30 protein-coding genes, 1 tRNA gene and 1 other annotated feature (1 of these 32 only partly in view) are annotated in these 50,023 nt (G+C 55.9%); of the genes, 20 read left to right on the forward strand and 11 right to left on the reverse strand.

Going from position 1 to position 50,023, the window contains the following annotated elements; translation table 11 throughout:
* Positions 1–514: the 5' portion of a DUF429 domain-containing protein gene (locus AC01ZF_RS01700; protein WP_424674572.1), read on the reverse strand. It extends 272 nt beyond the left edge of the window; 514 of the gene's 786 nt are visible here — the first part of the coding sequence; the start codon lies at positions 512–514; its stop codon lies beyond the left edge, outside the window.
* Positions 515–595: 81 nt separating this feature from the next.
* On the opposite strand from AC01ZF_RS01700, the gene AC01ZF_RS01705 reads away from it, so the two are divergent.
* Positions 596–1,042 (forward strand): chemotaxis protein CheW, encoded by a 447-nt coding sequence (locus tag AC01ZF_RS01705; protein ID WP_424674573.1) that lies wholly within the window; start codon positions 596–598, stop codon positions 1,040–1,042.
* A 276-nt stretch (positions 1,043–1,318) separates the two neighbouring features.
* Here AC01ZF_RS01705 and AC01ZF_RS01710 read toward each other — a convergent pair whose 3' ends face one another.
* Complete coding sequence (locus tag AC01ZF_RS01710; protein WP_424674574.1) at positions 1,319–2,833, reverse strand: phytoene desaturase family protein; 1,515 nt, start codon at positions 2,831–2,833, stop codon at positions 1,319–1,321.
* 1,016 nt (positions 2,834–3,849) lie between these two features.
* Positions 3,850–4,113 (forward strand) — a binding site (T-box leader).
* A 62-nt stretch (positions 4,114–4,175) separates the two neighbouring features.
* Between AC01ZF_RS01710 and AC01ZF_RS01715 the strand changes: the two genes are divergently transcribed.
* Positions 4,176–5,537: a TrpB-like pyridoxal phosphate-dependent enzyme gene (locus tag AC01ZF_RS01715; protein WP_424674575.1), complete on the forward strand. Its 1,362-nt coding sequence runs from the start codon at positions 4,176–4,178 to the stop codon at positions 5,535–5,537.
* A 130-nt stretch (positions 5,538–5,667) separates the two neighbouring features.
* Here the strand turns inward: AC01ZF_RS01715 and AC01ZF_RS01720 are convergent, their stop codons facing one another.
* Positions 5,668–7,617 (reverse strand): glucosidase family protein, encoded by a 1,950-nt coding sequence (locus tag AC01ZF_RS01720; protein ID WP_428112880.1) that lies wholly within the window; start codon positions 7,615–7,617, stop codon positions 5,668–5,670.
* A 362-nt stretch (positions 7,618–7,979) separates the two neighbouring features.
* Between AC01ZF_RS01720 and trpS the strand changes: the two genes are divergently transcribed.
* The 3 genes from trpS to AC01ZF_RS01735 all read left to right on the forward strand — a co-directional run bounded on the left by trpS (position 7,980) and on the right by AC01ZF_RS01735 (position 11,104).
* Positions 7,980–8,990, forward strand: a complete 1,011-nt coding sequence (gene trpS, locus AC01ZF_RS01725) for a tryptophan--tRNA ligase (RefSeq protein WP_424674577.1) — start codon at positions 7,980–7,982, stop codon at positions 8,988–8,990.
* A gap of 84 nt (positions 8,991–9,074) precedes the next feature.
* Positions 9,075–10,586 carry an anthranilate synthase component I gene (gene trpE, locus AC01ZF_RS01730; RefSeq protein WP_424674578.1) on the forward strand — a complete coding sequence of 504 codons (1,512 nt, stop codon included), beginning with the start codon at positions 9,075–9,077 and terminating at the stop codon, positions 10,584–10,586.
* The gene (locus AC01ZF_RS01735) at positions 10,586–11,104 is read left to right on the forward strand and encodes a methylated-DNA--[protein]-cysteine S-methyltransferase (RefSeq protein WP_428112883.1); all 519 of its coding nucleotides are present in this window, start codon (positions 10,586–10,588) and stop codon (positions 11,102–11,104) included. The genes trpE and AC01ZF_RS01735 overlap by 1 nt, the downstream gene beginning before the upstream one ends.
* Before the next feature lie 149 nt (positions 11,105–11,253).
* Here the strand turns inward: AC01ZF_RS01735 and AC01ZF_RS01740 are convergent.
* From AC01ZF_RS01740 to AC01ZF_RS01755, 4 genes are all read right to left on the reverse strand, one after another.
* Positions 11,254–11,330, reverse strand: a tRNA-Arg gene (locus tag AC01ZF_RS01740).
* 214 nt (positions 11,331–11,544) lie between these two features.
* Entirely contained in the window at positions 11,545–12,525 is a 981-nt protein-coding gene (locus AC01ZF_RS01745) for a fructose-bisphosphatase class II family protein (protein ID WP_424674579.1), read from the reverse strand.
* Between the two features lie 114 nt (positions 12,526–12,639).
* Positions 12,640–14,751, reverse strand: a complete 2,112-nt coding sequence (locus tag AC01ZF_RS01750) for a SulP family inorganic anion transporter (protein WP_476575063.1) — start codon at positions 14,749–14,751, stop codon at positions 12,640–12,642.
* Positions 14,752–14,989: 238 nt separating this feature from the next.
* Positions 14,990–17,101, reverse strand: a complete 2,112-nt coding sequence (locus tag AC01ZF_RS01755) for a SulP family inorganic anion transporter (RefSeq protein ID WP_476575064.1) — start codon at positions 17,099–17,101, stop codon at positions 14,990–14,992.
* A gap of 148 nt (positions 17,102–17,249) precedes the next feature.
* On the opposite strand from AC01ZF_RS01755, the gene AC01ZF_RS01760 reads away from it, so the two are divergent.
* From AC01ZF_RS01760 to AC01ZF_RS01830, 15 genes are all read left to right on the forward strand, one after another.
* On the forward strand, positions 17,250–18,710 hold the full coding sequence (locus tag AC01ZF_RS01760; protein WP_424674582.1) for a glycosyltransferase family protein: 1,461 nt from the start codon (positions 17,250–17,252) through the stop codon (positions 18,708–18,710).
* Between the two features lie 64 nt (positions 18,711–18,774).
* Positions 18,775–20,739: a glycoside hydrolase 5 family protein gene (locus tag AC01ZF_RS01765; RefSeq protein WP_428112886.1), complete on the forward strand. Its 1,965-nt coding sequence runs from the start codon at positions 18,775–18,777 to the stop codon at positions 20,737–20,739.
* Between the two features lie 127 nt (positions 20,740–20,866).
* A complete protein-coding gene (locus AC01ZF_RS01770) occupies positions 20,867–21,280 on the forward strand; it encodes an ATP-binding protein (protein ID WP_424674584.1) in 414 nt (137 codons plus the stop codon).
* A gap of 12 nt (positions 21,281–21,292) precedes the next feature.
* Entirely contained in the window at positions 21,293–21,796 is a 504-nt protein-coding gene (locus AC01ZF_RS01775) for a YcxB family protein (RefSeq protein WP_424674585.1), read from the forward strand.
* The gene (locus AC01ZF_RS01780) at positions 21,780–26,006 is read left to right on the forward strand and encodes a bifunctional RecB family nuclease/DEAD/DEAH box helicase (RefSeq protein ID WP_476575065.1); all 4,227 of its coding nucleotides are present in this window, start codon (positions 21,780–21,782) and stop codon (positions 26,004–26,006) included. The genes AC01ZF_RS01775 and AC01ZF_RS01780 overlap by 17 nt, the downstream gene beginning before the upstream one ends.
* 277 nt (positions 26,007–26,283) lie before the next feature.
* Entirely contained in the window at positions 26,284–28,020 is a 1,737-nt protein-coding gene (locus tag AC01ZF_RS01785; RefSeq protein WP_428112889.1) for a 2-oxoacid:acceptor oxidoreductase subunit alpha, read from the forward strand.
* 23 nt (positions 28,021–28,043) lie between these two features.
* Positions 28,044–28,892: a 2-oxoacid:ferredoxin oxidoreductase subunit beta gene (locus AC01ZF_RS01790; RefSeq protein WP_428131064.1), complete on the forward strand. Its 849-nt coding sequence runs from the start codon at positions 28,044–28,046 to the stop codon at positions 28,890–28,892.
* Between the two features lie 92 nt (positions 28,893–28,984).
* The gene (locus AC01ZF_RS01795; protein WP_424674589.1) at positions 28,985–29,236 is read left to right on the forward strand and encodes a (2Fe-2S) ferredoxin domain-containing protein; all 252 of its coding nucleotides are present in this window, start codon (positions 28,985–28,987) and stop codon (positions 29,234–29,236) included.
* Positions 29,237–29,327: 91 nt separating this feature from the next.
* Positions 29,328–36,803: a DUF2298 domain-containing protein gene (locus tag AC01ZF_RS01800; protein WP_476575066.1), complete on the forward strand. Its 7,476-nt coding sequence runs from the start codon at positions 29,328–29,330 to the stop codon at positions 36,801–36,803.
* Positions 36,800–39,331 (forward strand): DUF2298 domain-containing protein, encoded by a 2,532-nt coding sequence (locus AC01ZF_RS01805; protein WP_424674591.1) that lies wholly within the window; start codon positions 36,800–36,802, stop codon positions 39,329–39,331. Before AC01ZF_RS01800 ends, AC01ZF_RS01805 begins: the two co-directional genes overlap by 4 nt.
* Before the next feature lie 126 nt (positions 39,332–39,457).
* Positions 39,458–41,122, forward strand: coding sequence for a phytoene desaturase family protein (locus AC01ZF_RS01810; RefSeq protein WP_424674592.1), 1,665 nt, complete (start codon positions 39,458–39,460; stop codon positions 41,120–41,122).
* A 118-nt stretch (positions 41,123–41,240) separates the two neighbouring features.
* Positions 41,241–41,930: a Crp/Fnr family transcriptional regulator gene (locus AC01ZF_RS01815; RefSeq protein WP_424674593.1), complete on the forward strand. Its 690-nt coding sequence runs from the start codon at positions 41,241–41,243 to the stop codon at positions 41,928–41,930.
* Between the two features lie 594 nt (positions 41,931–42,524).
* Complete coding sequence (locus AC01ZF_RS01820) at positions 42,525–42,869, forward strand: class I SAM-dependent methyltransferase (RefSeq protein WP_424674594.1); 345 nt, start codon at positions 42,525–42,527, stop codon at positions 42,867–42,869.
* Between the two features lie 23 nt (positions 42,870–42,892).
* Positions 42,893–42,979, forward strand: coding sequence for a hypothetical protein (locus AC01ZF_RS01825; RefSeq protein ID WP_424674605.1), 87 nt, complete (start codon positions 42,893–42,895; stop codon positions 42,977–42,979).
* A 54-nt stretch (positions 42,980–43,033) separates the two neighbouring features.
* Positions 43,034–43,249, forward strand: a complete 216-nt coding sequence (locus AC01ZF_RS01830) for a hypothetical protein (RefSeq protein WP_424674595.1) — start codon at positions 43,034–43,036, stop codon at positions 43,247–43,249.
* A 956-nt stretch (positions 43,250–44,205) separates the two neighbouring features.
* Here the strand turns inward: AC01ZF_RS01830 and kynU are convergent.
* The 4 genes from kynU to AC01ZF_RS01850 form a co-directional block, all read right to left on the reverse strand.
* Complete coding sequence (gene kynU / locus AC01ZF_RS01835) at positions 44,206–45,474, reverse strand: kynureninase (RefSeq protein ID WP_424674596.1); 1,269 nt, start codon at positions 45,472–45,474, stop codon at positions 44,206–44,208.
* Positions 45,475–45,991: 517 nt separating this feature from the next.
* Positions 45,992–47,281 carry a CHAT domain-containing protein gene (locus AC01ZF_RS01840; protein ID WP_476575067.1) on the reverse strand — a complete coding sequence of 430 codons (1,290 nt, stop codon included), beginning with the start codon at positions 47,279–47,281 and terminating at the stop codon, positions 45,992–45,994.
* Positions 47,282–47,668: 387 nt separating this feature from the next.
* Positions 47,669–48,964 carry a dihydrolipoamide acetyltransferase family protein gene (locus AC01ZF_RS01845; RefSeq protein WP_428113871.1) on the reverse strand — a complete coding sequence of 432 codons (1,296 nt, stop codon included), beginning with the start codon at positions 48,962–48,964 and terminating at the stop codon, positions 47,669–47,671.
* A 47-nt stretch (positions 48,965–49,011) separates the two neighbouring features.
* A complete protein-coding gene (locus AC01ZF_RS01850; RefSeq protein ID WP_424674599.1) occupies positions 49,012–49,995 on the reverse strand; it encodes an alpha-ketoacid dehydrogenase subunit beta in 984 nt (327 codons plus the stop codon).
* Positions 49,996–50,023: the final 28 nt, after the last annotated feature.

The following is a 50,023-nucleotide window of genomic DNA, read 5'->3' on the forward strand; positions in this document are numbered from 1 at the left end:
CGGCTAACGCACGGCCTGGCCGTGCTTTATAGCGCAAGATGTGCGGTAAGCGGAATAAGACCACAGTTGCCGGGTGTGGGAAGACTTCAACGATGAACCTCCCGCTCATACCGGCCTCAATGGCTGCTGTGTAGACAAATCCATCCGATGCCAGCGCTGCCAGCAGTGCTTCACCGCGCACCCCTCCGTAGCGTGCGAGTAGACGGCGGTTGGCCGGGTGTGGACCGGCATCATAACGCCGGAAGGCCGCAGCTAACTCGGCCTCGGCGGTGCGTCGCCCGGTTTCATTGGGCACGACCAACGGTGCATCAATTGCAAGAATGGCCGGTGCATCTCCGATCACTGTACGAATCGTCTGTACGATGGCATCGTTCGTCAGCAGGCGGCTTGGCGGTTGTACAAGCTGTGCCCCGGCCGGCGTACCAACACAAGCCGCGAATCCACTGGAGTTACGTGGCGACCACGCCAAATCTAGACCGAGATAGACGGTTGGCAAGGTGGTGTCAACGTTCATTACCGGTTGCTCGATTGTAACTCTACTGACCTGAACTTCGCGGTATAGTTAGTGTAAAACAAGGAGACAGGGAGGTCTCTTATGATCAAATCATCCCCCACCACGATGGTTGTTGTCTGCCAGATTGGCAGTCGTTTTGTCGCATTACCTATGCAGACGGTCGTGCATACCGCCCACCTTAACGAGATTGCCCCTCTAGGTGATGCACCTGCGGTTGTGTGTGGTATGGTCTCACTCTATGGAGCAACTGTACCGGTGATCGATGGTCGTTCGCTGCTTGGTGAACCGCCCGGCTATGACTTCGATAGCCATATTCTGCTTGCAGCATCGGATTTCGATCAACCTCCTGAGATCGGGTTACTGGTTGATGAAGTGATGAGTATCCATCGCGTTGGCACCGATGGTCTTGCTCCGCCCGATCATGTTGATGGTTTTTCGTGTGGTGTAATACGCGATCTGCCCCATCCCGCATTATTATTAGATGTTGATGAACTGTTTGCATTAGCCCACGGCAACCCCCGCGACTAGTAGCCCCGCACGGCAGTGCGGGGCCCGTCCGGCAGTGGGGGGCCCGTCCGGCAGTGCGGGGCCCGTCCGGCAGTGGGGGGCCCGTCCGGCAGTGCGGGGCCCGTCCGGCAGTGCGGGGCCCGTCCGGCAGTGCGGGGCCGTTCCCCGGCAGTGCGGGGCCCGTCCGGCAGTGCGGGGCCCGTCCGGCAGTGCGGGGCCCGTCCGGCAGTGCGGGGCCCGTCCGGCAGTGCGGGGCCCGTCCGGCAGTGCGGGGCTACGGTGGGGCGATGCCTATCCCTAACGTCCTATCGCTATCGGTTGGTCCAATGGCAGGTCTTCGCTGATAAAATGAACCGCGCTCTTGGCTGCCTCTAAAATGGTCATTAGACCGCTACCCGGATGCACCGCACCGCCGATCCAATAGAGATTGCGCGCGCCATCGTGCCGGATGTGGGGGCGGAATGGGCCAAGCTGGCTCCAACTGTGAATCAGGTTAAAGACCGCGCCTAGATAAGTGTGATGCTCGTCGCGCCACGTCTCGGCGGTGTAATGCCGCTCGACAACAATGTGGCGCTCGACATCATGAAACCCGAGTTTGGTCATCTGCTGAATCACCAGGTCCCGATAACGTTGCTTCACCGCCGGCCAATCAACCTGATAACGCAGATTAGGCACCGGTACCAACACAAACAGAGTACTGTGACCGGGAGGGGCGTTCGCCGGGTCGACAATCGTTGGGTTACATACGTAGAACGATGGATCTTCTTCGTCGAGAATTGCACTTTTGGCCCACAATGGGTCGTTACGACGAATCGTCGCTGAGAGATAGAGCTGATGGTGTGGCAACTCGTCCCAGCGTCGGTTGACACCCAGATAGAGCATAAACGTTGAACACGAAAACTCCATCTGGTTGAGTTTCTGATCGGTATACTTGCCACGCGCGTGCGGTGGGATAATGTGAGTCAGCGCATGACCAAAATCTGCGTTGACCACCACACCGTCAGCAGATATTCGCTCGCCATCAGCCAACTCAACCCCACAAGCCCGTCCGTTTTCGACAAGCACCTGTTTGACCGGTCGGTTGTAATGTATCGTTACACCTAAATCGGTCGCAGCTTTAGCCAATCCGGCTGCCAAAGCGCGAAAGCCGCCGATCGGATGCCAAATGCCCTCAGCAAACTCGAGGAAGGTCACCAGACTAAAGATGCTCGAACAGGCGGTAGGGTGCATACCCAAATACTTCGCTTGGTAAGCCAAGGCATAGACTACTCGTTCATCGTGAAAGAAGCGCTTGAAGTGATCGTACAGGCTTTCCCACGGGCGAAAAGCGAGCGCTGCGGCAATTTCACGTGGTTTCAAATAACCGAGCGGTGTTCGTACCGGCGTCGCAAGGTACGGTTCGTACCCGACCTTGTACTTGCGGATATGCTCAATATACCAGCGTTCAAACTGCGCCGGCAGCTCTGAACCAAATCGGGCAAGCTGCGCCTTGAAGGCCGCCGTATCCGAAGTCAGATCGAGGTATTCACCATCCCAAAATCTGATTCGTGTATTTGGTTCGAGGCGTACTAGTTCGACGTAGTCGCTAAAACGCAACCCCACGCTCGCAAATAATTCGTCGTATAGTCGCGGCAACTGTAAGATGGTCGGTCCTGTATCAAAGTGGTAATCACCCAGCGAGAAGCCGCGCATGCGCCCACCCGGACGGTCGGCAGCTTCAAAGATATCAACTTGATAGCCGCGCCCGGCTAAGCGGATAGCCGTCGCCAACCCACCTGGCCCGGCGCCTACAATGACGATACGTTGTGTCACTGTTACTCCTCTGTCGTCTTCATTGAACGTTGTTGCATAGCCTCCTTTTTGAGTATACACCGCTTTTGTCTTCCGGTCACGGTTGGGACATGAACGAATGAAGTTGTGCAGAATTGTGGATAACTGGTGGAATTGTGGATAACTTGGGTAAAAGATCGCACTTGGTCAGCCGTTAACATTCATCTAATAGTGGATTAATCTAGGGCTAATCTATGATTGCTATAGTACCTATTGTCAAGCGAAGCGATTTGCGGTGGTCGCCGCGTGACAAACATCTCCCAACCTACACACCGCCCTCATTCCCCTCTCTCCGGCCACCTACGATTCGGTGGCCGTTGTTGATTCATGCAGCTATGATCTAGTTCATACCTAGTTTGAAACGATACAGTCCCTTTGTTACTCTGTGAATACGCTCAGGAGACTGTACGTATGGTATGTGGCAGCCGTGTTGCTGCCGACAGAGAAGGTATGGCGTGCGGTAGCCGCGCTGCTGCCAACAGCGATTACGCAATTACATCCGTCTCGCCCTTCGCAACCCAGCCCGCACGTGATCGATGAAAGTACGGGTAGCGAAGATGATATTGCGCCGCGTAGCTCCGTCTGATCCAACCAGATAGCCGTCAAAGCCGATATAGGCTCACACTATGTGCAATTCGTCGTTGATGCGGTTCGCGTATGGCAGCCGATCGGCCAATTCGTGCGCCGGGTTAGCCCGAAACAGGCTCATAAACCGGATCTGTTCCCTATTGCGGATTTGTAAAGACCCACACGCGAAACCCTTGTCGGATGCATATGTCATCATCGTTGTCGAGTTCTACAGGTGTGTTGGTGGAAGTTGTTATTGATTGCGGTTTTCGCTAGCATAGCGAACGTTCTCCTATTTGCACGGCCGGCCTCTGAATCGCCCTCTGTCACCGGAATCCACAGGGTAAACGTACAATTACGTTCTTGTTCGATGTGGTATGACCTTGTATTGACACCGACAACCGAGGATGGTATACTTCCTCCACATTAGAATAACGACGTTGATCAGGAAGAGTAACAAGCATGGCGACAGTCCAGCGAGCCGGTGATGGTGCGAGATCGGCAAGTTCGGTGCTTGTGAATGGGCCTGTGAGTCGCACGGCGAACCGGGTTTTCCCGCAGTAGTCGCTGCCGGAGACGCCACCGTTATCAGGGCGCTAGGTGTGGAGCGGCATTGCCGACAGCACCTGTAGAGTGCGCCGTGTGCGTGAGCTGCGGCGAACGAGAGTGGCACCGCGGTTTATTCCGTCTCTCGACCAATTTGGTCGAGAGCTTTTTTATTGGTGTATTTGGTGTATTGCTGCAAGGAGAGGTGTCTGTGGAAACCGTCAAGTATCTGCTCAGCGAAGATCGCCTGCCGGAATCGTGGTATAACATCGCCGCCGATCTCCCTTCTCTGCCGCCACCGCCGTTACATCCGGCTACCGGTCAGCCCATTGGCCCTGCCGATCTGGCCCCGCTTTTCCCGATGGAGCTGATCAAGCAAGAGGTGAGCACTGAGCGCACGATTCCCATTCCTGAAGAGGTGCGTGCTATCTATCGCCAGTGGCGGCCCACGCCTCTCTTCCGTGCGCGTCGGCTCGAACGTGCGCTTGATACGCCGGCTCGCATCTATTACAAGTACGAGGGTGTCAGTCCGGCCGGAAGCCACAAACCGAATACGGCAGTGGCACAGGCTTACTACAACAAGATCGAGGGGGTGCGGCGGTTAGTTACCGAAACCGGTGCCGGTCAGTGGGGTTCGTCGCTTGCCTTCGCCGGTGCGCTGTTCGGCCTTGAGGTCGAGGTGTTTATGGTCAAAGTCAGCTACAATCAGAAGCCTTACCGTCGGGCGCTGATGGAGACCTACGGTGCGCGCGTGATCGCCAGCCCAAGCACCGAGACGGCAGCCGGACGGGCTATCTTGGCCGAGCATCCGGATAGTACCGGCAGTCTTGGTATCGCGATTTCTGAGGCGGTGGAAGTGGCAGCCCAGCGCGATGATACCCGCTACGCGCTCGGCAGCGTGCTCAATCACGTCCTTCTCCATCAGACGGTGATCGGCCAAGAGGCGATGATCCAGATGGAGATGGCCGGCGACTATCCTGATGTGGTGGTCGGTTGTACCGGCGGCGGCTCGAATTTTGCCGGTATCGCTTTCCCCTTTATCGGGGCGAAGCTGCGCGGTGAGCGGCCATTACGGGTGGTGGCAGTTGAGCCGGCGGCTTGCCCGTCGCTGACTAAAGGGAAGTATGCTTACGATTTCGGTGATACGGCTCACTTGACGCCATTAATGAAGATGCATACGCTCGGTAGCACTTTTGTGCCGCCCGGTATCCATGCCGGTGGTCTGCGTTACCACGGTATGGCTCCGTTGGTGAGCCATTTGCTTGAGCTTGGGGTTATCGAGGCGATTGCCATTCAGCAGCTTGAGACATTCGCTGCCGGTGTCCAATTTGCCCGCACTGAGGGTATTTTGCCCGCACCTGAGGCTAACCACGCTATTGTCGGCGTTATTCGTGAGGCGCTCCGCTGCAAGGAAGAGGGGAAGAGCGAGGTTATCTTGTTTAATCTGTGTGGCCATGGCCATTTTGACTTGCAGGCCTATATGGATTATCAGGCTGGTAAGTTGCGCGATTACGAGTATTCGGACACCGAGGTGGCGATGGCGTTGGCCGGGTTGCCATCGGTAGGGGCGTAGGGACTTTAACACAAAGGCGCGGAGGAGGGCAGCGGGTCGCTCACGCAAAGGTGCAGAGAAGGCAAAGTCGTGAAGGGTTGGTTCCCTCCCCCGCGCTCGCAGTGCCTCGACGCCCTGATCCAATGCGATCCTACCCTCGCGCCAGCGTCACTGTGACGGTGATAATCGGCCCGGCGGCGGTGATAGTGACGTACCGGCTAGCACCAACTTGCTCGATCTGTAACGAGATGGGCGCGCCGTTGAGGTGTATGGTTTGTGGTGTCATACCTGCCGGTACAAGCAGACGCAAGCGGAAGCTGTCGCCGTTGCCGGTAGCGGTGAGGTTGATCTGGCTCGGTTGGTTGTCGGTGGCCGGTCTCAGTTGCCACCGGTATGCGACATACCCATCGCCGGCGGCGTAGCGAGCTACTGCGTAGACATCGTGGATCGTGTAGACCGGGTCGGCTGGCCAACGCGGCGAAATGGTAACCGTGGTGAAACTCGTATGCTGGTCCTCAATGCCGGCAGCGCCTTCGATCAACGCACCGAGCATTGCGCTAGCCCCCCAGCCATCGGTGGGTAAGAATTCGTTGGCCGGTGCAATCCCACCTGTTGGGTAGTACCAGAGGTAGCTCGTGCCGGTGCGCTCGATTAGGTTAATGTACCGTTGCAAAATGTTGAAGCCGTAGGCTTCGTAGCCGTAACGGAATGCACCGCGGGCAAGTTCACCACCGACTAACGGCATAATGCCACCGTTGACGTACTCTCCCGGTCGTTCGCCGAGACGACCGTTCATATCGAATGCGCCTACCGGAAATGGAGGATCAATGCTGTACCATTCGGCAAAGGCGATCCGACGGGGATCGTTCAACCGACGCAGATATTCGGCCACAATGGCCCGGCCTTGCGTTTCGGTTAAGACACCGCGATTCAGCGCGATCGCGTTCGAGAGGCTCAACTGCTCGGCTTCATCAACGCCGGGCACATCATAGGGGATAAGCTTGACATGATGGGTGTAGAAGCGGCCATTCCAGCTCAGCGCATTGAGGCGCGTCATCAGATCGGCGGCAATCACGCGGCGCACAGCGGCCAGATCTGCTTGCCCGGCAGCCTCCTCCATCAGCGCCAACGCCTTGAGTGCTGCCGCCAAACCGGTGTTATCGCCGTGAAAAATGCCCCACTTGGTCTGTTCATCGATCCAGTGGCGCGGTCCCAGTTCGCCGGTGTTCGGGTTGACCACCGCCGGGCCGTACTCGTAATCCCACGTGTCGATAGTGAACGGGCGTTTGACCAGCCCCAATGTCGGTTCCCAGCGCAGCGAGTCGCGCAGTGTGTAGTCAATGGCGCGCTGTGCAGCCGGCAACATGCGCAGCATCCATTCGGTATCGCCGGTGACTTGCCACGTCTCGTAGATCAATTGCACAAAGAGATATTCCACATCGGCTTCGACCGGAGTACGAAACGCAGGAATGGCCCACTCCGGGCGGGCGACGAAATCGGGCAGACTACCGTCAGGGGCTTGCGCACGCGCAAATGCCTCCGGCAACGAACGCAGATCGGTCTCGAAATAGCGAAACGCACGATTTTGATAGTAGTGGTCGCGCAGCCAGAGCAGCGGGCTGTCGGGCGAGCGGTAACCGACTACCTTCTGCCCGTCGAGCTGATAGCTCAGCCGGTCAGCAGCCATAAATCGGCGCACGGTTGGGTACAACCGATCATAGCCATCAATACCGGTGTGCAGCGTAGTTTCCGCATCAAGGCGATAGATGGTACCATTGGCGACTATCTGCCCATCGGCAGTGAAGAGCGCAGCCCAATGGTTACCCAGTGCGCCGCGCGGTATCACTTCGCCCCAACCTTCACCGTTGACAATGGTCAGATTGAAGACGCCGGCGAAGCGCCCGCGACCGTCGAATATGATCAGAGAGGCTGGGCCATTGTAGCCGCTTATGCGCACTACGACCGGTGTGGGCGTCAGTGGTTGAACGATGGGATTGAGACTGATGAACGTCGCAGGTGTTTCGGCCAGAGCCGGCGTTGTTGGTGTGCTCAGGCTGCCTAGCAGCCCGATCAAAACTATCAAGAGGAACAAACGCTTCATTGATAACCTGGCATGCTGATACACGGCAACGATACTCATAGTATAGCATTGTTGGCGAAAGATATAGTTTGCCGCACTTCTGATCGAGCGGCACAACCGGCAAGAGGGTAACGGATGGTAAAACTTCTCTGTTACTATCGAAAGGAAATCGCTATGAGCAGACTGCTGTCATCTATAAGTAGTATGAGCAGCGTATTGGCGAGAAGAACCTGTCAATGGTCGGTCTACCATCCGCAAAGTGGACAATATCTTGGCTTCTTTTGGTGACGTACATATGAGATAAATCTCGATTTGCCTGGCGGAGTTGTCTATTCAGCGTATTTACTCTGTAATTTCGATAATCATCGACAAGAGGCATGCGTATGAACCGCAAACCACGAGTCTTTTCCGGCATTCAGCCTTCGGGCAATCTCCATATCGGCAACTACTTGGGCGCTATCCAGCAATGGGTGGCCGGGCAGGGCCAGAAGACCAACTTTATCTGCATCGTTGACTTGCACGCGATTACCGTGCCGCAGGAACCGGCGGCACTGCACCGGCAAACCCGTGAATTAGCTGCGGTGTTGCTGGCTTGCGGTATCGATCCGCAACAGACGACGCTCTTTGTACAGAGTCATGTGCGCGCCCATGCTGAGTGTGCGTGGGTCTTTAGTTGCGTCACGCCACTTGGCTGGCTCGAACGTATGACCCAATACAAAACCAAAGCCCAAAAGCAAGAGAGTGTGATGACCGGTCTGCTCACCTATCCGGTGCTGATGGCCGCCGATATTTTGCTCTATGACGCCGATGAGGTGCCGGTCGGCGAAGATCAGAAGCAACATATCGAGCTGACCCGCGACCTGGCACAGCGGTTCAATTACCTCTACGGCGAGACCTTTGTCATTCCTGAGCCGGTCATCCGTGAAAGTGGGGCCCGCATTATGGGCTTGAACGATCCGACGTCCAAGATGAGCAAATCGGATACCACTCGCGGTCATGCTATTCGGATCATCGATGAACCCGACGAGATTCGTTGGGCAATCAAGCGTGCCGTTACCGATTCGTACAACGAAATCCGCTTCAGCGATGATCCAGAGCGCGCCGGTGTCAACAATCTCTTGCAAATCTACGAGTTACTTACCGGAAAAAGTCGACCTGAGATCGAGGCACATTTTGCCGGCAAAGGGTATGGCGCGCTAAAAAGTGAATTGGCCGAGGTTGTGATCGAGTCGCTTCGGCCTATTCGTGAGCGATACTATCAGTTGATGGACGATCCGGCAGAGCTAGATCGCATTTTAGCAATTGGCGCCGAACAGGCTCGTGCCGTCGCTGAACCCAAGATGACCCTGATCCTTGAACGGGTGGGTTTTGTGTTGCCGAATGACCGGAAATAATGCTGGTCACGGCGTGGCGCACAGTCGTGAGATGGCGACGGCTGTGCGCTGTAATGGATTGGACAGCCCAATAAGGGGAATTACATGTATTATCCAACCCTTGACCAGATGTATGAATTACGCCGGCAGGGCAATCTCTGCCCGATCTACCGTGAGATTATGGCCGACCTTGAAACGCCGGTCTCGGCCTATCTCAAGATCGCGCAGAGCGGTCTCGGCTTTCTGCTCGAAAGCGTGACCGGAGGGCAGAATATCGGTCGTTATTCATTTATCGGTAGCGATCCGTATATGGTTCTGCGCATGCACGACGGTGTGGCGCAGGCGACACATAGGGGCTACAAGCAGACTCTTCCATACAGCGATCCGTTGATCGTGCTTGAGAGCTATCTTAACGCCTATCGCCCTATCCGTCTGCCCAATTTGCCGATCTTTGTTGGTGGTGCGGTTGGCTATCTCAGCTATGAAGCGGCCCGCTATTTTGAACGCCTACCGGTGCCACCGGTGCGTCCCTACGATATGCCTGATAGCTGGTGGATGTTTGTTGATACGCTTCTCGCCTTCGATCACGTCCGCCACAAGATTATCGTTATCTCGCACGTCCATCTCGATGTCGAGGATTTGGCGGCTGAATATCAGCGAGCCGTTAGCCGCATCGAAACACTGATAGCCCGGCTGCAAAAGCCATTGCCTTCGACTATCGGGTTTAGCCTGCGCAATTACGAACCGCACAATACGCCGGCGCGTACCGTGCCCAATCCGGTCGTCTCGAACCGTACTGAAGCCGAGTTCAAGGCGGCGGTGTTGCGGGCGAAAGAGTATATTATGGCCGGTGACATCTTTCAGGTACAGATTTCGCAGCGCTTCAGCAAGGCAACGAGCGCCGACAGCTTCACCATCTATCGCGCTCTCCGCACCATCAACCCTTCGCCGTATATGTTCTACATTCGCACCGGCGAAGGCGATTTGGTCGGTGCATCACCTGAAATGCTGGTACAGGTGCGCGATGGCAACATCACGACCCGCCCGATTGCGGGCACGCGCTGGCGTGGACGTGATGCCGCCGAAGATGAACGACTGGCCGCCGAGTTGCTGGCCGACGAAAAGGAACGTGCCGAGCATTTGATGTTGGTCGATTTGGGGCGTAACGACATAGGGCGGATCAGCGAACCGGGAACGGTACACGTGCCGGTCTTTATGACCATCGAGAAATACAGTCACGTCCAGCATATTGTGTCAGAAGTGGTCGGCAAACTCCGGGCCGATCTCAAGCCAATCGATGCCTTACGGGCCTGCTTTCCCGCCGGTACCGTCACCGGTGCGCCTAAGATTCGCTCGATGGAGATTATCGCCGAACTCGAGGGTGAGCAGCGTGGTATCTATGCCGGCGCAGTTGGGCATCTTGGTTTCAACGGTGATCTCGATACATGCATTGCGCTGCGTACCCTGATAGTCAAAGATGGGGTTGCCTATGCCCAAGCTGCTGCCGGGGTAGTGGCCGATAGCACTCCCGAATACGAGTTTAATGAGAGTTGTAATAAAGCAGCAGCCTCGTTACGCGCGATTGATCTGGCCGAAGAATTGCAGGTAGGACTGTGATGCAGCCCGTGTTTACGATCATGCTCACTGCTAGTCCTTTAGGGCGCTTGCTCGTCGCCACGACTGCGCACGGTCTCGCCGCCGTCTTTCTCGGCGACGATGATTCGTCGCTGGTAGCGGCACTTCGCACAACCTTCTCCACTGCATCGATCCACGTAGGCGATGAGCCACTCGCTGCGGCGACGGCAATCACTGCCTACTTACGCAACGAGACCGATCTGCCGCCGTTGCCGCTCGATCTGTCAGCAGGAACCCCGTTTCAGCAGCGGGTCTGGCGGGCGTTACAGACTATTCCACGAGGCAGTACTCGTACCTACGGCCAACTTGTTCGCGACCTTGGACTGCCGATCACGGCGGCCCGGGCGGTGGGGCGGGCATGCGCCACGAATCCGTTAGCAATTGTGGTGCCATGCCACCGCGTACTGGGTGCTGACGGGAAGCTGCATGGATTTCGCTGGGGGATCGAGCGGAAGCGGGCGCTATTGGCACTGGAGGGAGTGTTGTTGCCGGAGGGATGATCTGAGAATACGTGCAGTCTTAATAGTAGCAGCAATGTTAGGGGACGGCACATCGTCCCCCTAGCTCAGCAACGATGGTAACGATGGTTGTAAACGCTTCTCGGCAACCGCTTTTGCTAATGAACAACCCGCCGAGTAGGCGGGTTGGTTGGCGACCCCGGCGCGATTCGAACGCGCGACCTTTTCCTCCGCAGGGAAACGCTCTAATCCACTGAGCTACGGGGTCGTATTCAGTTCACAGCGAAATTATAGCACAATCTCACCGATCATGCAAATTGATTGGTAATTGGCAGTGTTTGTTAAAATGATATGCCGTCGGCAGGTACAGACAACAGCCTTACTCAGCGTAACAGTGCCTAATACAGTACAATGCAGCCTTCTCCATGGAGGAGAAGGCCGGTGTTGTTCTCGATACCACGCCGGGCGATACCAAGGTTCGTTTAGGGGGTCAACAAATGCTCGGCGAAGATCAAGCGGCGGGTACGTGTTTCACTCCGCAAAATCAGCGAATTCGTTTCGGCCCGATCACCGGCTAGGCGCACGCCACGCAACAGGATGCTATCGGTAATTCCGGTGGCTACGAAGAAAATCTGGTTACTGCTCACAATATCGTCACAGGTCAAGATACGCTTCGTGTCAAGGCCGGCACGTGTGATTGCCTCGCGCTCGGCTTCGCTCTGTGGGGCAAGTCGGGCAAGCATTGCTCCGCCCAATGACTTGATCGCACATGCCGCTAATACACCCTCCGGCGCACCACCAATTCCCATCAGAATATCAACATTGGTGCCTGGCATAGCCGCGAGTAAAGCTCCATAAATATCGCCATCATCGGCCAACATTACCCGTGCACCGGCGGCTCGGATCTCTTCAATGAGGTGGGTGTGTCGTGGACGATCAAGGACAAAGACGACCAGATCACGCACGGTGCGTCGAATGGCACGGGCGACGAGTGCTAACGTCCATCCGGCCGGTGCGTCGAGGCATTCCGGCACCATGTAGGGAGCAACTTCCGGTCCCACCACAATTTTGTCCATGTATGCCGCCGGATGTGGTGCCCAGAGCGTCCCTCGATTGGTAACCGCAGCAAACGAAACTGCCCCCGCCCGTCCTTGGGCTAACTGGCGACGTCCATCAACTGGATCGACGATCAGGTCGGCAGGTGGGCCATTCCCGTTACCAACGCGCGCTCCGGCGGGGAGAGGCGTACTCACCGCTGCTCGCACATCTTCACCCATGGCGAGCCGTCCGTCGAGATCAAGATTGGCCAGTGCTGCAGCCATCGCCGTGGCTGCGGCCCGGTCGGCCTCTTCAACTTCACCCCGTCCCATCAAGCGGGCTGCGGCAATCGCTGCTGCCTCGGTAGCACGCACGAGATCGAGACCGGTGTTGGGACCAAGTCGTTGTGATTGAGGAATATCCATCGTTGCACTCTCAAGTGTTCCAATCGCGTTGCAGGTATATACCTTTACTGCAATGGTATACGAAAGTATAGATGCGATGTGCAAGATCGACAATTCATAGTACATTTTACCGTTTCATGTTTGCTCAACGGCTTCAAGCAGGTTGGCAGCTTCCCACGCCAGCATCCCACCCTCTAGCACTTGCGGCGGAGGGGTGCGTCCAACTAGCAACGCTGCTGCCCGTAAGCTGCGCCTTCCACTACGACAGACCAGCACGACCGGCCCCGCCGGCACGGCGTCACGCTCGCTGATCAGCCGTGAGAGGGGGATGTTGCGTGCACCGGGAATATGGCCGCGCTGAAACTCGCGCGGTTCACGCACGTCGATGATCGCCGGCGGTTGCGGGCTATGCAACGCTTCCCACAAGGCACGGGCATTGATCTGGGTCGGCAGCTTGCCGTCGAGCAACGGGATGGTCAAGTGGCCGGGCAGCGTCTGTTTGGGCAATTCTTGACATTCGCGGAAGACGCGGCGGTCGCACTCGTAGATGCAGACGGCGGGGTCGAGGACACGGTGGAAAAGGAAGTCGATGGCGGTATCTTCATCGAGGAAGCGTTCAGGACCGAGCTGCTCGTAGAAGCCGCTGATCTGCATCCGATACATCACGCCGGCGCGGACACGGACGAAGTAGAGGTCACCACCGCGGACGCGGAGGGTGCGGCGGATAGTTTCGAGGGCGCGAATGCCGCTGACATCGCAGTGATTGACACTGTGCATCCGGAGGAGGAGATAACGAACACTGCGGTGCTGGTTGAGGAGGCGGAGCAACATTTCTTCGACGTGGCTGGCGGCGCCGAAGTAGAGGTCGCCTTGGAGGTCGACGACGAGGAGCTGAGGGCAGGTGGGACGGCCGTGGGCGGGGTCCCAATGGCGGAACGCTGTGTCTGGGACGACGGTTTCAATGCGCGGGGTAGCGGTGCGGAGGAGGTAATAGCCGAGGGACATCAGCACGCCGGTGAGAATGGCGAATTGGAGGGGGAGGGTCAGGGTGAGGACGAGCGTGATGATCATGATAACCGCCTCGCCCCGTGACCCGCGCCAGATCCGCGCCATACCACGCCGGTCGACCATACCAAGTGCTGCGACCATCAGTGTCCCAGCAATAGCCGGTCGGGGAATAATCGCTAATAGTTGACTCAAGATCGCCGTTCCTGCCAGGGCAGTAAGGCCAGAAATTACGGCGGTGAGTGCAGTTTTACCACCGGCTTGATAAGCTAGTGCCGAACGGTTGAACGAACCAGAACACGGCATCCCTGAGAAGAGGCCAGAAACGATGTTGGCCAACCCCTGCCCAACAAACTCTTGGTTGCTATCAATCCGCTGGCCGGTGTAACTGGCAATAGCCCGTGCAATCGCGACTGCCTCTACTAAACCAATGATTGCCAAAGCAAGTGCGCCGTTTAACAATTGGCCGATCAAACCAATATCAAACCAGGGCAATTGGGCCAGTGGTGGAAAACCTGGTGGGATATCACCGATTAAGCGCACTCCGTATTGTTCGATGTTGAGAAATGCAGTCACGATTGTGACAATTGTCATACTAAGTAGGGCTGCCGGCACAGCGCGTGTGATGTAGGGTAGAAGGTAGATGAGTGCAATCGTAGCGGCACCGATAATGAGTGAGGGCCAATGGATTGCCGTCAGTTGGGTGACCGTTTCTTGGACGATCGTTGGAATACTGGCACCAGGTGAGATAGAGAGTTTGGTGATTGGGCCAAATTGGTTAAACAGAATCAACAGACCTGAGCCGGCAGTAAATCCCACGGCTACGGCATCCGAAATAAAGGTTATCAGCATGCCAAGGCGCGCTATTCCCATAATTAAGCGAATGATCCCGGCCATCACCGCGATCATACTGGCTGCGGTGACAAACTCGGCGCTACCAAGCGGTGCAATCGGGAGGAGCACAGAGAGGGTCAAGATCGCGCTGGTCGTGCTTGGACCACCGTTCACGTGACTTGATGAACCCCACAATGCACCGACGATGGTTGCCGTCATGGCGCTGTACAGCCCAACAATTGGTGGTAATCCACCCAAAATTGCAAAGGCAAGCGATTGTGGCAACAAGACAAGACCGACGGTGATTCCGGCAAAGAAGTCAGCGCGTAACGCATCGATGGGATACGTGCGGATGAGCCGGATCGGTTGGGCAAAGAGGGTTATGACTGAACGTAGGTAATCAATCATACCTTGTCAGAGCTTTCATGAGTTCTAGATCATAGCGTTATTGTAACGCCATTGTCGAATGTTGATGCAAAAGAAGAGGGTTTTGGTTATGTATTTTATCGATTCTCGTTATCGAATACCGATCTATAGTACCGAAAAGTAGGCTATCGCTGAATCCCCGACGCTTCTCTTCTTCCGTAAGGGTCGCTTCGTAAGCCCATTCTCTCACTTGACTAAATGTGTAAAGTGAGCTTCCGTTTCACACCTGCTCAACGGCTTCAAGTAGGTTGGCAGCTTCCCACGCCAGCATCCCACCCTCTAGCACCTGCGGCGGGGGGGTGCGTCCAACTAGCAACGCTGCTGCCCGTAAGCTGCGCCTTCCACTACGACAGACCAGCACGACCGGCCCCGCCGGCACGGCGTCACGCTCGCTGATCAGCCGTGAGAGGGGGATGTTGCGTGCACCGGGAATATGGCCGCGCTGAAACTCGCGCGGTTCACGCACGTCGATGATCGCCGGCGGTTGCGGGCTATGCAACGCTTCCCACAAGGCACGGGCATTGATCTGGGTCGGCAGCTTGCCGTCGAGCAACGGGATGGTCAAGTGGCCGGGCAGCGTCTGTTTGGGCAATTCTTGACATTCGCGGAAGACGCGGCGGTCGCACTCGTAGATGCAGACGGCGGGGTCGAGGACACGGTGGAAAAGGAAGTCGATGGCGGTATCTTCATCGAGGAAGCGTTCAGGACCGAGCTGCTCGTAGAAGCCGCTGATCTGCATCCGATACATCACGCCGGCGCGGACACGGACGAAGTAGAGGTCACCACCGCGGACGCGGAGGGTGCGGCGGATAGTTTCGAGGGCGCGAATGCCGCTGACATCGCAGTGATTGACACTGTGCATCCGGAGGAGGAGATAACGAACACTGCGGTGCTGGTTGAGGAGGCGGAGCAACATTTCTTCGACGTGGCTGGCGGCGCCGAAGTAGAGGTCGCCTTGGAGGTCGACGACGAGGAGCTGAGGGCAGGTGGGACGGCCGTGGGCGGGGTCCCAATGGCGGAACGCTGTGTCTGGGACGACGGTTTCAATGCGCGGGGTAGCGGTGCGGAGGAGGTAATAGCCGAGGGACATCAGTACGCCGGTGAGAATGGCGAATTGGAGGGGGAGGGTCAGGGTGAGGACGAGCGTGATGATCATGATAACCGCCTCGCCCCGTGACCCGCGCCAGATCCTTGACATATTGCGCCGGTCAACCATACTCCAAGCGGTCACCGCCAATGCGCCGGCTAATGCCGCCCGCGGGACTTCGGCCAACAACGGACCGAGGACGGTGGTTGCCAGAAAAACTGTTATCCCGGATACAACCCCGGTAAGAGCCGTTTGGCCTCCCGACTGATAGGCCAATGCCGAGCGATTGAACGAACTTGAGCATGGCATTCCTGAAAAGATGCCAGAGGCGATGTTGGCCAACCCCTGTCCGACAAACTCTTGGTTGCTGTCAATACGCTCACCGGTATAGCCGGCAATTGCTCGTGCAATCGCGACGGCCTCTACCGAGCCGATAATGGCCAGTGCTAACGCACCGTTCACCAGATGTCCGATCAGGTCTAGATCGAAGATCGGTAACTGGGCCAGCGGTGGAAAACCCGGTGGTACCGGTCCCATTACCCGCACCCCTTGCGCTTTGAGATTGAGGAACCAGACGATCGGTGAAACGATCACAATACTAATCAAGACGGCCGGGATTTTGCGGGTGATGCGTGGTGAAAGCAAAATGATGCCAATCGTAGTCACTCCTACCGCTAACGAAGGCCAGTGAATGGCATCAAAGTGACGAGCTGTTTCGGTAACCGTCGTAATGGGATCGGCACCGGGTGGGAGATCGATGCGTAACAATGGGCCGATTTGATTTGAAAGTATCAAAATACCAGCGCCGGCCGTAAATCCCACCGATACCGCATCAGAGACAAAATTGACAAGGATACCAAGGCGAGCAATACCCATGATAACCCGGATAATACCAGCCATTACCGCAACCAAACTCGCTGCCGTGACAAACTCCGGGCTATCGATGGGGACAACCGGAGCTAGAACCGATAAAGTGATAATGGCCGCTGTGTTTGTTGGCCCGCTATTGAGATGACTCGATGACCCCCACAATGCACCGACAATAGTAGCGGTCAATGCAGTATACAAGCCGGTAATGGGTGGTAAACCACCTAATAGCGCGAAGGCAAGCGATTGCGGTAACAGGACCAATCCGACGGTCAATCCGGCAAGAAAATCGGCACGCAGGGTTTCGGGGGTGAAGCTGCGAACCAATCTGACCGGTCGGATGAAGAGCTGAGCGACCGAGTATCCAAAGGAAAGCATGGTTATCAGTGTCTTGCTTTGTTAGCAATATGGCACGCACGGCGTGCTAGTCAGTGCTGAGCGGTGTCTACCAAAATTATGCTAGTCTTATCATAACGCTATTTTTTCTTTTTGTGGCAGGGATTGCACACGTATAGGTTGGTAAACTGTGAAAATCAAACAAACCATTATCCGGCTAGGTAGCACGGTGAGGGAGCCATACTTGGCTTGGGTAGCGGCAATGATCGTTGGATTAGGCTTATTCGCGGTCTTATTCCGACGCGGCTACGATGATCCGTACATCACCTACCGTTACGCAGCCAATCTGGCCGCCGGTTACGGCTTCGTCTACAATCCCGGTACTGCAACACTAAGTACTACGGCACCACTCTTTGGGCTAATCCTGGCACCGGTAGCGTTCTGGGGTTGGCCTGTACCCCTCGTTGCTAACCTCGTGGGTTGTTTAAGCCATGCCGCCGGTGGGTTGGCGCTGTGGTATCTCGGCGACCGGTGGGGTAACCAACTCGCCGGGATAATGGCTGCCCTTCTTTACATGTTCTTTCCCCTTCCGTTAACCACCGTGGGCAGTGAAACGATGCCGGCAATGGCGTTGACGTTATGGAGTTTTGTTTGTGCGGCACAAGGCCGGCAGTGGTTGACCGGTTTTCTCTTAGGGGTCTTGGTATGGTTGCGGCCCGATGGTGTGCTGGCCGGGCCGGTAGCCCTGCTCATAATGATGGTATCCGGTGGTGTTTGGCGTCAGTGGCAGCGTTGGCCGTGGAAAGCGGCGCTGCTCTGGATCATTATTGTTGCCACTGGTCTTGGTTTGGCATGGATAGTTTACGGGATACCGCTTCCGGTAACGCTATATGCCAAACAGCAACAGGCACTCATCCCCGGCTTTTACGATTTTGGTGATCGGTTGTTGGTTACATTGTCGGAGTATCTGCGCCAGCCGTTGTATCAGGTGGTCTTCGGATTAGCCGGTCTCGGTCTCGTCGCAACGATTCGCACGCCGTATTGGTTACTTCCGATGGGGTGGGCGGTTTTATACGGGCTGGCGTACACCGTTTTGCACGTTGCCGGCTACTTTTGGTACGTTGCTCCGCTCTTAATCGGTCTGGCGCCAGCTTTTGGTCTGGGGGCGCAAACGGTGATCGAGTGGTTGCAACGATTCGGCGGCCAACGACTGGCAACTATCGGAACAATTATTCTGTTGGGTGGTACTATCGTGTGGTTTGGTGGTGCCGTTTATCGAATCGGACAACAAATCGATCCGCGATTGACGGTCTATCGGGCTGCCGGTGAATGGTTAGCTGCGCATACACCACCGGATGCGCGCGTTGCAGCACTTGAAATAGGTATCATCGGCTATTATGCGCAACGCCCGATGATCGATATTGCCGGTTTGTTACAGCCAGATATAGCCACTCGGTTGGGAACGGGTGGCTTTGTCGCTGCGGCATCTTACGCACTTGAGTTCTATCGTCCCGATTACCTGGTATGGCAAGAACAGGCTTTGCCGTTACTGAGCCATCGCCCCGATCTGGTCGAACGTTGTTCGGTTGTTGCCACCATCCCCGATCCGCGCTATCTACAACCATTGACGATCTACCAATGTCGTTGGTAAGATAAACCTGTACCGCTAACGGGCGCCCTCCTTTGGCGTATTTTTCATCACACCAGAACTGTCTATGCAACGCATCATCTTGCTCTGTATTATCATGTCCCTTCTTGCTTGGGCATCACCGGTAACTGCTCAATCAGCCGCGCCGATTTGTTTTCCCGATGTGCCGTTGATCGATAATTGCCTGCACCCATCGTTCACTGCCTACTGGCGTGACAACGGTGGATTGCCGGTGTTTGGCTACCCCATCGGGCCGCTCGAACAGTTTGTAGGCGATGAAGGCCGCACCTTAACCGTCCAGTGGACAGAGCGAAACCGATTGGAATTGCATCCGACCAATCCGCCGGCGTATCGGATTCAGATTGGGCGAATGGGGGCCGAGGCGTTGGCGCGCGTCGGTCGTGATCCGTTTGCCGATCCCCCCGACCCCGGCCCGCAGCCCGGTTGCTTATGGTTTCCAGAGACCGGCCATAATGTGTGTGATCAAGAGCCAGGCAATGGGTTTCGCACCTATTGGCAGAATAATGGTCTGCGCATTCCCGGTCTTAGTCGTTATGCGCAATCACTGGCGTTGTTTGGCTATCCCCTCACTGCGCCGCAGATGGAACGGAATGCAAACGGTGATCTGGTGTTGACGCAGTGGTTTGAGCGGGCCCGTTTCGAATGGCATCCACAAAACCCGGCTCGTTCGCGGGTGTTATTGGGGCTGTTGGGACGTGAGTTGCATACCTCACCACAGCCATTGCCCGATCTGCGGAACGGGCGGTCGGTGTTCGGCGTTGAGATCAATCGCGGTACGGTTGCCGCTACTGCCACGCAGTTGGCCGAACTGGGAGCTGATTGGGTGCGCTACAACGGCATTCGCTGGGATGAGGTCGAGCCAAGCCGTGGAGTGCGTAATTGGGCAGCATTGCAGGATGTTGAGACTGAGTTGCGCCTAATCAGCGCAAGCGGTGCGGTACCGATGGTCATTGTGCGTGGTACACCGACGTGGGCGCAGGCCCAACCTGATAAGTCATGTGGGCCTATTCAGGCCGAAGCGCTACCCGATTTCGCTGCCTTTCTTAGGGAACTCGTGACCCGCTACAGCCAGCCACCGTACAACGTCAAGTTCTGGGAATTGGGCAATGAACCTGATGCCCCGTTTCAGCTTGTGGGTGGTGATGCGCCATTTGGCTGTTGGGGCGATGAAAGCAATTCCGATAATTACGGTGGTGCTGCCTATGCCGAGATGCTTAAAGTGGCCTATCCTGCGATCAAAGCTGCCGATCCGCAGGCACAGGTGATCTTTGGTGGATTACTGCTGGCATGCTCACCGGATCATGCCGTTCGCACGAATGAACCGTGTCATGCCGGACGCTTCTTTGAAGGGGTGCTGCGCGCCGGGGGGGGTGATTACTTCGATATTCTGGCGTATCACGCCTACGCTTACTTTGCCGTTCATCGCGATCCTGACCGTGAGCATCCGTCGTGGGCTGAGGGAGGCGGGGCAACGCTAGGGAAACTTGCTTACCTGCGGTCGGTGCTTGCTACCTATGGCTACGCCAAGCCGGTGATTATGAATGAAGGTGCGCTGCTCTGTTACCGTAGTTCGCCGAATTGCCGGCCTAATGGTTTCGAGGAAGCAAAGGCCGACGCAGTGGCGCGACTGTATGCCCGCACGCTGGCTGCCGATCTGCTGATGTCGCATTGGTATACGCTCAACGGCCCCGGTTGGCAAGAGGGTGGCTTACTCGATAATCGGCAGCAACCACAAGCGGCGTTTGGAGCCTTCCGGTTTTTGCGTCAGCAACTTGGGGCGGCACGGTATGTGCGCGCAGTAGATGATGACGGTTTGGAGGGCTACCGTTTTCGCACGCCGGGCGGTGATGTGATCGTGGTGTGGAGTAGCGATGGCAAAGAACGAACGTTTGTGTTGCCGGCGCAACCGCGAGCTATCTACGATGCAACGGGTCAAGAGCTGCCGATCACTGATTCCTTGATCATCACCATTGCGCCGCGGATTATTCGGCTTGCCGAGTCGTCGCCATAACGTGCTATTCCGCATAGAATGGCGGTAATCGGTGTGGTCAAGCAGGTTCTGCTTCGTGAAGCGTCAGTGCCTATGGTATTATGAGCGGTATTCTTGTTATATTGCCCCCTAAGTTACTGGAGTACGTATGTCCGCATCATTCTCGTTCAACGCCGACCTTCGTACCCTCAAGCAGATCCGGCGTGCTATCATTGATGCGGCTAGCTACATTGGTGCTCGCCGTGAGTGTATTGATGACGTGGTCTATGCGGCTAACGAGCTGATCGCAAATACGATTACTTACGGGTATCATGACCACAGCGGCCCGATTTGGATCGATGTGTGGAGCGAGAATAAGGCGTTGTATGTGCGGATTCTTGACGCTGCTCCTGCGTTTAATCCGTTGAATGTGCCGCTGCCGCGTAATCTGATCGGGCGTGGTCAACAGCGAGCCGGTGGATTAGGTCTGTTTTTGTCCCGCCATTTGCTCGACGATTTACACTATCGAGAATTGCCTTACGGTGGAAATGAACTGACGTTGGTCAAGTGGAACGCATTCTAAGTCTACACATGTATGATTATCGAGAGCACAATTAGCCAAAAAGAGTTCACTCGCCATGCGCTGAGTCGCTATTTTCGCCGACCTATCTTCTACGTGTTTGCCTTTGTTGCAGCTGTTCTCACTGCTTTTGTGATCTACGACCCGAATACACCGCAAGCACCGGCGTTGCTCGGTGGATGGATCCCCTTTCTGGTCTATATCATCGTCGGATGGATAACGATCCATCGCCAGAGCCGAAACCGCGATTTACCGGTGTACCAACCCACGCGCTACGAGCTTGGTCGTGAGGGGCTGATCGTTAGCGCACGCAGCGGACGGAGCGAGATCCCATGGTCGAAGGTGCGGGCTTGGCGTAAGCTTGCCGGCGTGTACGAGCTTCAGTTGCTGAATGGGCAAGTGTTGTTGATTTCAGCACGGGCCATTGGGCCACGCCAAGTCGGGAACTTTGAGCGGATGTTACGCAATCGGATCGAACCGAAGCCAGAACCGGGGGTGTTCGATGAACCGACGGCGTGAGACAATGGACGATCTCCTGTCGCCGCTAGCGGTTAACTCAGCGCAGTTGCAGCCGATTTCGCCAACCGATTTGGCTCAGTATCTTCGGCTCGAACAGTGCCGGCGCTATCTACGACTGCGCCTTCACGAGCGGCACAAAGGGTTGGCCTGGCTGCCACGCTTTGGTATTGCGCTTCAGTCTATTCCACCGATGCTGACTATTGCCGGTCGGCAGTTTGAACAGGCGGTTGAGGCGCAGGTCACCGCCCGTTTTCCTCACGCTATTCATTGCGCCCAGCGCCGACAACGTGGAGATCCGGCCTTTACAACTGCCGATCATAATCACATTGTCATTGAGCAGTTGTGTCAATTAGCACCTGAGACAGCCCAAGTTCTGTTTCAGCCTCGCCTCGCTGCTCAGCTCTACGGCTGGCCGATGAGCGGTGATGTCGATCTGCTCCTGTTGCGTCGTGATCGGGACGGTGATGTGCATGCCTTGGTCGTTGATGCTAAGAGTTCGGCAACGGCCAAGATTGAGCATCGCTTGCAGTTGGCCTGTTATTACACCTTGCTTCAGCAGATAACTAGCGCCGCCGATATAGCACTCAAGACCGTTCAGATCGGTGTGCTCTATCGAGGTGAGTTACTCTCGCCCGCGCAGACACCCGCCGAACGACGCCGGATTGAGCAAGAACGACAGCAAGCCTTTGATCTGCTAGGTGTCACGATTGCCCAGCTTGAACTCATCACCGATCCGACACCGTATCTGGCCGAGATTGTAACCTTGCTTGATGGGCCTACTTCAATTCTGAACATAACAGCGAGCGCCCCTTTTGCCGAGGTTCCGTTTCATCTGACAGCCAAGTGTGATGGTTGTCTCTACAACGAGATTTGTATGCGCTGGGCCGCCGATCACGACGATCTGTCGCTTATTCCATCACTTACCGAACCGGAGAAGTCGGCTCTGCGTAGCCACGGTATTGTTACTGCAACCCAACTTGCACTCCTTAAGGAGTTGTCAGGGAAGGGGGATTTATCCACCCCACCATCACACCGCTCCCTGATGAAGTCGATCTTGCGCCATCCTACGCTCGCTCCGCGCCTTCATGAATTGATCCATCGAGCCCGTGCTTACCGGCGCTGGCGTGGCGATCAGTGTTCTGCGGTCAGCTATCTGCCCTACACGGGGTACGGTTCTTTCCCGGCAGTTAGTGCCGATCTCCATCCGAACCTAGTCGCCGTCTATCTCGATACACTCTATGATCATACGCAGGGAATGCTGGTAATGGTTGGGGCGTTGGTTGTGGGGCATTCCCAAGGTCAACCGCATAGTCGGCGAGAGGTGATAGAATTTCCTGCTCAGCCACTACAAACTGTTGATGATGAAGCGCGTCTGTTGGAAAGGTGGCTTACCGCGCTATTACAAGCTATTCATGAGGTAGCAGTTCCTGATACTAATGGTGCATTGCATGCACCGATCCATCTCGTTGTTCCTGACGGGTTTTGCCTGCAAACCCTGCTCGACGGACTATCCCGCCATCCGCACCTCTTCGGCGCAACACCACTGTATGACTTAGCGGCACAAAGCGCCGGCTTTGAAGCGCCGATGGTGACGGTGTTGCTTGAGGAATGGCGCCGATTTCGCAACGACCCACTGGCTCACGATTCGTTGGCACGGCTAGCTCGCTTGCATGGGTTTGAGTGGGGTGAATATCGCCGACTCTTTTACCGGCGCATGTTCGACGATCTGGGCAATGATAGAGAGTTGGGTTGGTATACCCGCCGTGTGCGGTTTAATAACCAAATACCGCTTGAATATGCCTACGCAGCGTGGAAAGCCCTGCCATCGCCGCCCGATCGTGGCAATGACGATCTGGTTGATTACCGCAGAGTAGGACTGAAGGATCTGATCGGCTTTGTCGCCAAACGACTCACTGCCTATGAGTTTTTGGTGCAGCGCTTGCCACATAACGAACGAACCATAAAACCATCGTTTGATCTGACGGGTCTGGCCGATTACCGGCGTCAAGCCCATACCCTCGCCCATGCGTTGGCCGAGTTCCTGCTGATCGAGCGCTATGTGGCCTTAGTAACGTGGGGCCGACAACATTTACCGCCGCCTGAACAACGGGTGCTGGCCGGTGTGAGTCTGATTGTGCGCTATGTGGCAGCCGATCAAGACCCTACTTTGTTGAACGTGCTTGCCGAGAATGAGCGACGCCAAGCGTTGCGTCTCGAATTAACCGGTGGACGACGCAGAGCGCGGTTGGATGCCGAGCAACGTAAAGCGACCGAGCAACTGCCGATACCGGAGGTGCCGTTACGCTTTCGGATCGATCTCGATGGTGTTGAATGCGATCTCGAAACGGCGTTGCGCCTGACCGGCCTCTCACCCGGTGATAAGGTAATTTTGGCGCCGCGTTGGAGTGTCGATGAGCGGTTACCGACTGATCAACCAACGCCGTTCACGACAACTGCCCGTCAACTGCTTTTTCAACCACGGGCTACCCTCATCGAACTTAACCAAAATGGATTTGTTTTGCTCAAACCCGACGTTCGTTACAGCAACGGTGATCGCCGGTTTACCTTTCCGGCTCGGTGGCAGTGGCCGCAAGACGGCGTATGCTACACCATCGAAGCCGATCCCAACGATATCTACGGTCAGCGCTGTATGGAGGTGGTGCAGGAATTGCAACAGGGAGCGGTAAACTCCCTTTACCTGCGTCTCACCGACCCTCAGCGTATCCACACCGCAATACCACCGGCGGCTTTGAATGGACAAGCTCGTTTTGTCGAGGGATTGCAGGCATTGGCCGACGCCGGGCTGCTGCACGGTTTCGATGCGTATCAGATGGAATATATCGCCAACTATGGCGATGCCCCCACGTTACTGGTACAAGGTCCGCCCGGTACCGGAAAGAGCTACACCTCGGCCTTTGCCCTGTTTGCTCGGATGCAAGGCATGGTAGCTGCTGAGCGGCCTTGCCGGGTGCTCCTCAGTTGCAAGACACACGCTGCCACCGATGTACTCTTGCGGAAGATTGCTGAAGTACAAGCCAGACTGGCCGAGATCTATGCGCACCATCCTGCTCTCTTCGCTGCGTACTTCGATGAGCGACTCTTAAGGGTGCCGCTATTTCGAGTACGTCCCAAGAATACCGATGATCTGCCGTCGGCGATCCAAGTTGTTGATGCGATTGACCCGATCACCGCCGTCCCGGCTTGTTTTGTCGCAGCAACGCCATTTGCCGTCTCGACCCTCTTACGCCGCGAGCAGCGTTATCACAATGAACCGTTCGCCGATCTGTTGGTGCTCGACGAAGCGTCACAAATGAACTTACCCGAAGCATGTATGGCGGTATTGGCTCTCCGTCTTGATGGTCGGGTCATTGTCGTCGGTGATCATCGCCAGATGCCGCCAATCGTGCAGCACGAATGGCGGAGTGAACGACGGCGTACCTTCCAATCGTACCGTGTCTACGCTTCGCTCTTCGAGACTCTCCTAGCCCTCGATGAACCACCGCCGATGGTCAAACTGGTCGAAAGTTTCCGATTACACCGTGACCTTGCCGACTTCTTGCGTCGAGCGATTTACGAGCAAGACGGGATTCCCTACTTTTCACGGCGGACGACCACCACACCGGCGGTTAATACGGATAATCAGCTCATCGCGGCTGCACTCGATCCGGCACATCCACTTGTTGTCATTGTGCATGATGAAGCGCAAAGCCAGGATGTAAACCTGTTCGAGGCTCAACTCATTCGTCCACTGATCGAGACGCTAGTTGGTCAGCTTGGACTCGATGCGAGGAGCGGTATTGGCATTGTCGTGCCGCACCGGGCGCAGCGGCTGGTGCTGCGTGAGCAACTACCTAATCTGATGCAGCAACTGTTGATCGAGCACGATGGTGCGACGGTTGATACCGTTGAGCGGTTTCAAGGTGATGAACGCGACGTGATCATCGTCTCGGCAACCGAGAGCGATCCCAACTATCTCCGTGTCTCCGGCGCTTTCCTGCTCGATCCGCGCCGGCTCAACGTCGCTCTCAGCCGGGCACGCCACAAACTGATTCTGATTGCCGCACGTACTGTCTTCCAATTCTTTGCCAACGACGAAGAGATCTTCCAACACGCCCAACTGTGGAAGCGCTTGTTACGCGATACGTGTCGGACACGCATCTGGAGTGGTGAGTACGCGGGTGTGCCGGTTGAGGTGTGGGGGAATCGCTAGTCTGGCTTGCCTTGTCGTGTATATGTATCTCGTCTGGCGAGAGTGTTCCCCGGTCATAGTACCCACTGAGATTCTTCGTCTTTCCACAAGTGTTGATGTACTCACTATTGTCGTTTCAGTATGTGATTACGCAATATCTTTGCACAAAAATCGCACGGTTAATCACAAACAAAAGGGCATTGCACCGGTGAGTCCACAGTGCTATGATAGCTCTAACAATCCTTTGCACCTATTGCGTCAATACTGACGTACATCCGCAATCTACGGCGAGGTTGCTATGATCGTCAAAGAAGATGTCGTCATTCGCGTTGCCGGCGAAAGTGGCGACGGCAGCAGCGCGACCGGTGAGATGCTGGCCCAAGCGGCTGCCCGTTCGGGACTCCATGTCTTCACATTCCGCACCACACCGGCTGAAATCAAAGGGGGACCGGTGATGTTTCAGGTGCGTGCCTCGAACAGTCCTGTGCGCTCGATGGGTGATGCTGTTGATATTCTCTTCGCGTTCAATCGTGAGGCATGGGATCTGCATCATACCGATCTAGCCCCCAACGCTGTTCTCCTCTACGATCCCGAAGATTTTTCCTTACCGAGCGAGTTTACCGGAGTCGCGTATCCGGTACCTATCGGAAAGATTGCCCAAGAGACCGGGAATCGGCGTGGCAAAAATGTTGTAGCACTTGGGGTTGTGGCGGCTTTGTTCGGTTTAGGGTTAACGAAGTTGGAAGATATTGTGCGAGCGAAGTTGGGCAAGAAGGTCGATCTGCTTGAAACAAATCTCGCAGCCCTCCGCGCCGGTATTGAATATGCCCATCAACTTGAAAAGCGCGATCCGTTTTGGATGGAAGCGACGGCCGAACACGAGCGCTATGTGATGACCGGCAATCAGGCAATTATCGCCGGTGCGCTCCACGCCGGAGTTGAGTTCTTTGCCGGCTATCCGATCACGCCCGCTTCGGACATTATGGAAGGCATGGCCGCGATCCTTCCCCAAATTGGTGGCGGTTATCTCCAGGCCGAAGATGAGATCGCTGCGATTATGGCCTGTATTGGGGCATCGTATGGTGGTAAGCGAGCCATGACTGCGACCTCAGGGCCTGGATTATCGCTGATGAGCGAGGCGATAGGCTATGCCAGTATGACCGAAATTCCCGTCGTTATTGTTGATGCGCAACGCGGTGGTCCGAGTACCGGTTTGCCCACCAAAATGGAGCAGTCAGACTTGAACATTGCCCTGCACGGTGGTCACGGTGATAGTCCGCGCATTGTGCTGGCACCGGCGAGCGTTGCCGAGTGTTTTCATCTGACGGTATGGGCCTTTAATTTGGCCGAGCAGTATCAGTCACCGGTAATTGTATTGAGCGACTATTCCCTCTCGTTCCGCACCGAAACGGTCGATCCGTTCGATCTGAGTAAATACCCACGTATTGACCGTCTGCGTCCCAATGGTACGTTAGCTCCTAAGCAGTACCGTCGCTATGAATTGACGGCGAATCTCATCTCGCCGATGGTTGCCCCTGGTGTTGCCTATGCGCAATACACGGCTACCGGTCTTGAGCATAACGAATTTGGCAATCCCGATTACACACCGCTCAATCACACGCGGATGACCGAGAAGCGATGGGGTAAGTTGGCGCCGTTGCTGCATTCGCGTGAGTATGTTCGTCGCTTTGGTGCCGAACGGGCAAAGGTGGGCATCATTTGTTGGGGGACAACCGCCGGTCCGTGTCGAGGGGCAGTCTATCTGGCCGGCCAAGAGGATGTACCGGTGGCAATGTTACAGGTGCAGATGCTCTCGCCGCTGCCTGTTGATGCCATTCGTGAGTTTCTCGATCAGGTTGAGATCGTACTGGTGCCGGAGGTCAATTTTCAGGGTCAGTTTGCGAAGCTGTTGCAAGCCGAACTGGGGATTACAGTATATTCGATGACGAAGTACGCCGGTGTGCCCTTCTCACGACTCGAGATTCTTCGCCAAATTCACGCACTTGCCGGGTTGGCCGAGCCGACATTGGCATAGTATTCTCTAGGATAGGTTGTTCTATGACTACTGTACCAATCACTTCGACGCCTGTCGTGTTCAAAGCTGCCGATTACCGTAGCGATCTCAAGCCGATCTGGTGCCCGGGTTGCGGTGATTTTGGAGTGTTGGCCGCGATCCAGCAAGCGCTTGTTGCACTCCAGATCAATCCGAAAGATTTGGCAGTTGTCTCCGGTATCGGTTGTAGTTCGCGTTTACCGGGATTTTTGCAAACGTATGGTTTGCATACTGTGCATGGCCGGGCTTTGCCGGCGGCAGTTGGCTTGAAGACCGCACGTCCCGACCTAACGGTAATGGCAGTTGGGGGTGATGGTGACTTTTTCAGTATTGGGTTGGGTCACTTGCCTCACGCTGCGCGTCGCGATCTCGATATTACCGTCATCGTGATGGATAACGCGATCTATGGTTTAACGAAAGGTCAGACATCGCCGACGTCGCCGCGTGGTCACGTGACGAAGAGTACGCCGTATGGTCAGTCGGCGCAACCCTTGCACCCGCTGGCGATTGTCCTGGCAAGTGGCGCGTCGTTTGTCGCGCGCGGCTTTTCGAGTCAGCCCAAACAGTTGGCCAAATTGATCAAGGCCGGTCTTGAACATCGTGGTTTTGCCTTTATTCACGTCCTTAGCCCGTGTGTTACGTTTTACGATACCTACAAACTCTATAAAGAGCTGGTGTATAACTTACCGGCAGACCATGATCCGTCCGATCTCGACGCGGCAATGCATTACGCAGTCGAAAGTGATCGGTTACCGCTCGGTATTTTCTACCGCCGTCCGCCACTTGAGCAGTTACCTGGTCCGCCTCCCAAGCCGTTTGATACACAGGCATATCTGAACCGTTTTCGGGTGTGAGACGATCTGGAAGCGGCGATCACAGCAGGGACGGGTTGGTGGTAGCATATCCCCAACCTGTCCTTTGTCTATTGGACACGGATGAGACAGTGATGGTTCGCCTCTACTTGTGTATGGGTCCCAATTGCCGCAGTCGTGGTGCGGTAGAGCTACGCATGGCGCTCGAACAGGCCCTCTGGCAACACGGATTGCTTGATCGGGTTGAATGTATCAGCAGCGGCTGCCAAGATCGCTGTCAGATTGGGCCGAATCTGCTGCTGCAACCCGGTGGACGGCGCTGGCACGGTGTTACTCTTCAGCAGATTGGTGTCTTAGTAGCCGTATTGGCCGATGCCGGTGTATAATGCCAACGCATAAATCGTATCGGTACTGTAGTGTGCGCAGTGTACACTGTACGCCGTTATCGTATTGGCAAGACATCTTGTGAGAACCACCGTGCGACAGGCTCTCAATCGCTCCGCTGCATGGGTCGTCCGCCTTGGGCTGGCGGCCATTTTCCTGTTGGCACTCTACTTCCGTACTCTCAACCTTTTTGATTGGGATAGCGGTACCGGTCAGCATCCTGACGAGCGCTTTTTTACCTACGTTGCCTCGACCGTTCGTCTGCCGAGTGATCTCGGTGAATTCTACGATTCAAGCCGTTCACCGCTTAACCCACGTAATTACGAACAATTTCCGCTCTATGTATATGGGCCGCTGCCGATTATGCTGACGCGGGTAGTTGCAGTCATGCTAACGCCTGCGGAGGTGTTGTCGGCCCAGGTACCCTCCATTGAAGGTCCCCCACGACTTGGCGCCGATCCAACAGCGCCACAAGAACGGCGAACCGATTACGGGCCACCGGTGGCAAACCCTGAGCGGAACTGGCCGCGCTTCCTGCCGTTACGCTGGTGGCTTAACCCTGATGGCGTCAATTTAACTACCTATGGGGAGATTGTAAAGGTTGGCCGTGCCTTAGCCGTCGTGTTTGATCTCGGTAGTGTGGTACTCGTCTATTTGATCGGCAGACGGCTGTTTGGTCGGCGCATCGGTTTGCTCGCTGCCCTGTTGACGGCGCTGACGGTGATGCATATTCAGCAGAGCCACTTTTTCGTTGATCCAGCCTTTTCAACGTTTTTCTGCTTACTGGCACTGTATTGGACGGTACGTGCGGCACAGGGTGGTGGTATCGGTGTGTATGTCGCATTGGGGGTGAGTATCGGCGCGGCAGCGGCGAACCGGATTACCATGGTGACAATCGGTGGCTTGGCGATTGTCGCGGCATTCATCGCGGCGCAGCGTGCGTTGCGGGGGCAACGTTGGCACGCGCTGTTTGATCGTTTCTGGCAACGTGAGATGTGGTTGCTCGTTGTTGCGGGGATCGCAACAGTGCTAACGTTTCGCATCTTGGCACCTGATGCGTTCATTGGTTCACGGCCCGATTCACCGCTTATCGATAGCCCATCGATCTTGTATGGTACCGGATTTTTTGATATTCGACTTGATCCACGTTTTCGCGAAAATCTGATCACGGTGCGCGCATTGGTGACCGGCGAGTATGATTTTCCCCCCGGTCAACAGTGGGTAGGACGGCCGGCTTATCTGTTCCCGTGGCAAAATATGGTGCTTTGGGGAATGGGTCTGCCGTTGGGATTAGCGGCGTGGGGTGGCTGGTTGCTCTTTGCCGGGCGTTATGTGCGGCGCGGGTGGCAGTGGGCTGTGCATCCATCAGCACAGATCGGGCGTCCGTGGCATCCGGCATGGGTGCTATGGGTGTGGGTTGCCTTCTACTTCGGTTGGCAGGGTAGCCAGTTTGCCATCACAATGCGGTATCTATTGCCGATCTACGGTGCACTGACCGTACTGGGTGCGTGGATGCTGGTCGTGCTGGGGCGCTGGGGGCGTCGGCGCACAACGAAAGCCGTATCGTCGTTACGGCCGTGGGCGATGGTTGCCGGCCGTGGGTTAGCCTGGGCAGCTCGCTGGGCTTTGCCGGTGGTACTCGTTGCAACTGCGCTTTGGGCGTATGCCTTCTCCCGTATCTATACGATGCCTCATTCGCGGGTACAAGCGGCTCGTTGGTTAGCCGAACATGCCCCGCCTGGGAGTTTTGTGATCTCGGAACGTTGGGATGATCCGTTACCGCTCCAAGCGACCACCAATGCGGCGTGGGGGATTACCTTCTTTGGGATCGATTCATCGCCCTATGCCGAAGATGAGCCGGCGAAGTATTTCGGTCAAGGTGGTGAGCTTGGATTGCTTGATCAACTCGACCGTGCCGATTACATTACCCTCACGAGTAACCGGGTCTACGATAGCACGTCGCGCTTACGTATGCGCTACCCGGCGCTCATGCGGTATTACCATAGCCTATTTACCGGTGAACTCGGCTTTGAATTAGTCGCAGAAATCACCTCATACCCGACTGTGCTCGGGATTCGGTTTCCCGACTGGATGGCCGAAGAGGCGTTCACCGTCTACGATCATCCCCGTGTGTTGATTTTTCGCAAAACACCGCTCTATAGCCGCGAGCGAGCCGAGCAATTGATAACGGCTGCGGTTGAGTGGGGTGAAGTCTATAAATCACCGCTCCAGATTGCCGATCGCAATCCGACGGCGCTGCGCTTGACCGATAGTGTTTGGCCACGTTATGCAGCCGGTGGCGATTGGTGGGCTTGGCTGGGTACCAACCCGTTTGCGCCGTTGCTCTGGGTATTCTGGATCGAGGCCCTCAGTTTGGCCGTTTTCGCCCTGATCGGACCACACCTACACCGGTTACCCGATCGCGGCTTCACCCTTGCTAAGATTAGTGGCTTGCTACTGGTTGCGTATCTGGCATGGCTGGCCGGCAGCTTGCAGCTTGCGCCCTTTGCCCCTGTTACTTTGTGGACGATTGGGATAGGGTTGTTAGGGATAGGCGCAGTTGTCAGTTGGCGCACACGTTACACCTTGCGGCGTATTTGGCAAGAGCGTTTGCCGGCGCTGCTGATAGCCGAGACTCTCTTTATCGGCTTTCTGCTGCTCGGCGTGACGTTGCGCTGGTTCAACCCCGATCTGTGGCATCCGGCCCGTGGTGGGGAAAAGCCGATGGATTTCGCTTATTTGAACGCCGTCTTGCGCAGTGCGGCATTTCCTCCTCTCGACCCGTGGCACGCTGGTGGCTACATAAATTACTATTATTTTGGGTTTGTGCTCGTTGGGGCCTTGATCCATCTCAGCGGGGTCGCCCCGGCAGTTGGCTATAATCTCGCTGTAGCCACAATCTTTGCCCTAACCGCATTCGGCGCATTTGGCGTCGTCTACAATCTCCTCGCTCCGCGTCTCCCGCAACTCCGGCGTGAATGTACTGCGTTAGTGGCCGGTGTGCTTGCACCGGTATTGATGTTGTTGCTCGGTAATCTGGCCCAAGCCGGTTGGTTCCTGAGTGGGTATGCTGCCGAACAGGTAGCAAAGGGGCGGTTGGAGTGGGCTTTCTGGGATGCGACACGCATTATTCCGGGGACGATTAACGAATTTCCGTTTTTTACCTTCCTCTTTGCCGATCTGCACGCACATATGATCGTGATGCCACTCAGCCTGGCTGCGTTAGGCTTGGGGCTGGCGTGGGTGCGTACAGGTGGAGCTACTCATTGGTGGTTGATAGGGTGGTTGGGTTTGGTTGCCGGTGCGATCCGTGCCACCAATACGTGGGATTACCCGACGTTTGTTGGGTTGACCGGTCTGTTGGTGGCAGTGGCGACCGCACGCCACCAACGGCGTGCCGGTTGGGGATGGCCGGCAACGGTCTTGGTCGCATTAGGAGTTGGAGTGGCACCGGCACCGATCGGGAACTTGCTCTTTGCCCCGTTTATCGCCAACTTTGCTACCGACTCGAGTGGGATCGAGGTGTGGCGTGGCGCAGGTGCTACCTTACTAGAGGCAATTCTCACTGCCGAACGAACGACAACGAGTCAGCTTGTACAGATCGGTGGTCATTGGCTGGCGATCTGGTTGATCGTGATCGGGTTGTGGACGTGGCGGCGCGGAGTCTCCATACTGATTGTACAGAGTTTGGCGGTGTTTTTCTTAATCGCATTGGCGTTTAATGTGCCGGCGATCGTACCGTTGGTTGGTCTACTGGTCGTATCCATCTGGTTACTCTGGCAGATGCGGCAGTGGCCTTTCACCTTTCTGATACCTGCCCTGTGGGCACTCGGCGGGATCGGGTTATGGGCGTTGGTTGAGGTCGTCGTGGTAGGCGGCGATGTGGGCCGGATGAATACTGTGTTCAAATTCGGTCTGCATGCATGGATGCTATTAGCACTAGCTACCGCAGCGGCCATGCCATTGTTGTGGACGGCGACAGCACGGTTGGCGCATCAATGGCGTTGGTCATTGCGTGCCGGGGTAGGTCTGCTGCTCGCCGCCGGGTTGGTCTACCCGCTTACCGCTACTCCTGCTCGTCTTGCCGATCGCTGGGATCGCGACGCACCGCATACTCTCGACGGTATGGCTTTTTTTGCCAACATCACCGCTGCACGTAACGGTCCGGCGTACTCGCTCGATGAAGATGCTGCCGTGATTGATTGGCTCCGGCGCAACGCGCGTGGAACGCCGATTATCCTCGAAGCACACCAGCCTTCATACCAATGGGCCGGACGCATTGCCGCCTTCACCGGTTTGCCCACCATTCTCGGTTGGGAATGGCACCAGATTCAGCAGCGGAGTGCCGTTAATGCCGGACCGGTCATTGCACATCGGCAGCAGACGATTGCAACCATCTATAACACACCCGATCCCGACACCGCACTGGATGCCCTGCGTCGCTATGGAGTTGAGTACGTCTATATCGGTGGGGTCGAGCGACAACTGTACAGCGCTGAAGGACTGGCTAAATTTGCTGCGCTCGCCGCACGTGGCGACTTGATACTTGCCTTCCAACAGGGCGAGAGTGTACTGTATCGCGTGCGTTCGCCGGGTCAACCACGGATGCTGACCAACGATCTGCCGATTCGCCCGCCGAGCAAACGTACCACACCGGCACTAGAATTAGCCAAACCGGTTCAAGAGTTGCCAGCTGTTGGGCGATTGGGTTGGAATACGCTGTTCAACGAACAGCAGTGGCTGGCGGTTGTGGCATGGCTACTGGTGTGGTATGTCATCGCCGGACTGGGGGCATTGCCGGCATATAGGGCATTGGGCCGGTATGGGTTGGCGTGGGCGCGTCCGGTCGGGTTGATTATGCTCGGCTATGCGATCTGGCTACCGACGAGCCTTGGCATATGGCGCTACGACACGGTGGGGCTGATCGGTGGTTTTGCCGCGATGGTTGGTCTTAACCTTGCGCTCTGGGTGCGTGGTATTCGTCCTCATCGAGCTGCATGGCGAGCGATCGTGCCCGGTGAACTGATCTTTCTCGCCGGGTTTGCGGCTATGACGGTGATCCGTGCGCTTAATCCCGACCTGTGGCATCCGGTTTGGGGTGGCGAGAAACCGATGGAGCAAGGGTTCCTCAATGCGATCCTGCGTAGTCCGGTGATGCCGCCCTACGATCCGTTCTACAGCAATGGGTACATCAACTATTACTACTACGGTCTCTACCTGATGTCGCTGCCGATCAAGATACTCGGTCTCGATTCGGCGATTGGCTTTAATCTAGCACTGGCTACGCTCTTTGGTATGCTGTTGGCCGGGGCCTACGAGCTAGGGCGACAATTGGGCGGTCGGCGACGGTATGGTATTGTCGCGTTGGTGTTGATCGGACTGGCCGGTAATCTGACAGCGATGATCCCCGCAGGCTGGTCGCAAGGTGTCAATGGTTTGCGTCTGCTGCTGAGCGGTAATGCCGAACTGCTTGGGGATTGGTTTATCGGGCCTAGTCGGGTCATTCCGTACACTATCAACGAGTTTCCGCTCTTCAGTTTTCTCTATGCCGATCTCCATCCACATCTCATCGCCCTTCCTCTCTCGCTGTTGGCGATTGGGTGTGCGTGGCGGATGATCGATCGACACCATACACCGTCTCGTTCGCTATGGATGCTGACGGCACTGACCCTGGGCACGCTAGCGGCGACCAATTCATGGGATTTTCCGACCTACGGTTTGCTAGCAGGGATAGCGATCATTGCCGGTGCGGTGCGATGGCATGGATGGCGCTGGTCGGCGCTCGTGTTGGCGGTGGTCAAAGCTATTGGGTTAGGTGTCGGGTCGCTCTTGCTTTTCGCTCCCTTTTTCGACCGTTACTGGCCAATGGTTCGTGGGATTGGCTTGGTAACGACGCACGTCACACTACCATTTGATTACTTCCTGCTGTATGGTCTGCCGCTCGTGATTATTGTGCCGGTGGTCTGCGGAGCGGTCGTGAAACGCTGGCAGCCCTTCCTACCGGAGCGTGCATGGGCACTGTTATTGAGCGGGATAGGGGTAGTTCTGATTGTCGGTGCAGCATTGCCAGAGCTGGCTTTGCGTCTCATCCTCCTCGTTATTCTTAGTCTCACCGGTGTGCTGTTGGTGCGACGGGCTATCGGGGCACCGGCATGGTATGCGCTCCTCCTTGCCTGGTTAGCGTGGGCCGTATCGTTGGGTGTTGAGATCGTCTATATCCGTGACCATCTTGACGGCAGCGATTGGTACCGCATGAACACGGTTTTTAAATTTGGGTTGCATGTTTGGGTTTTACTAAGCCTCGCGGCTGCCGGCCTTTTACCAAGACTGTTGCAGTGGTTGAACCGGCGCGGTGGTCAACCGGCCCGTGCGGCGATGTTGATCATCGTAGCGATACCGGCGCTGATGGCAGCGAGCTATCTCCCGGTTGCCATTCCTTCGCGGATTGTCACCCGCTTCCCGGTCACGACCGGTCTGACGCTCGATGGGATGGCTTTTATGCAGCACGCTACTTTCACTTACGACTGCAATGCGTTTGGCGGCTGTGCGCCGGATACTTCGATGGTGCAGGTCGATCTCAGTGGTGATGCAGCGGCAATCCGCTGGCTCAACCAGCAGATCATTGGAACACCGGTCATTGTTCAATCGAGTCTCTGGTTCTACCGTGCCTATGGTATTCGGGTTGCTGCTGCCACCGGCCTGCCAACGGTCATCAGTGCGTTGCACGCCGACGAACAGCGTGATCCGCTTGTCACCGGTCGACGGGTTCGCGATATTGAAACCTTCTACACAACGAGTGACCCGGAAACAGCGTTGCGGATTCTCGCCCGTTACAACGTTGATTATGTCTATGTTGGTGGGGTTGAGCATGCCTTCTATCCTCAAGGCATGACCAAGTTCGCAGTGTTGCGCGATCGCTATTTACGACCGGTGTACGAACAAGATGGGGTAGCGATCTATGCCGTAACCGGCTTGCCCGACAGTTACCGTCTGTTGCGTGCCGAGACGACGTCGGTGGGGCAGCCGGTACCACCGCCACCACCTCCTAACGAACCATCGGTGGATGTGTCCGAGTTAGAGGCTGCCGTTGCTGCCGATCCGACCAATGGTTCCCTTGCCTTTGGTTTGGCCGATGTGTATCGCCAACAAGGACGGCTGAGTGAGGCGGCGCAGGTGTTGGCGATGGCTGCTGCGGCCAACCCCGGCGATGTCGGTTTGCATCATCTGTGGGGTGACATCTTGGCCGATCTTGGGCGGTATGACGAAGCAGAGAAAGCGTATCTGGCAGCGGTGGAGGCTAGTCCCACTGCCGGCAACTACAACAAATTAGCAATGGCGTTGATCGATTGGGGTCGGCTCGACAAGGCTGAGATTGCCCTAGGGCAGGCGATGAGCATTGATCCGGCCTTACCTGATCCGTATTTTCAGCTTGCCCGCCTGTTCATGCTCCGCAACCAGCCCGCCCTCGTCAGAGACGCGCTACAGCACTATTTGCAGTTGGCCCCTGATGGACGCTGGGCTGGGGAAGCAACGGTGATGCTGCGCAACCTCGAAGGGGGTCAGCCATGAGCGGCGTTGCCGGCGAGGTGTTGGTTTGGTGGGGGATGGCCCAGCTCTTTACCCTGCTCGGCTGGCCGGTAGCCTATCGCCTGTTTCGCCATGTACCTGCACTCGGAATTGCTTTAGCACGTCCACTTGGTCTTCTGCTGACGGGCTTTGTTACGTGGTTACTGGCGATGCTGGGCCTTGGCCGCTTCGATCTACCACTGATCGTGATTTGTTGTTTGCTGATCGGTGGTGGTGGTTGGTTTTGGCTTTGGCGACAGCACCATCGTCGTCCTCCGATTGGGCAATGGCTGGCCGGCGAAGCGATCTTTCTCGCGACCCTTCTCGGTGTGGTCTGGTTACGAGGGCACGATCCGACCCCGTGGGGCACCGAGCGTCCGATGGATTTTGCCTTCTTCAACGCCATCCAACGGAGTGGCCTATTTCCACCCCACGATCCATGGTTAGCCGGCTACAGCATTAACTACTACTACTTTGGCTACCTCCTCATGGCCATTCCGGCGATGTTGAGTGGGTTGCCGCCGGCGACTGCCTACAACCTGTCGCTTGCGCTCCTGGCTGCAATGACGGCCCAAGGCGCTTTCGGTATTATTGACGAACTGCTCCGTCTCCTCAATCATCCACCACGACCGATTCTTCGTGGTGTGTTGGGGGTGCTCGGTGCAGTTATCATCTTGGTTGCCGGTAATCAATCCGGTGCGATCCAGGTTCTCACCGGCGACGAGCGTGCGATTGCGCTCGATGATCGTCAACTCCTCGCAGCATTGGGCCAAGCGCTGCGGGGCGAAGATTTTATCACCTTGCCATACCCGCTCCAAACGGCACCGCACGACTTTGGCGTAATTGACGGTTGGCGGCGTACCGATAAGTGGAACGATTTTAACTGGTGGTGGCCGTCGCGTTCACTGTGGGATGGGTACCGTGTTGTCGGTGATCCACCACGGCGCGAGCGACGCTATACGATCACCGAATTCCCTTTTTTCAGTTTTCGTCTCGGTGATATGCACCCGCACGTGATGGCGTTGCCCTTTGCAACACTGGCGATTGGCCTCGTGCTGGTGGTAGTGGCGACACCACCAAGCCATACGTCCGGCAGCAGATCGGATACTGATGCGGGTGAGGCGCAGGTGGCGAGCGCTCATAGTGTAACTTCGGTTGTTGCACTCTTTCCTACCGGTCGTGCTGGCTGGTTGATGCGGATACTCCACGGGATTATTCTCGGTAGTCTGTACGCTATCAACAGTTGGGATCTGCCGACCTATCTGTTGCTCTACTTGGGTGGTTTGGCGTTAGTGTCCTATCAGGCTGGTACTACCTTTGGGTGGCGGACATGGTTGCGCGAAGCGGGGATCATTACTGTACTGGCGTTTGTGCTCTTTCTCCCCTTTCATCTCACATTTCGTTCACCGGTCGGTGGAGCGACACCGTGGCTGGATGTGCCAATTCTCAGTCGGCTCACGAGTGTGATCGGTGTGTATCTGGGTGAACGGAGTGGTTGGCACAGCTTCGTGATCATCTTTGGTCTGATGGGATTACCGATTATCGCCGGTAGTTATCTGTACCGGCCGGCGTATCATGTTGCGTTATCCGACTCATTACAACCGCGTTGGTGGTCGTGGTTGCCGGTGATCTTGTTAGTCGTTGGTCTCCTGATCGGCTTTCCACTCATAGCACTGGCCGGGTTGGTCTGGGTCTTCGGCCAACGTGCTCTTGTTGCCGTCGAAACGGGGGTACGGGTTGGTCTGCTGATCGCTGCTTTAGGGTGTGCCATCCTCTTCGGGGTGGAGATTATCTACATCCGCGATGTTTTTGAGGGTCTATCGGCCCGCATGAATACCGTTTTCAAGTTCTATTATCAGGTTTGGCTCCTCTGGGGCATCCTCGCGCCGGTTGGATTGTGGTGGATGTGGGGTGGTGGAGCGGTCGGGTGGCGACGGTTTGCGGCTGCTGTCGTCAGTTTGTGTGGGGTTGTGCTCTTGATGGGAGCCAGCATCTACCCGTTGCTCGTGGTGCGCGATATTGGGCGTGGGCCATGGATCGGTCTCAACGGCTACACCCCGCGCGAGCAGAGCGCAGCCGGTGCGGCATCGATCTCGTGGTTGCGGCGCTATGCTCCGGCAGGTAGTGTGGTGCTTGAAGCTGTGGCTCTCGAAAACGAGGCGGCCGTCGCGTCTGGCAGTGAAACACCGCGTTGTGGCGGCTCGTACAACTGGCAGGGATTCGGTGGCGTGGCCGCAGCGACTGGGTATGCGACCGTGCTGGGATGGGTAGGACACGAAATGCAGTGGCGCGGTGGTGACGCGGCGGCACTGGCCGAACTCGGCCCGCGCTGCCGCGCAGTCGATACTATCTACCGTAGTGGTGATCTGGCTCGCATTCAGGCCCTCATTGAACAGTACCAGATCGACTATATCTACATTGGCGCCCTCGAACGTGAACGCTATTCGGCCGACCGTCTGGCCGCACTAGCTCAGGTGGGTGAGCAGGTTTTTGCTCAGGATGAAGTCGTGATCTATCGCGTGCGACGATAAGACCGCTCTTGCCGACCCTGATGAGACCAGCGATGGAGATACTTTATCGAACCTTTCTCCCCTACCATCTTTCACCCATCTGACGGTATACTACAAATGTGACTAGTATAAAGCTTAGGGGAGACTATGCCATCATCAACCGATTATGACGTGATTGTGGTCGGCGGCGGGCACAACGGGCTGACTTGTGCCGGCTATCTTGCGAAGGCCGGTAAGCGCGTCCTGGTGCTCGAACGTCGACCTATTGTCGGGGGTGCTGTCTGCACTGAAGAAGTGATCCCCGGCTACAAGATCGATGTCGGTTCATCAGCCCATATCATGATCCACCTTACCCCCATCGTGCGCGACCTCGAACTTGAACGGCATGGGCTTGAATACATCGACATGGATCCTTATGCCTTTTACCCCTTGCCTGACGGGAGTGGCGCGATCTACTTCTACCGCGATGTCGAGCGTACCTGCCAGAGTATTGCAACTGTCAGTCCACGCGATGCGGAGGCGTATCGCCGCTTTCTCGACTTCTGGACGCCGTTGAATGAAGCTGTGTTTGACGTGTTCTTAAACCCACCGTCGGTCACGCGCTTGTTTGGCAAGGTTGCTTCGAGTATTCCTCGTCTGCCGAGATCCGAACAGAATGCGCTCGAAGTCACGCGCCGTCTCTTCACCAGCTATGCACAACTGATTGAGGAGACGTTTGAGAGTGAGGCGATGCGGTCCGCGATGACGTGGCTAGCGGCGCAGAGCGGCCCACCACCGGACGAAATCGGTGCCGGCGATTTCTTCGGTTGGCACGCGATGTTGCACTACAGTGGTGCTAAACATCCACGGGGTGGATCGGGAATGCTGACGCAAGCGATGGCCCGCTCGCTCAAGGCCATGGGTGGCGAGGTTGTCCTTGATGCGCCGGTACGCCGGATTATCGTCAATAACGGTAAGGTCCAGGGGGTGGAGACGGCTGATGGCCAACGCTATTCAGCGTCGATTGTAGTTTCAAATGCCCACGTGTTGACGACATTCCTGCAATTGGTCGGTCCCGAACACCTTAGTGCCGAACTGGTCCGGCGGCTTCATCACATTCGGATCGGTAACGGTTTTGGGATGACGGTGCGCTGTGCTGCCGAAGAGTTGCCCGATTATAGTGCAGCCCGTAGCTATGGTCGTCCGCACGAGAGCCATCACGGCCTTCAGTTGCTCAGTCCGAGTATGAACTATGTGCGGCGGGCTTACGAAGACTACCTCCGCGGTGAACCGAGTCGCGATCCGGCAGTGATTGCGATGACCTTCTCGGCCATTGATCCCGACGTTGCACCACCTGGTAAGCATACGGTCTTTTTATGGGCGCAATATTTTCCCTATCAACTGAGTGGTAATCGCCATTGGGATGATATTCGTGAGTCGGTCGCCGATTCGATCCTCGAGGTACTCTATCGTTATGCCCCCAATATGCGCGGTAAGATTATCGACCGTTTTATCCAGACGCCACTCGATCTGGAGCGACGTATTGGGTTGTTGCGTGGAAACGTAATGCATGTCGAGATGAGCTTTGATCAGATGTTCTTCTTCCGGCCTTTGCCCGAATTGGCTGGCTACCGCACACCGATTAAAGGCCTGTACCTTACCGGCGCAAGCACCCATCCGGGTGGTGGGGTGTTTGGTGCGAGTGGCTACAATACGGCACGGGTGGTGTTGGCCGATACCCGTACACGTCGTTGGGGGCCTATCGCGTTGGGGGCAGGGGCATTGGCTGCCGGAGCCGTGTTGGCCGGACGAAAACTCTTGCGGCTTGGTTAGTACGAGGTAAACAGCCGAAAGGAGCACATTATGCAGTGCTCCTCACACTCGGCGAGACGAGTATCGCCTGAATGCGGCGATACTCGTTCCATCACCATTCTAGAATGGAAGGAGTCGTATGCTCCAACCGCACGAACTACATCTTGCCGGCGATATCTTACCCTTTTTACGTGATCCAACAGCGGCAATTGCGCGCGATTTCACCGTGCAGGCGACTCTCTTGCGGCTGCCGGCCGGCGCCACTATCTTTGCCGAAGGCGATGAATGTAACGTCTTTGCCGTGTTGGCCGGTGGGCAGGTACGGGTGCTCAAAATCGGTGAAACCGGACGCGAGATCACCCTCTACCGTTTTGGACGCGGCGAGAGTTGTATTCTCACTACCAGTTGCGTGTTGAGTCAGCGCAACTTCCCGGCGATTGCCGTGGTAGAGCACGATGCAGCGGCATTTGTTGTTGATCAGGCGACATTTCGTGAATGGATCGACCATTACCGCGAGTGGCGTGATTACGTGTTCCAGTTGCTCTCGCACCGCTTGGCGACGGTGATGGCCATTGTTGATGAGATTGCCTTCCGTCGAGTTGATGTACGGTTAGCTGAGTTCTTGTTACGGCATGCCCAAGGTGATCCACCGACGGTTAGTGCGACGCACCAGCAGATTGCCGCCGAGTTGGGCACTTCGCGTGAAGTAGTGAGCCGGATTTTGGCCGATTTTAACGACGATGGCTTGATCAGTAGCAGTCGTGGTCAGATTATCGTGCGGCATGTGGCAGGGCTGCGCCAACGCTGCGACCCGCGGTTCGGAGTGTGACCGGGTGTGAGCTGGTTGGACGATGTACGAGCGGCAGTATCGTGTGGCGTGTATTCGTCCACCGGGTGTAGGGTGGGGTGCGGCGATGATACCGCCGCCATCCAGCGAGTCGTCCACCGGGTGTAGGGTGGGGTGCGGTCGTGCAACTGCCGCATGCCATCGTATGGCTGCTAAGAAAAGGGATACTGGTAAAAATCTGACTATGCGTCCACTAACTATCATCACGTTTCTTGTCGCAACTGCTATCTTTACCCAGGGTGCTGGTGCCTGACGCACACCTCTTGCATTGGTTTGACATGCGTGCATTATCACCATCACCGGATTTTGTTACGAGACTTTCTCTGGTTAGCGATTGTCTTTGGTCGCAGGATCGTACATACGCTCCGCTAGCGTGAACTACGCTATTTAGACATTTACTTCGACAGAGATCACGGCGTTGTTCGGGTTTTAATGGTACCTGCACCCAACCGGTTTTGGTTTTTGACCAACTCTTGCGCTTTTTTATCTTCTGCTAACATTTGACCTGTCACGGCTATGTCAGAGTCTGATCTGGAGTCAGAACGCTGGCGCGGCAAACACGAGAAGGGAACGTCTGTGAACCAGTCACCGCCAAAGCCAATTGCTCAACAAGCGTATGATCTGCTAGCCGAACGGTACGCCGAACAAGTGCTCACCAAGCCGCACAACGCGTACTACGAACATCCGGCAATGCTCTCACTATTGCTTGATGTGCGTGGTAAGTGCGTTCTCGACGCCGGCTGCGGGCCAGGTATCTACAGTGAACTGTTGCTCGACCGTGGTGCAGAGGTGGTGGCAGTCGATGCCAACCCCAAGATGGTACGATTAGCACAGCAACGGCTCCAAGACCGTGCTCAAGTCTTCCAGGCCGACCTTGGCCAACCTCTCACATTTCTGCCCACCAATCGTTCGATCTCGTGATCTGCCCGTTGGTACTCGACTATGTGCGGGATTGGGAGCAGGTATTCACCGAGTTCTATCGTCTGCTACGGCACAGCGGTGTTTTCATCTTCTCGATTGAATATCCGTAGACCAAATTCAGCCAGCACCGCGAATCGGCCAACTATTTTGCTATTGAGCAGGTTGTGACGCCGTGGCACGGTTTCGGTATCACGGTGAATATGCCTTCATACCGCCGGCCACTAAGCGAAGTGTTTAACCCGCTGATCTATCCCGGCTTTCGGATCGATTACGTGCTTGAACCATTGCCCACTGCCGAATTTGCCGAGAACGATCCCAAGCATTACGCTGAATTAATGCGTGAGCCGGGATTTCTATGCGTGCGGGCGGTGAAGGGGTAAATGGAATGTCGAGGTTGAGGTTGTACAAGAAAATAAGAGTATCCTATTTCAAACATGGCGCTATTGGTGTACAGAGTCACAATGAGCTGAGAGGCAATTTCTTCAATGGTAGAAGCTTGGCAAGAAGCCAAAGGGTGATTCTACAAGAACGAAAAACTATTTGCCAGTGATGAGCGTTTGGTTCGTGAACGGATGATATTTCTGCTGTTGCGCGCTTGGGTGGGGCACAAAGGACCTCAATGAGGTCTACTATAGAATAATGACCAATAAGAGCGGTCCTGACTATATACTCAAAATTGATGTAGTGAGCTAATTGGCGATTGAAGTGCGGAAGAGTTACATGGTTACCCGGGACTTTGCAGTGTGATCAACGACAGGACTACACTCAGCTTCGTCAGGTAGCGTTGTTAGCCAATGCGAGACAACGGCTTTTAGCAGACAGTATCAGAGACAAGTCGATATTTCGACGTGAAGTGTTGTAGGGTTTTTGATCTAAAAAATCAGAAGGTCGTTGTGTTTTTGTGACGAATTCATCATTAAAGCATGCAGACGAAGTCGATGAGCGTACATTTGCAATTGGAACCACAAACCTTGGGGGTTGGATAAAGAAATATAGAGAAATAGTCAGCCCAGAAAGAAGAGACGAGTTGACAATCGCCGAAAGATTAGTTGTGGTCACCGAACAAGACATTCATGAGGGGCGCATTAATCGTACCACGCGAATCATAGCCGGACGCCAACGTTATCTGATTAATGATAAGCCGGTGCATAAAAACGACCGTCCATTCTTTCTTCGCGATAGGTGTCAAACGGCTTGTACATCAGAATCAACACCACCAGTATGCAAGCCGAGAGTCACGTAGGATTATTGGCAACATTGGTTAAGCTGGAACACGTTCAGTTCTGCAAATAAAACTAGTCGGGATGCTTTATGCCTTGTTTCGTCTTATCTTCTCCTACGTTACCTTTGGGCGATGGTCACGATAGTTGAGATACCGCTGCTCGGTGACAGCTTGGGCCAACCGCTCGACCGCAGTGTGAATGTTGCGGAAGCTGGTGTACAGCGGAGCAATTCCAAGCCGGATGTTGTCGGGAGTACGGAAGTCAGGCAGGACCCCTAGTTCGTTGATCAGCGCTAAATCGATGCCAAGCCCTTCTGGGTGACCAAGCGAGATATGTGAGCCGCGCCGGGCCGGGTCGCGCGGTGAGTTGAGAGTGTACCCCAGCGGAGCCAGCCGCTGTTGCCACAGCTCGATCAAGTATTCGGTCTGTGCAATCGATTTGGCCCGCAGTCGCTCTATGCCGGCGGCCAGTAACAAATCTACTCCCGGTTCGATCAACGCCAGCGAAACCACCGGCGGCGTACCGATCAGAAACCGACGTAGGCCGGGAGCCGGTTGGTAAGCGAGATCGAAGTCAAACAAATTGCGTTGCCCCATCCAGCCGGCGATAGGGTTGACCAATTGCTCTTGCAGGTCACGGCGAATGTACAAAAACGCCGGTGCACCTGGCCCGCCGTTGAGGTATTTGTAACAGCAGCCTACCGCCATATCGGCGCCGCTTTCCTTAAGATGAATAGGCACCACTCCTACCGAATGGCTCAAATCCCAGACGGTCAAAGCTCCCACGGCATGCGCAGCAGCCGTGAGCGCTTTGATGTCGTACAGAAAGCCGCTCTTAAAGGTTACATGCGATAAGGTAAGGAGTGCCGTAGTTTGATCAAGTAGTCCCAAGATGGTCTCGACCGGACCGTGAATACCATCACTCGAATAGGCGAGAGCAATTTCATGCCGTCCGCCGAGTAGATCGACCGCGCCTTGCAAAATGTAGAGGTCGGAGGGAAAGTTCAGATCGTCGCTGACAATTCGCTCACGCCCAGGACGAGCACGCAGGGCAGCAATGACCAATTTGAACAGATTGACCGAGGTACTATCGGCAACAATCACTTCGTCGGGTTCGGCGCCGATGAGGCGGGCAATCTTAGCACCGATCCGTTCGGGCAGATCAAACCACCCCTCATTCCAGCCACGAATCAAACGGCAACCCCATTGTCGTTGCACCAGATCGGCGGCCAGATCAACCGTCGCTCGTGGTAACCGCCCCAATGAGTTGCCGTCGAGATAGATCAGATCAGGATCATCATTAATGAACGCTTGGCGAAAGCCGGCCAGATCGTCAGTAGCGTCAAGCTGATCGGCGTATCCAACATCAAGGGGGATAGGCATTAGTACTCCTTTCTGGTACTGTGGATATCGTTTTGGGGCTAAGACCCTGAGAGCCTAACGGTTTTAGAGAATAGCCACTCAATGTGGTATGCTGGCAAGAAGGAACCACCAAAACCTATGAGAGGAGACCACCTATAGATAGCAATGTTCCTAATATACCCGACTTTTTGCGATTTTAAAACATTACTAATGGCAAGTTTAAGGGCGATCTAGTTGTATTTGTACATTATACTCCGAATTCTTCACGGATGGTGCAGGTCGATGCGCAGGGGTGTGGCAAGCGCGCCCCGCCGTGTCATGGTGAGTACGGCACTCTCCCCCTGTCATTGCGAGCACCCACCCCCTGTCATTGCGAGCGCAGCGAGAAATCTAAAGCGTCGGTCGGCGCACGCGGCACGTGTCCCCCTCCGTGTCATTGCGAACACAGCACCCACCCCCTGTCATTGCGAGCGCAGCGAGAAATCTAAAGCGTCGGTCGGCGCACCCCTACAAATACCGTTATCATATCTTGCCAATTTTAAGGCGATGGAGTAGGAAAGAGTGTTGGCACCGGAATCCGCACTGGATCGAGCAACAGCGGTGGAGTTGGGGTAGCCACCGAGGTCGGGAGCGCGTTATTGCCCGGCACATTAATCACTTGGCTGACTAAGAGGATCAGGACCAAGCTGGCGATAATCAGAGCGACCACTTGTGGTTGGAGATGAAACCGGCGCGTCAAGGCTTGGAGTCGGCGGGTTGGTGTACCGACCTCCGTTTCGGCGGGGGTGAAACGTGGTCGGCGTAACGGTGCTGAAAGTTGCCGAAGGGGACGGATTGCTTCCGGTGGAACCGGTGCAATCGGCGGTTCGCCGGGACGAAAGAGCTGTTCGCCGCCGGGTGCGAGGTAGAGCTGCGGTGCGCCCCAAGATTCGACAGCGTTCATCAACGCCGTGCGGCCAATCGTCATTGCAATATCAACCGGTTCACCGCTTGCCAGTGCTTGATAAAAGGTGGTACTCCAGTGGGCTTGGGCGGTTGGGTTTACGTCGGGTAATGCGGCCACGGCCCGACCGTCGGCTGCATGGAGATTGGCGGTAAAGATGGTACAAGCCTCAGATGGCGTTCCGGCTACTGTGATCAACCGGAGATCATCGAGGCTTGCCAGCAGCTCGGCCAGTTCGTTGGCATTTACCGCACGGCCCAAGCGGAGCCGAGGGGCTTGCCGTAGCGGCTGTTCGATGTCGCCGATGATATGCAACAGATGGCGCGGCTCGGCGGCCAACTCGGCTACCACCTCATCAGCCGTTGCGTCGCGTAGTCGGTCGACTACCAACAGACCAGCCCGAACGGGTTCGATCAGCGCCTCGCCTAGCGTATCAGCGGTTTCTTCATAACCGCGCGCAACCGCGATCAAGAGCCGGAGCGGCCCACTTACCCGACGAGGTGGTAATGGTCGGATGGCACGAGGACTGATGCGCACAAGGGTGTAATCTTCACGGAGAGCCGGTTGCCAATGCTGTTCGCCTTTGTGCAGTGCCATCCATTCCCACGGGAGGGCTACTAATTCTGGGGGTTCTATTACCAGTTGCATCTGCATCCGTGCGCCCTGTTCGATAGCATCGCGGGCAGCTTCGATAAGCAGTCTCCGAATGGGTGCTTGTAGCAGCATGTTGCCAAGCTCGACCCCCATGTCCGCCGGTGATCCCGTCAGCAATGGCGGTGACATCGTCGCTTCGGCCTTGCGTTCGCCGCATAAAGCACGCAATGGGTAGCCTTGTGGCCTGAGGGTGCCAATCACAATCTGAAAGGGAATGACAATCTCTTGCATGCCGGTATGCTCAGAATATAGCTCAAGTTTGTCTCTGAATATAACACGCTTAATTGCGACTGTCTACTATGTCGTGGCCTACCGCATCATCTCAAGTGTAAAAATAAGCACGATCCATAGATGTTGTCCTTGTAGATTAGTCGTTTCATGCCAACGTTTTTGTCTTGTTATCGTTGGAATGGGTTTTGGATTTTGATGAAGATAGCTAAAATTGTAGTTTTATCTATGCGTAAGTTAGTGAAGGCAAGAGAGTCAGCCAAAGACCTACGAGGGTATGCGAAGCGAGATTGGACGTGATCGTTTCGCCGAGTAATACGTTAGCCGACCGGATAAGCCTGAGGAAGGTGAGTGTATTCTCTACCTTCCTCAGTACCTATCGATCCAACCTTAACTCTCCCAACGTTCGAGCCGCTGTTTAACGGTAGCGAGGAATCGGTCGGCGGTGGCGCCATCGGCAATTCGGTGATCGAAGGTGAACGAAAGGTAGCAGAGTGGACGAATGGCGATGGCATCAAGCCCATTTTGGGAAATAACTACCGGTCGTTTGACCACTGCACCGATACCGAGAATACCTGCCTGCGGCTGATTGATGATCGGCGTCGCAAATAGGCTGCCGGTCACCCCGTGGTTCGTGATGGTAAACGTACCACCTTGCGTTTCTTCTGGGCGCAGACGCTTGGTACGTGCCCGCTCGGCGAGATCGTTGACGGCACGGGCTAAGCCGAGCAGATTCTTCTCGTCAGCATCAGGAATAACCGGCACCAGTAAACCTTCGTTGAGCGCAACTGCAATCCCCATATTAATACGGCGATGTAGGATGATACCTTGCTCGGTGAAGCTGCCGTTGAATACCGGTACGGCTTGTAGTCCGGCAATAGCGGCAATGATGAAATATGGGGTAAGCGTGAGACGCACACCTTGCCGATTAAAGGCTTCTTGATGAGCGGCTCGATGGGCGAGCACGCGGCTCAAATCTGCCTCCATCACAGTTGTGACGTGCGGCGAGGTGCGCACCGAGCGAGCCATATGCTCGGCAATGCTGCGCCGCATTGGCGTCAATGGCACCAATTCAGCATCAGCAGGAATCTCAACCGGTGCGGGTGTGGGAGCCGGGGTAGGAGCAGCGACCGGTGCGGGTGTGGGAGCCGGGGTAGGAGCAGCGACCGGTGCGGGTGTGGGAGCCGGCGCGGCCACCGCTTGGCGTTCACGTTCGGCGAGGAAGCGCATAACATCTTGTTTGGTAATACGCCCGCCTTGTCCAGTACCGCGAATCTGCACCGGATCGAGGTTGTGTTCGGCGAGCAACCGCGCTACGACCGGCGAGAGATAGGTATTACGCCCATCACTGGCCGGTGGAGCCACCGTTGTCGTGGTGGTTGCCGAGGCACTGGTCGTGGAGACTGCTACCGCACTTACGGTCACCGGTGGTGGCGTGCTCACCGCAGCCCCTGCCGGTGCGAGTCGTGCGATCACCGTCCCGACCCGCACCGTCTCACCTTCGGGAACCAAAATCTCGTGGAGCACACCAGCTTCAGGCGCCGGTACCTCCGTATCGACCTTATCGGTAACTACTTCCAACAACGGTTCGTATTTCGCGACCGGTTCGCCGGGCCGCTTCAGCCAGCGGCCAACAGTACCTTCGGTAACGCTCTCACCGAGTTGGGGCATTTTGATGTCGATCATGGAAATTCACCTGCTATCTGTCACGGGCGTATCTTGACTGACATGCCTCAATAGGCTGCGAGCCGGCGCATTGCCGTCGCAATCGAAGTTGGTGACGGCATAAACGCTGTTTCTAGCGAATGAGCAAATGGCATTGCCGGCACATCGGGTCCACCGATCCGCATCACCGGCCCATCGAGGTATTCAAAGGCGTGCTCAGCGATAATCGCCGCGACCTCACCGCCAAATCCGCCAAACAGATTGTCTTCGTGGACGATCAGTGCCTTACCGGTGCGCCGTACACTGGCCAGAATCGTCTCGGTATCGAGCGGGCGCAGCGTGCGTAGATCGACAACCTCAACGCTCACTCCTTCGGCGGCAAGTGTTTGTGCAGCTTCGAGGCAGTAATGCAGCATCAGACCATACGCAAAGACCGATATATCCTCACCGGGTCGCTTGATGTCGGCGGGACCAATCGGCACTCGATAATCCTCTTCCGGGACAAAACCCTTGATCAGGCGATACGTCTTCTTGTGTTCGAGGAAGAGCACCGGGTTCGGGTCTTCGATGGCGCTCTTGAGCAAGCCCTTGGCGTCATAGGGGGTTGAAGGCGTCACCACCTTAAGACCGGGCACGTGGGCAAAGAAGGCTTCAACACTCTGACTATGGTAAAGCGCACCGTGAATTCCGCCACCGTATGGCACACGGATCACCAGCGGCACTTCCCAATCACCGTTCGAGCGGTAGTGGATACGGGCCGCCTCTTGCACAATCTGATTAAACGCCGGGGCAATGAAGTCGGCGAATTGGATTTCAGCAATCGGCAGCATATCATTTAGTGCCGCGCCAATACTCGCACCGATGATCACACTCTCGGCCAATGGCGAATCGATCACTCGCATCGGTCCGTATTTGTCGTACAACCCTTCGGTAACACGGAAGACACCGCCGCGTTTCCCAACATCTTCACCGAAAATGAAAACGCGCGGATCGGCAGCCATCGCCTCATCGAGGGCCTGCCGGATCGCTTCGAGCAGGTTCATCTCGGGCATACTATCCTCCGTGAATACGTTTAACGCA

This window comes from Chloroflexus sp., from assembly GCF_056331925.1.

Bases quoted from the DNA above. Each gene is read 5' to 3' on its own strand.
- AC01ZF_RS01805 (WP_424674591.1), top strand. From the start codon at position 36,800: ATGAGCGGCGTTGCCGGCGAGGTGTTGGTTTGGTGGGGGATGGCCCAG.
- trpE (WP_424674578.1), top strand. From the start codon at position 9,075: ATGTATTATCCAACCCTTGACCAGATGTATGAATTACGCCGGCAGGGC.
- AC01ZF_RS01720 (WP_428112880.1), bottom strand. From the start codon at position 7,617: ATGAAGCGTTTGTTCCTCTTGATAGTTTTGATCGGGCTGCTAGGCAGC.
- AC01ZF_RS01850 (WP_424674599.1), bottom strand. From the start codon at position 49,995: ATGCCCGAGATGAACCTGCTCGAAGCGATCCGGCAGGCCCTCGATGAG.
- AC01ZF_RS01750 (WP_476575063.1), bottom strand. From the start codon at position 14,751: ATGATTGATTACCTACGTTCAGTCATAACCCTCTTTGCCCAACCGATC.
- AC01ZF_RS01815 (WP_424674593.1), top strand. From the start codon at position 41,241: ATGCTCCAACCGCACGAACTACATCTTGCCGGCGATATCTTACCCTTT.
- AC01ZF_RS01765 (WP_428112886.1), top strand. From the start codon at position 18,775: ATGCAACGCATCATCTTGCTCTGTATTATCATGTCCCTTCTTGCTTGG.
- AC01ZF_RS01775 (WP_424674585.1), top strand. From the start codon at position 21,293: ATGATTATCGAGAGCACAATTAGCCAAAAAGAGTTCACTCGCCATGCG.
- AC01ZF_RS01790 (WP_428131064.1), top strand. From the start codon at position 28,044: ATGACTACTGTACCAATCACTTCGACGCCTGTCGTGTTCAAAGCTGCC.
- AC01ZF_RS01755 (WP_476575064.1), bottom strand. From the start codon at position 17,101: ATGCTTTCCTTTGGATACTCGGTCGCTCAGCTCTTCATCCGACCGGTC.
- AC01ZF_RS01745 (WP_424674579.1), bottom strand. From the start codon at position 12,525: ATGGATATTCCTCAATCACAACGACTTGGTCCCAACACCGGTCTCGAT.
- AC01ZF_RS01840 (WP_476575067.1), bottom strand. From the start codon at position 47,281: ATGCAAGAGATTGTCATTCCCTTTCAGATTGTGATTGGCACCCTCAGG.
- AC01ZF_RS01845 (WP_428113871.1), bottom strand. From the start codon at position 48,964: ATGATCGACATCAAAATGCCCCAACTCGGTGAGAGCGTTACCGAAGGT.
- AC01ZF_RS01770 (WP_424674584.1), top strand. From the start codon at position 20,867: ATGTCCGCATCATTCTCGTTCAACGCCGACCTTCGTACCCTCAAGCAG.
- AC01ZF_RS01810 (WP_424674592.1), top strand. From the start codon at position 39,458: ATGCCATCATCAACCGATTATGACGTGATTGTGGTCGGCGGCGGGCAC.
- AC01ZF_RS01795 (WP_424674589.1), top strand. From the start codon at position 28,985: ATGGTTCGCCTCTACTTGTGTATGGGTCCCAATTGCCGCAGTCGTGGT.
- AC01ZF_RS01705 (WP_424674573.1), top strand. From the start codon at position 596: ATGATCAAATCATCCCCCACCACGATGGTTGTTGTCTGCCAGATTGGC.
- trpS (WP_424674577.1), top strand. From the start codon at position 7,980: ATGAACCGCAAACCACGAGTCTTTTCCGGCATTCAGCCTTCGGGCAAT.
- AC01ZF_RS01785 (WP_428112889.1), top strand. From the start codon at position 26,284: ATGATCGTCAAAGAAGATGTCGTCATTCGCGTTGCCGGCGAAAGTGGC.
- AC01ZF_RS01735 (WP_428112883.1), top strand. From the start codon at position 10,586: ATGCAGCCCGTGTTTACGATCATGCTCACTGCTAGTCCTTTAGGGCGC.
- kynU (WP_424674596.1), bottom strand. From the start codon at position 45,474: ATGCCTATCCCCCTTGATGTTGGATACGCCGATCAGCTTGACGCTACT.
- AC01ZF_RS01780 (WP_476575065.1), top strand. From the start codon at position 21,780: ATGAACCGACGGCGTGAGACAATGGACGATCTCCTGTCGCCGCTAGCG.